General features: G+C 68.0%; 56 protein-coding genes, 1 tRNA gene and 1 riboswitch (1 of these 58 cut by a window edge). Of the genes, 31 read left to right on the forward strand and 26 right to left on the reverse strand.

Features of this window, described 5'->3' with window-relative positions; all coding sequences use genetic code 11:
- The 6 genes in view from hmgA to D5S08_RS06345 are tightly spaced (at most 28 nt apart) and all read left to right on the forward strand, a layout consistent with a single transcriptional unit that may run on beyond the window.
- Positions 1-526, forward strand: the end of a protein-coding gene (hmgA, locus tag D5S08_RS06320; RefSeq protein ID WP_121116665.1) for a homogentisate 1,2-dioxygenase. Its footprint begins 797 nt before the window's first position; 526 of the gene's 1,323 nt are visible here — the last part of the coding sequence; the start codon falls outside the window, past its left edge; the stop codon is at positions 524-526.
- A complete protein-coding gene (gene fahA, locus D5S08_RS06325; protein WP_121116667.1) occupies positions 523-1,824 on the forward strand; it encodes a fumarylacetoacetase in 1,302 nt (433 codons plus the stop codon). Before hmgA ends, fahA begins: the two co-directional genes overlap by 4 nt.
- On the forward strand, positions 1,821-2,465 hold the full coding sequence (gene maiA, locus D5S08_RS06330) for a maleylacetoacetate isomerase (RefSeq protein WP_175578886.1): 645 nt from the start codon (positions 1,821-1,823) through the stop codon (positions 2,463-2,465). The genes fahA and maiA overlap by 4 nt, the downstream gene beginning before the upstream one ends.
- Positions 2,462-2,818 carry a Rieske (2Fe-2S) protein gene (locus D5S08_RS06335; protein ID WP_121116669.1) on the forward strand — a complete coding sequence of 119 codons (357 nt, stop codon included), beginning with the start codon at positions 2,462-2,464 and terminating at the stop codon, positions 2,816-2,818. Before maiA ends, D5S08_RS06335 begins: the two co-directional genes overlap by 4 nt.
- Before the next feature lie 28 nt (positions 2,819-2,846).
- Positions 2,847-3,506, forward strand: coding sequence for an SDR family oxidoreductase (locus D5S08_RS06340; RefSeq protein ID WP_338322944.1), 660 nt, complete (start codon positions 2,847-2,849; stop codon positions 3,504-3,506).
- A complete protein-coding gene (locus D5S08_RS06345; RefSeq protein WP_121116673.1) occupies positions 3,499-3,825 on the forward strand; it encodes a 4a-hydroxytetrahydrobiopterin dehydratase in 327 nt (108 codons plus the stop codon). The genes D5S08_RS06340 and D5S08_RS06345 overlap by 8 nt, the downstream gene beginning before the upstream one ends.
- A 27-nt stretch (positions 3,826-3,852) precedes the next feature.
- On the opposite strand, the gene D5S08_RS06350 is transcribed toward D5S08_RS06345, so the two are convergent.
- The 9 genes from D5S08_RS06350 to D5S08_RS06390 all read right to left on the reverse strand — a co-directional run bounded on the left by D5S08_RS06350 (position 3,853) and on the right by D5S08_RS06390 (position 17,906).
- On the reverse strand, positions 3,853-4,209 hold the full coding sequence (locus D5S08_RS06350) for a hypothetical protein (RefSeq protein WP_121116675.1): 357 nt from the start codon (positions 4,207-4,209) through the stop codon (positions 3,853-3,855).
- 81 nt (positions 4,210-4,290) lie between these two features.
- The gene (locus D5S08_RS06355; RefSeq protein ID WP_121116677.1) at positions 4,291-4,752 is read right to left on the reverse strand and encodes an acetyltransferase; all 462 of its coding nucleotides are present in this window, start codon (positions 4,750-4,752) and stop codon (positions 4,291-4,293) included.
- Positions 4,753-4,857: 105 nt separating this feature from the next.
- Positions 4,858-7,194 (reverse strand): 5-methyltetrahydropteroyltriglutamate--homocysteine S-methyltransferase, encoded by a 2,337-nt coding sequence (gene metE, locus D5S08_RS06360; protein WP_121116679.1) that lies wholly within the window; start codon positions 7,192-7,194, stop codon positions 4,858-4,860.
- 146 nt (positions 7,195-7,340) lie between these two features.
- Positions 7,341-7,563: riboswitch (cobalamin riboswitch) on the reverse strand.
- Between the two features lie 55 nt (positions 7,564-7,618).
- Positions 7,619-8,953: a dicarboxylate/amino acid:cation symporter gene (locus tag D5S08_RS06365; RefSeq protein ID WP_121116681.1), complete on the reverse strand. Its 1,335-nt coding sequence runs from the start codon at positions 8,951-8,953 to the stop codon at positions 7,619-7,621.
- A gap of 11 nt (positions 8,954-8,964) precedes the next feature.
- Positions 8,965-11,811, reverse strand: a complete 2,847-nt coding sequence (locus tag D5S08_RS06370) for a M16 family metallopeptidase (protein ID WP_241557255.1) — start codon at positions 11,809-11,811, stop codon at positions 8,965-8,967.
- Between the two features lie 53 nt (positions 11,812-11,864).
- On the reverse strand, positions 11,865-14,666 hold the full coding sequence (locus tag D5S08_RS06375; RefSeq protein ID WP_121116683.1) for a bifunctional diguanylate cyclase/phosphodiesterase: 2,802 nt from the start codon (positions 14,664-14,666) through the stop codon (positions 11,865-11,867).
- A gap of 152 nt (positions 14,667-14,818) precedes the next feature.
- The gene (gene purC / locus D5S08_RS06380) at positions 14,819-15,619 is read right to left on the reverse strand and encodes a phosphoribosylaminoimidazolesuccinocarboxamide synthase (protein ID WP_121116685.1); all 801 of its coding nucleotides are present in this window, start codon (positions 15,617-15,619) and stop codon (positions 14,819-14,821) included.
- An 81-nt stretch (positions 15,620-15,700) separates the two neighbouring features.
- Positions 15,701-17,272, reverse strand: a complete 1,572-nt coding sequence (locus D5S08_RS06385; RefSeq protein ID WP_121116687.1) for a cryptochrome/photolyase family protein — start codon at positions 17,270-17,272, stop codon at positions 15,701-15,703.
- Positions 17,273-17,312: 40 nt separating this feature from the next.
- Entirely contained in the window at positions 17,313-17,906 is a 594-nt protein-coding gene (locus tag D5S08_RS06390) for an FMN-dependent NADH-azoreductase (RefSeq protein WP_121116689.1), read from the reverse strand.
- 41 nt (positions 17,907-17,947) lie between these two features.
- Between D5S08_RS06390 and D5S08_RS06395 the strand changes: the two genes are divergently transcribed.
- Complete coding sequence (locus tag D5S08_RS06395) at positions 17,948-18,382, forward strand: winged helix-turn-helix transcriptional regulator (protein WP_121116691.1); 435 nt, start codon at positions 17,948-17,950, stop codon at positions 18,380-18,382.
- Between the two features lie 360 nt (positions 18,383-18,742).
- Here the strand turns inward: D5S08_RS06395 and D5S08_RS06400 are convergent, their stop codons facing one another.
- Positions 18,743-19,177, reverse strand: a complete 435-nt coding sequence (locus tag D5S08_RS06400; RefSeq protein ID WP_121116693.1) for an organic hydroperoxide resistance protein — start codon at positions 19,175-19,177, stop codon at positions 18,743-18,745.
- A 242-nt stretch (positions 19,178-19,419) separates the two neighbouring features.
- On the opposite strand from D5S08_RS06400, the gene D5S08_RS16365 reads away from it, so the two are divergent.
- Both D5S08_RS16365 and D5S08_RS06410 read left to right on the forward strand, forming a co-directional pair.
- Entirely contained in the window at positions 19,420-20,166 is a 747-nt protein-coding gene (locus tag D5S08_RS16365; protein ID WP_126665500.1) for a hypothetical protein, read from the forward strand.
- Positions 20,163-20,726: a hypothetical protein gene (locus D5S08_RS06410; protein WP_121116697.1), complete on the forward strand. Its 564-nt coding sequence runs from the start codon at positions 20,163-20,165 to the stop codon at positions 20,724-20,726. Before D5S08_RS16365 ends, D5S08_RS06410 begins: the two co-directional genes overlap by 4 nt.
- A 10-nt stretch (positions 20,727-20,736) precedes the next feature.
- Here the strand turns inward: D5S08_RS06410 and D5S08_RS06415 are convergent, their stop codons facing one another.
- A complete protein-coding gene (locus D5S08_RS06415; protein ID WP_121116699.1) occupies positions 20,737-22,902 on the reverse strand; it encodes a primosomal protein N' in 2,166 nt (721 codons plus the stop codon).
- Between the two features lie 201 nt (positions 22,903-23,103).
- On the opposite strand from D5S08_RS06415, the gene D5S08_RS06420 reads away from it, so the two are divergent.
- Together D5S08_RS06420 and D5S08_RS06425 are read left to right on the forward strand one after the other, a co-directional pair.
- Positions 23,104-23,931 (forward strand): outer membrane protein, encoded by an 828-nt coding sequence (locus D5S08_RS06420; protein ID WP_121116701.1) that lies wholly within the window; start codon positions 23,104-23,106, stop codon positions 23,929-23,931.
- Positions 23,932-23,972: 41 nt separating this feature from the next.
- Positions 23,973-24,629 carry a DUF4197 domain-containing protein gene (locus D5S08_RS06425; protein WP_241557256.1) on the forward strand — a complete coding sequence of 219 codons (657 nt, stop codon included), beginning with the start codon at positions 23,973-23,975 and terminating at the stop codon, positions 24,627-24,629.
- A gap of 3 nt (positions 24,630-24,632) precedes the next feature.
- Here D5S08_RS06425 and D5S08_RS06430 read toward each other — a convergent pair whose 3' ends face one another.
- A complete protein-coding gene (locus D5S08_RS06430; protein WP_121116705.1) occupies positions 24,633-25,283 on the reverse strand; it encodes a DUF2490 domain-containing protein in 651 nt (216 codons plus the stop codon).
- Positions 25,284-25,352: 69 nt separating this feature from the next.
- Here D5S08_RS06430 and fsa point away from each other — a divergent pair, with 69 nt between their 5' ends.
- From fsa to cysS, 3 genes are read left to right on the forward strand one after another with little or no spacing between them, the layout of a single operon-like run.
- Positions 25,353-26,045 carry a fructose-6-phosphate aldolase gene (gene fsa / locus D5S08_RS06435; RefSeq protein ID WP_121116707.1) on the forward strand — a complete coding sequence of 231 codons (693 nt, stop codon included), beginning with the start codon at positions 25,353-25,355 and terminating at the stop codon, positions 26,043-26,045.
- Positions 26,046-26,047: 2 nt separating this feature from the next.
- Complete coding sequence (cobT, locus tag D5S08_RS06440) at positions 26,048-27,868, forward strand: cobaltochelatase subunit CobT (RefSeq protein ID WP_121116709.1); 1,821 nt, start codon at positions 26,048-26,050, stop codon at positions 27,866-27,868.
- A 41-nt stretch (positions 27,869-27,909) separates the two neighbouring features.
- Positions 27,910-29,385: a cysteine--tRNA ligase gene (gene cysS / locus D5S08_RS06445; protein WP_121116711.1), complete on the forward strand. Its 1,476-nt coding sequence runs from the start codon at positions 27,910-27,912 to the stop codon at positions 29,383-29,385.
- Positions 29,386-29,435: 50 nt separating this feature from the next.
- Here the strand turns inward: cysS and D5S08_RS06450 are convergent, their stop codons facing one another.
- Both D5S08_RS06450 and D5S08_RS06455 read right to left on the reverse strand, forming a co-directional pair.
- Entirely contained in the window at positions 29,436-29,828 is a 393-nt protein-coding gene (locus D5S08_RS06450; RefSeq protein WP_241557257.1) for a hypothetical protein, read from the reverse strand.
- Between the two features lie 35 nt (positions 29,829-29,863).
- A complete protein-coding gene (locus tag D5S08_RS06455; RefSeq protein ID WP_121116713.1) occupies positions 29,864-30,049 on the reverse strand; it encodes a hypothetical protein in 186 nt (61 codons plus the stop codon).
- Between the two features lie 129 nt (positions 30,050-30,178).
- Here D5S08_RS06455 and D5S08_RS06460 point away from each other — a divergent pair, with 129 nt between their 5' ends.
- Entirely contained in the window at positions 30,179-30,853 is a 675-nt protein-coding gene (locus D5S08_RS06460) for a S24 family peptidase (RefSeq protein ID WP_121116715.1), read from the forward strand.
- Between the two features lie 35 nt (positions 30,854-30,888).
- Positions 30,889-31,554 carry an MBL fold metallo-hydrolase gene (locus D5S08_RS06465; protein ID WP_277750402.1) on the forward strand — a complete coding sequence of 222 codons (666 nt, stop codon included), beginning with the start codon at positions 30,889-30,891 and terminating at the stop codon, positions 31,552-31,554.
- 21 nt (positions 31,555-31,575) lie between these two features.
- On the opposite strand, the gene D5S08_RS06470 is transcribed toward D5S08_RS06465, so the two are convergent.
- Positions 31,576-32,211, reverse strand: a complete 636-nt coding sequence (locus tag D5S08_RS06470; protein WP_121116717.1) for a prolyl hydroxylase family protein — start codon at positions 32,209-32,211, stop codon at positions 31,576-31,578.
- Between the two features lie 199 nt (positions 32,212-32,410).
- Between D5S08_RS06470 and D5S08_RS06475 the strand changes: the two genes are divergently transcribed.
- The 12 genes from D5S08_RS06475 to D5S08_RS06525 all read left to right on the forward strand — a co-directional run bounded on the left by D5S08_RS06475 (position 32,411) and on the right by D5S08_RS06525 (position 44,386).
- A tRNA-His gene (locus D5S08_RS06475) sits at positions 32,411-32,487 on the forward strand.
- Positions 32,488-32,532: 45 nt separating this feature from the next.
- A complete protein-coding gene (locus tag D5S08_RS06480; protein WP_121116719.1) occupies positions 32,533-33,597 on the forward strand; it encodes a Leu/Phe/Val dehydrogenase in 1,065 nt (354 codons plus the stop codon).
- 73 nt (positions 33,598-33,670) lie between these two features.
- The gene (gene ccmC / locus D5S08_RS06485; RefSeq protein WP_121116721.1) at positions 33,671-34,405 is read left to right on the forward strand and encodes a heme ABC transporter permease CcmC; all 735 of its coding nucleotides are present in this window, start codon (positions 33,671-33,673) and stop codon (positions 34,403-34,405) included.
- Positions 34,405-34,545 (forward strand): hypothetical protein, encoded by a 141-nt coding sequence (locus tag D5S08_RS16895; protein ID WP_175578888.1) that lies wholly within the window; start codon positions 34,405-34,407, stop codon positions 34,543-34,545. Before ccmC ends, D5S08_RS16895 begins: the two co-directional genes overlap by 1 nt.
- Entirely contained in the window at positions 34,545-35,003 is a 459-nt protein-coding gene (gene ccmE, locus D5S08_RS06490; RefSeq protein WP_121116723.1) for a cytochrome c maturation protein CcmE, read from the forward strand. Before D5S08_RS16895 ends, ccmE begins: the two co-directional genes overlap by 1 nt.
- Complete coding sequence (locus tag D5S08_RS06495; protein ID WP_121116725.1) at positions 35,000-36,937, forward strand: heme lyase CcmF/NrfE family subunit; 1,938 nt, start codon at positions 35,000-35,002, stop codon at positions 36,935-36,937. The genes ccmE and D5S08_RS06495 overlap by 4 nt, the downstream gene beginning before the upstream one ends.
- On the forward strand, positions 36,934-37,470 hold the full coding sequence (locus D5S08_RS06500; RefSeq protein ID WP_241557258.1) for a redoxin family protein: 537 nt from the start codon (positions 36,934-36,936) through the stop codon (positions 37,468-37,470). The genes D5S08_RS06495 and D5S08_RS06500 overlap by 4 nt, the downstream gene beginning before the upstream one ends.
- Positions 37,467-37,874: a cytochrome c-type biogenesis protein gene (locus tag D5S08_RS06505; RefSeq protein ID WP_121116727.1), complete on the forward strand. Its 408-nt coding sequence runs from the start codon at positions 37,467-37,469 to the stop codon at positions 37,872-37,874. Before D5S08_RS06500 ends, D5S08_RS06505 begins: the two co-directional genes overlap by 4 nt.
- Positions 37,871-38,566, forward strand: a complete 696-nt coding sequence (locus tag D5S08_RS06510; protein WP_155522964.1) for a tetratricopeptide repeat protein — start codon at positions 37,871-37,873, stop codon at positions 38,564-38,566. The genes D5S08_RS06505 and D5S08_RS06510 overlap by 4 nt, the downstream gene beginning before the upstream one ends.
- A 91-nt stretch (positions 38,567-38,657) precedes the next feature.
- The gene (locus D5S08_RS06515; protein ID WP_121116731.1) at positions 38,658-40,649 is read left to right on the forward strand and encodes a potassium transporter Kup; all 1,992 of its coding nucleotides are present in this window, start codon (positions 38,658-38,660) and stop codon (positions 40,647-40,649) included.
- Between the two features lie 117 nt (positions 40,650-40,766).
- Positions 40,767-42,860 (forward strand): prolyl oligopeptidase family serine peptidase, encoded by a 2,094-nt coding sequence (locus D5S08_RS06520; RefSeq protein ID WP_121116733.1) that lies wholly within the window; start codon positions 40,767-40,769, stop codon positions 42,858-42,860.
- 56 nt (positions 42,861-42,916) lie between these two features.
- A complete protein-coding gene (locus D5S08_RS06525) occupies positions 42,917-44,386 on the forward strand; it encodes a DUF4403 family protein (protein ID WP_241557260.1) in 1,470 nt (489 codons plus the stop codon).
- On the opposite strand, the gene thpR is transcribed toward D5S08_RS06525, so the two are convergent.
- From thpR to D5S08_RS06565, 8 genes are all read right to left on the reverse strand, one after another.
- Positions 44,329-44,904, reverse strand: coding sequence for an RNA 2',3'-cyclic phosphodiesterase (gene thpR, locus D5S08_RS06530; protein ID WP_121116737.1), 576 nt, complete (start codon positions 44,902-44,904; stop codon positions 44,329-44,331). The genes D5S08_RS06525 and thpR overlap by 58 nt on opposite strands.
- A 3-nt stretch (positions 44,905-44,907) precedes the next feature.
- Complete coding sequence (locus D5S08_RS06535) at positions 44,908-45,525, reverse strand: HdeD family acid-resistance protein (RefSeq protein ID WP_121116739.1); 618 nt, start codon at positions 45,523-45,525, stop codon at positions 44,908-44,910.
- Between the two features lie 57 nt (positions 45,526-45,582).
- Positions 45,583-46,464 carry an oxygenase MpaB family protein gene (locus D5S08_RS06540; RefSeq protein WP_121116741.1) on the reverse strand — a complete coding sequence of 294 codons (882 nt, stop codon included), beginning with the start codon at positions 46,462-46,464 and terminating at the stop codon, positions 45,583-45,585.
- 62 nt (positions 46,465-46,526) lie between these two features.
- Positions 46,527-47,165 (reverse strand): glutathione S-transferase family protein, encoded by a 639-nt coding sequence (locus D5S08_RS06545; protein ID WP_121116743.1) that lies wholly within the window; start codon positions 47,163-47,165, stop codon positions 46,527-46,529.
- Positions 47,166-47,168: 3 nt separating this feature from the next.
- Positions 47,169-47,621 carry an SRPBCC domain-containing protein gene (locus D5S08_RS06550; RefSeq protein ID WP_121116745.1) on the reverse strand — a complete coding sequence of 151 codons (453 nt, stop codon included), beginning with the start codon at positions 47,619-47,621 and terminating at the stop codon, positions 47,169-47,171.
- The gene (locus tag D5S08_RS06555) at positions 47,621-48,106 is read right to left on the reverse strand and encodes a VOC family protein (RefSeq protein WP_121116747.1); all 486 of its coding nucleotides are present in this window, start codon (positions 48,104-48,106) and stop codon (positions 47,621-47,623) included. The genes D5S08_RS06550 and D5S08_RS06555 overlap by 1 nt, the downstream gene beginning before the upstream one ends.
- Positions 48,103-48,933, reverse strand: a complete 831-nt coding sequence (locus D5S08_RS06560; protein WP_121116749.1) for a VOC family protein — start codon at positions 48,931-48,933, stop codon at positions 48,103-48,105. Before D5S08_RS06560 ends, D5S08_RS06555 begins: the two co-directional genes overlap by 4 nt.
- 24 nt (positions 48,934-48,957) lie before the next feature.
- Positions 48,958-49,311 (reverse strand): DUF1428 domain-containing protein, encoded by a 354-nt coding sequence (locus tag D5S08_RS06565; RefSeq protein ID WP_206610294.1) that lies wholly within the window; start codon positions 49,309-49,311, stop codon positions 48,958-48,960.
- 189 nt (positions 49,312-49,500) lie between these two features.
- On the opposite strand from D5S08_RS06565, the gene D5S08_RS06570 reads away from it, so the two are divergent.
- Together D5S08_RS06570 and cobS are read left to right on the forward strand one after the other, a co-directional pair.
- Positions 49,501-50,124 (forward strand): winged helix-turn-helix transcriptional regulator, encoded by a 624-nt coding sequence (locus D5S08_RS06570; protein ID WP_241557262.1) that lies wholly within the window; start codon positions 49,501-49,503, stop codon positions 50,122-50,124.
- Positions 50,125-50,176: 52 nt separating this feature from the next.
- The gene (gene cobS, locus D5S08_RS06575; RefSeq protein ID WP_121116755.1) at positions 50,177-51,160 is read left to right on the forward strand and encodes a cobaltochelatase subunit CobS; all 984 of its coding nucleotides are present in this window, start codon (positions 50,177-50,179) and stop codon (positions 51,158-51,160) included.
- 27 nt (positions 51,161-51,187) lie between these two features.
- On the opposite strand, the gene D5S08_RS16900 is transcribed toward cobS, so the two are convergent.
- Positions 51,188-51,364, reverse strand: a complete 177-nt coding sequence (locus tag D5S08_RS16900; protein ID WP_175578889.1) for a hypothetical protein — start codon at positions 51,362-51,364, stop codon at positions 51,188-51,190.
- 98 nt (positions 51,365-51,462) lie between these two features.
- Between D5S08_RS16900 and D5S08_RS06580 the strand changes: the two genes are divergently transcribed.
- Positions 51,463-53,631 carry a transglycosylase domain-containing protein gene (locus tag D5S08_RS06580; protein WP_121116757.1) on the forward strand — a complete coding sequence of 723 codons (2,169 nt, stop codon included), beginning with the start codon at positions 51,463-51,465 and terminating at the stop codon, positions 53,629-53,631.
- Positions 53,632-53,634: 3 nt separating this feature from the next.
- Here D5S08_RS06580 and truA read toward each other — a convergent pair whose 3' ends face one another.
- Both truA and fmt read right to left on the reverse strand, forming a co-directional pair.
- The gene (gene truA, locus D5S08_RS06585) at positions 53,635-54,384 is read right to left on the reverse strand and encodes a tRNA pseudouridine(38-40) synthase TruA (protein ID WP_121116759.1); all 750 of its coding nucleotides are present in this window, start codon (positions 54,382-54,384) and stop codon (positions 53,635-53,637) included.
- Positions 54,381-55,286 (reverse strand): methionyl-tRNA formyltransferase, encoded by a 906-nt coding sequence (fmt, locus tag D5S08_RS06590; RefSeq protein ID WP_121116761.1) that lies wholly within the window; start codon positions 55,284-55,286, stop codon positions 54,381-54,383. The genes truA and fmt overlap by 4 nt, the downstream gene beginning before the upstream one ends.
- Between the last annotated feature and the right edge of the window lie 61 nt (positions 55,287-55,347).

The following is a 55,347-nucleotide window of genomic DNA, read 5'->3' on the forward strand; positions in this document are numbered from 1 at the left end:
CTGGCACGGCAATCTGGCGCCGTACCGTTATGATCTCAGGCGGTTCAACACGATCGGGACGGTCAGCTTCGACCATCCCGACCCGTCGATCTTCACCGCGCTGACCGCGCCCAGCGACACGCCGGGCACCGCCAATATCGACTTCGTGATCTTCCCGCCGCGCTGGATGGTGGCGGAGGATACGTTCCGGCCGCCGTGGTTCCATCGCAATGTCATGAGCGAATTCATGGGGCTGATCGAAGGCGAGTACGATGCCAAGGCCGGCGGCTTCGCTCCGGGTGGCGCCTCCCTGCACAACAGCATGTCCGGCCATGGCCCCGACCGGGAAAGTCATGAGCGCGCCGTCGCCGCGCAACTGGCGCCGCAGCGGGTCGAGCGGACGATGGCCTTCATGTTCGAAAGCCGGCACGTCCTGGCGCCCACGCGCTGGGCGATGGAAACGGACCTGCTGCAGGATGATTACGATACGTGCTGGCAGGGCTTCCGCAAGGCGCAGCTGCCCGCGACAGGCGAGGAGATGGCATGAACTGGTGGCAGACGGACGAGACGCATGATCCGGCGCTGACCAGCTGGGTGGCGGGGGCGGACGGGCATGCCGACTTCCCAATCCAGAACCTGCCTTTCGGCGTCTTTTCGCCGGCTGCCGGCGCACCGCGCATCGGCGTGGCGATCGGCCCGATGATCCTGGATCTGGCCGACTGCGCAGAAGCCGGCCTGCTGCCGCCCGCCACGGCCGACCTGTGCACCGCCGCCACGCTGAACCGGCTGATGGCTGCTCCGGCGGATGCGCGTGTCGAGCTGCGCCGGCGATTGTCGCACCTGCTGTCGCATCCGGCCGAGCGTTCCTCGGTCGAGGATAGGCTGTACCCGGCGGAGGAGTGCCGGTTGCATCTGCCCGCCACGATCGGGGACTACACCGATTTCTATGTCGGCATCCATCACGCCAACAATGTCGGGCGGCAGTTCCGGCCCGACAATCCGCTGCTGCCCAATTACCGCTATGTGCCGATCGGCTATCATGGGCGGGCCTCGTCGGTCCGTCCTTCGGGCGAGCCGCTCGTCCGCCCCAGCGGGCAGCGCAAGCCGCCGGAGGCGACGGAGCCGGTGTTCGGCGCGACGGCGCGGCTGGATTACGAGCTGGAGCTGGGCGTGTGGATCGGGGAGGGCAATCCGCTCGGCTCCCCCATCCCGATCGACCGTGCGGGCGGGCATGTCGCGGGGCTGTGCCTGCTGAACGACTGGTCGGCGCGCGACCTGCAGGCCTGGGAATACCAGCCGCTGGGGCCGTTCCTGGCCAAGAACTTCCATTCCACGGTCTCGCCCTGGGTGATCACGCGGGAGGCGCTGGCGCCGTTCCGCATCGCCCAGCCGCCGCGCCCGGCCGACGATCCCGCGCCGCTGCCTTATCTGCTCGACCCCGACGACCAGGCCCATGGCGCGCTGGCCATCACGCTGGAAGTGCTGCTGACCAGCGCGGCCATGCGCGACGCCGGCATGGAGCCGCTGCGGCTGAGCCGCGGGCCGGCCAGCAACATGTACTGGACCGTGAACCAGATCGTCACCCATCATGCCTCCAACGGCTGCAACCTCAATCCCGGCGACCTGCTGGGCACGGGCACCATCTCCGCCGCCACGCGCGACGGGTTCGGCAGCCTGATGGAACTGAGCGCAGGCGGCACCGAGCCGATCGCCCTGCCGACCGGAGAGACGCGCACCTTCCTGGAGGATGGCGACGAGGTCACGCTGCGGGCCACCGCCGCGGCGGACGGTTGCGTGCCGATCGGCTTCGGCGAATGCCGCGCCCGGGTGCTGCCGGCCCGATGACCGAGCTGGTCCTCCATGGCTACTGGCGGTCGGGCGCGGCCTACCGCGTGCGGATCGCGCTGAACCTGAAGGGCATCGCCCATCGCCACGTCACGCATGATCTGCGGCTGGGCGAGCAGCGCGCGCCGGCTTACCGGGCGATCGCGCCGCATGGCCTGATCCCAGTGATCGAACATGAGGGCCGCACCATCATCGAAAGCGTGGCGATCCTGGAATGGCTGGAGGCGCGCTGGCCCGCGCTCCCGCTGCTGCCAGCCGACCCCGGTGATGCGGCGACCGTCCGCGGCATGGCGGCGCTGATCGCCTGCGACATCCACCCGCTGCACAATCTGCGCGTGCTCGACGCGCTGCGGACCGATCTTGCCGCCACGCCGGACCAGGTGAACGGCTGGGCCGGCCGGTGGATCTCCGGCGGGTTCGCCGCGCTGGAGGCGCTGGTGGCGCAGCATGGCGGCACCTACGCCTTCGGCGATCGGCCGGGGCTGGCGGACTGCTACCTTGTTCCGCAACTCTACAGCGCGCAGCGGTTCGGCGTCGACCTGACCCCGTTCCCGCGCCTGGTCGCAGCCGGGCAGGCCGCTGCGGCGGTGCCGGAGATTGCGGCGGCGCATCCGTCGCGGCAAGCGGATGCGGATGGGTGAGTGTCGGTCCGGAAGCGGTCCCTGCCGGGGTTCGGCTGTGCGCGTCCGGCGATGTGGCGGAGGGCAGCGCGCGCAACTTCGTGTTGCAGTTGCGCGCGGGCCGGTTCCACGGATTTGTCGTGCGGCGGGACGGGGCAGTTCATGGCTACCACGATCGCTGCCCGCATATGGGCCTGCCGCTGGCGCAGCAGCTCGACCACTACCTGGTGCCGGATGGCGGGCTGATCCTGTGCAGCTGGCACGGCGCGCTGTTCCGCATCGAGGATGGCACCTGCGTCGGCGGGCCGTGCGCCGGGCAGCGGCTGACGCCGTGGCCGGTGGCGATGGCAGGCGGATGGATTGTCACCGCCTGAAAGGAAGGGAGCGCAAGATTTGCGGATCGTGATCACAGGAGCCAGCGGGGCGCTGGGCAGGGCGGTGGTGCAGGCCTTTGCCGACCAGGGCGACCAGGTGGCGGCCATTGTCCGTCGACCCGTGGCGGACCTGCCCGATGGCGCCCACCAGATTGCCGCCGGTGATCTTGCCAACCCGGCCAGTGCGCGATCTGCGCTGGGCGATGCCGCTGCCGCCCTGGGTGGCGGGATCGATGCGCTGGTCCATCTGGTCGGCGGCTTTGAATGGAGCACCGTCGAGCAGAGCAGCCCCGAGACATGGCGCAGGCTGTTCAGCGACAATGTCGAGACGACGCTCGGCGCCGTTCAGGCCGGGCTGCCGTGGATCGGCGATGGCGGCACCATCCTGTGCGTCGGCGCGGCCTCGGCCGAGCCCGCAGGCGCCGGCATGGCGCCCTATGCAGCCGCAAAGTCCGGGGTCGCGCGCATCGTGGAGGCGCTTGCGAGCGAGCTGAAACCGAGGGGAATCCGCGTGAATGCCATCCTGCCCAGCATCATCGATACGCCGCGCAACCGGGCCGACATGCCCGATGCGGACCCGGCAGGCTGGACCACGCCCGCGGCGATCGCGGACGTGGCCCTGTTCCTGGCCAGCGCGCAGGCGCGGGCGATCAGCGGCGTCCTGATCCCGGTGACGCATAATGGCTGACGCCCCGACCATTGCCGCCCTGACGCCGGAGCAACGGGCGGGCGCGCTCGCCACCTTGCCGGGCTGGACCTACGATCCGGCCCGGCGCGCCTTCCACCGCGCGCTCAAGCTGGCGGATTTCGCCGAGGCGATGGGCCTGATGATGCGGATCGCGGTCGTGGCCGAAAAGGCGGATCACCATCCCGAATGGTTCAACGTCTACAACCGGCTGGAGATCTGGCTGACGACGCATGATGCCGGAGATGTGAGCCAGCGCGATATCGCCCTGGCCCAGGCGATCAACCGCTTCATCCCGGGCCGAGCCACCGCTGCCGACTAGCGTTCAGCCGACCCGGCGAAAGTTGCATCAACTGCCTGACAGGGCGCGCTTGGCGTCGAATACGGCGTCGGCCGCCTGGCCCTGCACTCGCGTCACATCCTCGTCGAACTGGGCGACGATCGCCGGCGCTGTCAGGCCATCCATCCCCTCCCGCACCAGCCGTTGATATTCCTGCCGGTCGTCAGCCTTGGCGAACATGCGCGCGCGGTGTTCGGAAATGGCGGCTTCCAGCTTGATGCGGTCGCTCGGGCCGACATCGCCGCGCGCCTCCTTCAGGCTTTCCTCGAATGCAGCCTGGCTGCTGCCGTCGATCACGGTGGGACCGCCGGCATCTCCGCACCCGGCAACAAACAGGCAGGCAACAATCGCCAGGGGAAGGCGCATAGATAATCCTCTGCAAACGGGTCCGGCGCATCGGCCAGCCATACTGCTTCAGATCGCTTGGCTGCCCGTCAGGTTCCGGATTTACGCCTGCACAGGTGCGATCGCTTGCCCGCCGAACGCCAGATGGATCAGCGGATAGGGCCGGCCTTGCCCATCCAGGGGTGACCGGCCGACACGACGAAAGCCCATCCGTTCGTAGAAGCCCACCGCCTGGGCGTTCTGCTCGTTCACATCGGTCGTCATCTGCCCGTGCAGGGACAGGCCGTGCTGCACCAGAGCGGTGCCGATGCCGAGGCCATGATGGGCCGGATCGACGAACAGCGCCTCCATGTGTCCGCCGTCCAGCAGCATGAACGCTATCGGGGAATCATCCCGATCGGTCGCGACCCACAAGGGCGCGGTCGGCAGGAAGCCGCGCACCAGTTCGTCAAGGGCGGCGCGATCGTCCGGGGACAGGAAGGCGTGAGTCGCATCGACCGCATTCCTCCAGATGGAGACGATCCGTTCGCCCTCCTCGGGCCTGTTCCGCCTGATCGCGATCATGCTCTACCAGATGCCACAACCGGCCGATCTCCGCCATCAGGCTGCCGTGTGCGAAGCTGGGAACAAACGTCCGGGAACAGCGGAGCCATCCCCGGACGTGCGCCATCAGGCGAGTGCCGACCGCGCCGCCTTGGCTGCTTCCACCATGTTGACCAGTGCGGGCTTCACGTCCTCCCACTTGCGGGTCTTCAGGCCGCAATCAGGATTCACCCACAGCTGGTCCGGCGACAGAAGCTCGCCGGCCTTGACCAGCAGGTCCGCCATTTCCGGCACGGAGGGAACGCGCGGGCTGTGAATGTCGTACACGCCCGGGCCGATCTCGTTCGGGTACTTGTAGTCGACAAAGGCATCCAGCAGCTCCATCCGGGAGCGCGAGGTCTCGATCGAGATGACGTCGGCATCCATCGCGCCGATCGAACCGATGATCTCGTTGAATTCTGAATAGCACATATGCGTGTGGATCTGCGTCTCGTCAGCGACGCCGGAGGCGGAGATGCGGAAGCTTTCGACCGCCCAGTCGAGATAATGCTGCCAGTCCGCCTGCCGCAGCGGCAGACCTTCGCGCAGCGCCGCCTCGTCGATCTGGATGATCCTGGCGCCGGCCTGTTCGAGATCGATCACCTCGTCACGAATGGCGAGCGCGATCTGGCGGCAGGTCTCTTCCCGCGGCTGATCGTCACGGACGAAGGACCAGTTCAGGATCGTGACCGGGCCGGTCAGCATCCCCTTCATCGGCCGGTCCGTCAGGCCCTGCGCATAGTGCCACCACTGCACGGTCATCGGCCGGGGGCGGGACACGTCGCCATAGATGATCGGCGGGCGGACACAGCGGGAGCCGTAGCTCTGCACCCAGCCGGCGCGGCTGAAGGCAAAGCCGTCGAGCTGCTCGCCGAAATATTGCACCATGTCGTTACGCTCGAACTCGCCATGGACGAGCACGTCCAGCCCGATCTCCTCCTGCCAGCGAATGGCGCGGGCGGTCTCGATCTCCAGGAACTGCTGGTAGGCAGCACCGTCCAGTTCGCCCCTGTCGTGGGCGGCGCGGGCGTGGCGGACCTCCGGAGTCTGCGGGAAGGAGCCGATCGTGGTGGTCGGCAGCGGCGGAAGGTCGAGGATGGCCCTTTGCTGACGGATGCGCTCGCCAAAGGGTTGCCTGCGGCGCGACCAGTGGGCCGTGACCTGGGTCAGACGGGCCCGCACCGCCTTGTTGTTGGTCAGGGCCGACTGGCGACGCTGCGCGAGCGATCCCGCATTGGCGGCCAGTTCGGCGGTGACAGCGCCGCGTCCTTCGGCCAGGCCGAGGCGCAGGGTGTGCAGCTCGGCAAGTTTCTGGACGCCGAATGCGAGCCAGTCCTTCACCTGAGGATCGAGCTTCGTTTCCAGATCGAGGTCGATCGGTGCGTGCAGGAGCGAGCAGGACGGGGCGATCTGGACATGCCAACCCTGGCTGGCCACATTTTCGTAGCGGTCGAGGATCGCCGAAAGATCCGATTTCCAGACGTTGCGGCCATCGACCACGCCCAGCGACAGCACCAGATCGTCACGTGCCCCGGCAAGCACGGCGTCGATCTGTTCGGGTGCGCGAACGAGGTCGATATGGAGGCCGGCGACCGGCAGCGACAATGCCGTGTCCAGATTGTCGCCAAGCGCACCGAAATAGGTCGCCAGCATCAGCTTGATGCCGTCGACCTTCGCCAGTTCGGCATAGGCGGCGCGGTATGCGTCACGCGCGGCATCGGTGAGGTCCAGCACCAGCGCGGGCTCGTCGATCTGCACCCAGTCGGCGCCTGCCGCGGCAAGCCTCGTCAGCAGTTCGGCATAGACGGGCAGCAGGGCGGGCAGCAGCGACAGGGGATCGAGCGCCTGATCCTTGGACTTGGCGAGCAGCAGCCAGGTCACCGGACCCAGGATCACCGGGCGGGTGTGGTGGCCCAGGGCCCTGGCCTCGTTGAAGTGGTCGACGGGCTTCGACGTCGTGAGCGCGAAAGCCTGATCTGCGGTCACTTCAGGGACCATGTAGTGGTAGTTGGTGTCGAACCACTTGGTCATTTCCTGCGCCGGCACATCCGTCCCGGCGCCATGATCGTGGATGCAGCCGGACCGCTCGGCTTCGTCATGCACCGCCCCCGTCTGCCGCCCGCGCGCCATCGCGAAATACAGGTCGAGCGAGTCCGGCGCGCCGATCGCGCGATAGATTGCGGGGATGGCGCCGACCATGACGCTGGTGTCGAGCACCTGATCGTAGAACGAGAAGTCGTTGGACGGGATCACGTCCAGCCCGGCGGCCTTCTGGCGATCCCAGTTGCCGGCGCGCAGCGCCCGGGCCGCGTCGAGGAGCGCGGCCTCGTCGATCCTGCCGGCCCAGAAGGCTTCGGTGGCGGTCTTCAGCTCCCGACGGGGGCCGATGCGGGGAAAGCCGAGATTTGCGGTCGTGACGGTCATCGAAATGGACTCCTGGTCTGCCGGGCAGGGGGCCGGAGCGGAGCGCGCAAGCGGGCACGAACGGGGGGCGGCCCGCCGGACACCGGCGAACGCGCGACGCCGTCGGGCATCTGGCGCGATCCACCGGAGGAACCCCCGTCCGAGGAACGTTATCGCGTCGAAAGGCAGGTCTCCTGGCTTGCGGGTCAACGCGTCGGTCCCGGCCTTCCCGGCACCCTTTGCGAGGCGCCAGTGACACGAAATGGGACCGCCGCTCGCCACTTACAGTTGCGGGGGCAGCGCCGGACTCGCTCCTTGCGGGAACTCACCGGCTTCCCGTCTTAGCCCCGCTGCCATGCCTGGAACGGGGAACCTCGACGCGGCCCAGATCGACGTAGTGGCGGCGTGAGTCAATAAGTATATAAGCAAAACCTTATATTAGTGCCTAGCCCTCCCGCGCTTCCTGCACATCCATCGTCGGCAGCTTCCCTCTGGTGGCCGCTTCGAAGCGCGCCTTGTCGAAGCCGCCTTCCCAGCGGCTGACCACCACCGTCGCCACCGCATTGCCGATGAAGTTCGTGAGACTGCGGCATTCGGACATGAAGCGGTCCACGCCCAGGATCAGCGCCATGCCGGCGATCGGCACGGAGGGCACGATGGAAAGCGTGGCGGCCAATGTGATGAAGCCCGCGCCGGTTACGCCCGCCGCGCCCTTGGACGACAGCATGGCCACCCCCAGCAGCAGCGCCTGCTCGCCCCAGGTGAGTTCGACCCCGGTGGCCTGCGCGATGAACAGGGCGGCGAGCGTCATGTAGATGTTGGTGCCGTCCAGGTTGAAGGAATAGCCGGTGGGCACGACCAGCCCGACCACCTGCTTGGGGCAGCCGGCACGCTCCATCTTCTCGATCAGGGAAGGCAGCGCGCTTTCCGATGACGAGGTGCCGAGCACCAGCAGCAGCTCGGCGCGCAGATACCTCACCAGCCGCCACAGCGAGAAGCCGGCGAGATGGGCCACCGTGCCCAGCACCACCCCCACGAACAGCAGCGAAGTCAGGTAGAAGGTGGCGACCAGCCCGGCCAGGCCGGCCAGCGCGCCGATGCCATAGGCGCCGATGGTGAAGGCCATCGCGCCGAACGCGCCGATCGGCGCGGCGCGCATCACCAGGGCGACCAGCTTGAACACCACGACGGAGAGATCCTCCAGCGCCGACAGCAGCCGGTCCCCGCGCGGGCCGATCAATGCCAGCGCAATGCCGAACAGCACGGCCAGCAGCAGCACCTGCAGGATGTTGCCGGAGGTGAACGCGCCCAGCGCGGTGTCCGGGATCACGCCCAGCAGGAATTCGGGCAGGGTGCTACCGTGATGCGCGGCTTCGGCATATTGCGCGACGCTGCCACCATCCAGCGTGGCCGGGTCCACCTGCAGCGCGTCGCCGGGTCGCACGATGTTGGCGACCAGCAGGCCGACGATCAGCGCCAGGGTGGAGAAGGTGAGGAAATAGGCGAACGCCTTGGCGGCGACACGGCCCACGGCGGCGAGGTCGCGCATGCCGGCGATGCCGGTGACGATGGTGAGGAAGATCACCGGGGCGATGACCATCTTCACCAGCTTGATGAACCCGTCGCCCAGCGGTTTCAGCGTCTGCGCGGTCTCCGGCACGAAATGGCCCAGCGCGGCGCCGGCGGCGATGGCGATCAGCACCTGGACATAGAGGTGCCGCCACCATGGCAGGCTGCGCGGGGGCGTGGCGTCGGGCTGCGGGTGCGTGATGTGGGCCATTGGCCCGAAAGCTACTCTGCCGGTTCGGGGTTGGAAAGCGGCGCCTGCGACCGGGGCAGGACGGTGACCTCCAGCGCCTGACCTGCGTCGAGCCAGCGGGCGGCGGTTGCCTGCAGCTCGGCCGGAGTGATGGCGGCGATCAGTTCGGGCGTGGCCTGGAAGCGGCCGATATCCTCCGGCCGGGACTGCGCCCGGGTGGCGAGGCCCAGCCAGCCGCCATTGCCCTTCAGCGCGTTGGCATAGGCCTGCAGCAGGGGCTGGCGCGCGCGCAGCAGCTCGTCCTCGTCGATCGGGGTGGTGGCAAGCCGCGTGACCGTGGCCAGCATCGCGGTGCGGGCGGCAGCGACCTGATCGGGCGCGATCCCGGCCGAGAGGGCGAACTCGCCATAATCGGGCCAGGTGCGCGACAGCGTGGCGCTGGCGCTGGGGGAATAGGTCTGGCCCAGCCGTTCCCGCAGGCTGTCGGTCAGCTCCAGTTGCGCCACGCGCTCCAGCAATTGCAGCCGCACATAGGTGGCCAGATCGTTGCCGTCGGTGGTGGGCCAAGACAGGCGGAGCAGCGCCTGGGTGGGCGGGCCGTCGTGATACAGTGTGCGGGGTGTCCGGTCGGCGGTGTAGCTGCGGGACCGGTTGTCGGCATGGGCGCGGAAATCCGCCTCGCGCGGGGGCAGGGCGCCCAGCGTGGCAGCGATGGCGGCAATGGCTGCGCTTTCGTCGAAGTCGCCGACCAGCGCCAGCTCCAGCGCGCCGCTCGCCAGCCGATCCCCCATGGCGGCGCTCAGGTCGGCGAAGGATGCCGCCTCCTGCTCGGCCCGGGGCTGGAGCGAGAAGCGCGGGTCGTTGTCCGACAGGATCGCGCCAAGCTGCGTGGCGAGCGCGCCCTGCGGAGTAGCGGCGGCGCGGGCGAAGAAATCCGCCACGGCGCGCCGGTGCTGCTGCTCCCCCTCCGGCCGGTAGCCCGGATCGGTCAGCGCGGCGGCGAGCAGCTGCAGCTGCAGCGCGAGATCGGCGGGCGTGGTGTTGGCGGAGAAGGTGAAGCGGTCCTCCCCGGTACTGAAGCCCAGCTGCACGTTGCGGCCGGCGAAGATCGATTGCAGCGCATCGGCCGAGTGCCGCCCGAGCCCGCCGGCGGGCAGCGAGTCCGCCAGCGCGGTGCCCAGCGGGCGGTCGGCGGTGTCGAGCAGCCGGCCGCCATCCAGGCCGAGACGCAGGCTGATGCGATTGGCGGCAAGGTCCGTGTGCTTCAGATTGACCCGCAGGCCATTGGCAAAGGTCAGGGTGCGGATGCCCATCGGGCCGGTGCTGTCGGCCACCACCGTGCCGGGCGTGCCCCAGTCGGCATAGGCCCATTCGTCCGCGGTGCCGTGCTGCGCGGTGGCGACCGGGGCGGCCATGCCGGTATCCCAAGCCTGCCGCAGGGCATCGGTACCGCCTTCAGGCGGTGTGCGGCCTTCCCAGCGGATCAGCGGATCGGTCAGCGGCACGGCATCTTCCGCCAGCGCGGCGTGGACGGCAGCGGCGGTGATGGTGGGGGCGAAAGCCTCGAACCGGGCAAGCGAGCTGGCGGGCGTGGTCGGCACGGTGCCATCGTCCAGCAGGGCGATGGCGGCGGCGACATGGCTGGCGTGGCTGCGGGTGGCGGCGCCGGCGGCGGCCTGTTCCTGCGCGGTGCGCAGCTGCGCCAGCTGTTCGGCCAGCTCCGCTTCGGTGAAGCCTTGCGCCAGTGCCCTCCGGTATTCCGCCTGCGCGGTGGCGATGCCCACTTGCCAGCCGCCCTCCACCACATCCACGATCAGCCGGGTGGACCGGGCCGCGCCGAACACCTCCCCCGTGCCGAAGCCGGCGGCCTTGAAGGGCGGGTCCGGCATGCGGGCGAGCCGCTGGAGCCGCCGGTTGACGATGGCATAGCCGATCGACTGCAGCAGCCGTGTCTGGCGGCGCTGCACGCTGTCGAGCCCTTCCACCCACGGACCGTGGCGGATGACGCTGACCCGTTCCGGCAGAGCCGGATCCCGGTAGATCTCCGTCAGGCCGGAAAGGGTCAGCGGCACGGGCCCGGCGGATGGGCCATCTGCGGGGGCGGCACCGGTCCAGTCGGCGAAGCGGGCGCGGATCGCCGCCTCGACCATAGCGGGATCGAAATCTCCCACCACGATCAGGGCGGCATTGTCCGGCCGGTAGAGCCGCCGCCACAGGCCGCGCAGCTGGTCCGCTCCGGCGGTGCGCAGCACATCGGCGCTGCCGATCGGCATGCGATGGGGAAAGCGGGCGCCGGGATAGAGGAAGGCGAACTCGTTCTCCGTCTCCCGATAGGCGTAGGTGTCGCGCGTACGCAGTTCGGCCAGCACCACGCCGCGTTCCCGGGCGACGGCCGCCGGGTCGAAGGTCAGCTCGCCCGCGGTTTCGCGCATCAGCATCAGGGCGGTTTCGAGCAAAGCCGGGTCTGCGCGGGGCAGGTCCAGCCGGTAGAGCGTCTGTTCAAACCCGGTGGAGGCGTTGGTGTCCGCCCCGAAGGCAAGCCCTTCGCGTTCCAGCAGGCGCACCATCTCCCCTTCGGGCACATGAGTGGAGCCGTTGAAGGCCATGTGTTCGATGAAGTGGGCCAGCCCGCGCTCGGCATCATGTTCCTCCAGCGAACCGCTGCCGATCCACAGCTGCACCGTGCCCTGTCCGGCGGGGGTCGCGTTCGCGCGGATCAGGTAGGTGAGGCCCGTGGGCAGCGTGCCGATGCGCCAGCCGGGATCGGTCGGCAGGTCGCTGGCGGCGATGGCGGAGACCTGCGCGGCGGCAGGCGCGGGCAGGAGGGGGAGGGTGGCGGCGAGGAGCGCGAGGGGCAGCGCGGGGGACAGGCGGATCACGCCCGTGCCATGCCCGCGCGCAGATGAACCGCCAATGGGCGGCGGCCTGCGCGTCAATGCACCACGCTGAGCCCTTCCTGCCGGGTGATCTCCGCATGGTCGAGCGGGACGGGGCGGCCGAAGAAATAGCCCTGCGCCTGGTCGCAGCCTTCCGCCCGCAGCAGGATCAGCTGGTCGGCGCTTTCCAGCCCTTCCGCCAGCACCGGCACATCCAGGCTGCGGCCCAGCGCCAGCACCGCGCGGATGATCGCCCGCGCCCGTTCGCTGCCGGAAGAATCCATCAGGAAGGAGCGGTCGATCTTGATCTTGTCGAAGGGGAAGGAGTTCAGCGTGTCGAGCGAGGAATAGCTGGTGCCGAAATCGTCGATGGCGATGGTGACGCCCAGCGCCTTGATCCCGCGCAGCACGTGCAGCGCCCGTAGCTTGTCGCCGATGACGGCGCTTTCCGTCACCTCCAGCTCCAGCCGATGCGCGGCCAGCCCGCTTTCCAGCAGCGCCTGCGCCACCAATGCGGGCAGGTCGACATGCATCAGCTGCACCGGCGACAGGTTGATCGCCACCCGCCAGGGCCGCGGCCATTCGGCGGCCTGGCGGCAGGCGGTGCGCAGCACCCATTCGCCGATCGGCAGGATGGCGCCGCATTCCTCCGCGACCGGGATGAAGTCGGCGGGCGAGACCCAGCCGAGCACCGGGTGGTGCCAGCGCAGCAGCGCCTCGTAACCGGTGATCGTGTGATCGGTCAGCGAACGCTGCACCTGATAGACCAGCCGCAATTCCTCCCGCTCCGCCGCTTCGCGCAGCTCGCTGGCCATGAAGCGGCGCGCGCGGGCGGACTGGTCCATGCCGGTCTGGTAGAAGCAGGTCGTCTGGCCCAGCGTGCCCTTGGCCCGGTACATCGCCAGATCCGCATTGTTGACCAGCTCTTCGCGGCTGGTGCCGTCCGCCGGATAGACCGCGACGCCGATGCTGCCGCCGGGGATGATCCGCTGTTCGCCAAGGATGATCGGCGTTTCCAGCGCCTGCTCCAGCCGGCGGACGAATTCCGCCAGATCATCGGTTTCGGTGAACGGCTTGCAGGCGGAGAATTCATCCCCGCCGATGCGGCCGATCGTTTCGCCATCCTGCAGCAGGCCGCGAAATGCCTGGCCCAGCTGCCGCAGCACCAGATCGCCGGCCGCGTGGCCGTGATGGTCGTTGATCTCCTTGAACCGGTCCAGATCGATCCCGATCACCGCCAGCTGCCCGCCCTGCACCCCGGATCGCGCCAGCGCATCGTCCAGCGACTGTGCGAAGCCGGGGCGGTTGGGCAATCCGGTCAGTGCGTCATGCAGGGCCATGTGCTCGATCCGGGCGGCTGCGCGGCGGCTTTCGGTGATGTCCTCCAGGGTGGTGACAAAGCCGCCGGCGGGCAGCGGGCGATGCCGCATGCACAGCGTGCGATCGTCCGGCGAATTGAACACCAGCATGCCGCCATCCGGATCGCGATAGCACTGGCGGTGCCGGTGAAGCGCCATCTCGATCGTCTCGGCCGTGACGGCGACACCGTCCCGCCGTTCGGCATGCAGCCGGATCACGTCCGCCAGCGTCATGCCCGGCTGCATTTCCTCCGCCGCGAAACCGCTGAGCGTGGCGGCCTGCGTGTTCGCCAGCAGCAGCCGCTCCTCCGCGTCGAACAGGCACAGGCCCTGATGCATGTTGGTGAGCGCGGTATCCAGATTGGCGGTCAGCACCGCCATGCGTTCCTGGCTGACGCGATATTGCGTCATGTCGCGCGTGACCTTGGCATAGCCGGTCAGCATGCCGGCATCGTCGCGCATGGCCATGACCACGACATGCGCCCAGAAGCGGCTGCCATCCTTGCGGCAGCGCCAGCCTTCGGTCTTGAAGGTGCCGTTCTCGGCAGCGGCGGCCAGTGTGGCGGCGATCGCGTCGGGTGAATCCTCGGGCGGGTAGAAGGCGGCCAGCGGCAGGCCGATCGCCTCATCCTCCGTGTAGCCCTTCAGGCTGCGGGCGCCCCGGTTCCAGGAACAGACCGTGCCGTCAGGCGCCAGCATGTAGATCGCCAGCCCCTGCACCGATTGCACCAGCAGCGCGAACTCCCGCTCGCGCGAGGCGATGGTGAAGCGCGCGCGCGAGGCGAACAGCGACGCCATGCCCAGCAGCGCCAGCAGACCACTGGCGACCACCCCGATCAGCGTGCCCAGGTTCATGGGCGAAAGCACGGTGGAACTGCCCGCAAGATCACGCGCGGCATCCGGGACCACGGTAATGGACGCCATGCCGGTGAAGTGCAGCAGCAGGATGGCCAGCGCGACCAGCATCGCCGCGCCGAGGGCGCTGCGGGCCCCGCGCCAATCGAGTGCCAGGAGCAGTGCAGGAATCAACGGTGCGATCGCCAGCAGGACGGAGGCGGTGACGCCCGCCCGATCGAACAGGAAGCGTCCGGGAAACGTCACCGCAGCCATGCCGGCATAGTGCATCGCCGAAATGCCGCAGCCCAGCACGATGCCGCCAGCCACGGCACCGCGCCACCCGCCCAGACGCAGTGCCAGCCAGAAGGCCAGGCCGGCAGCAGCGGTGACGATGGCGAGGGAAATGGCGGTCAGCAGGACTTCGTACCCGGCCGCGACGCCCGGATCGTAGCCAAGCATGGCAATGAAGTGGGTTGCCCAGACGCCCACGCCGGTCGCGGTGGCCGCGAGTGCGGTCCAGCGCAGACGGTTCCGGTTACGGGCGCGCTGCGCCGATCGGACCAGGGTGATCGTTGCCCAGCAGGTGGCGCTGCACAGGACCAGGGCCAGCGCCAGCAGACGCCAGTCATGCTGGTCCCGGATGCAGTAGAACAGTGTGAGCATGCAATCCCCCAGGCCCGTACTCGGGCGGAGGCTGACCTACACCGGATTTGTGTGCAAGTGCTTAAGCAGAGATCAGGACAGAACCGATACGAATGGGGCGCCGACGAGGTCTTGCGCCGCCTTCCGATTTCATGCTGCCTGCCTTGATCAGTCTACTTCTTGGGCTTGGGCGTGCTGCGCAGCTTGGAGCGATGGGCCGACATGTCGAACACCTCGCCCGGGCCATCCTCACCCTGCAGCAGGCCGAGGCGGCGGGCGACCTCCTGATAGGCCTCCTCCTCCCCGCCCAGGTCGCGGCGGAAGCGATCCTTGTCCAGCTTTTCCCCGCTGGTCATGTCCCACAGGCGGCAATTGTCCGGGCTAATCTCGTCCGCCAGGATCACGCGCGAATAATCCTGATCCCAGATGCGGCCGAATTCCAGCTTGAAGTCGACCAGGCGGATGTCGATCGCGGCGAACATGCCGCACAGGAAATCGTTCACGCGGATCGCCATGGAGGAGATGTCCTGCATCTCCTCATGCGTGGCCCAGCCGAAGCAGGCGATGTGCTCTTCGGCAACCATCGGATCCTGCAGCTCGTCGGACTTCAGGTAATATTCAATCAGGGTGTGAGGCAGCGGCTCGCCTTCTTCGATCCCCAGCCGCTTGGACAGGGAGCCGGCGGCAACGTTGCGCACGACCACTTCCAGCGGAATGATCTCCACCTGGCGGACCAGCTGTTCGCGCATGTTCAGCCGGCGGATGAAATGCGTCGGGATGCCGATATGCGACAGGCGCAGGAAGACATGTTCGGAAATGCGGTTGTTGATCACGCCCTTGCCGTTGATCGTGCCCTTCTTCTGGGCGTTGAAGGCGGTGGCGTCATCCTTGAAGTACTGGATGATGGTGCCGGGTTCCGGACCTTCATACAGGATCTTGGCCTTGCCTTCGTAGATCTGGCGGCGGCGGGACATGGGCGTATTTCCTGCTGGCGCCCGGCGGGGCGACTTTGCGCCAGCCCTTAGGGCCAAAGGCGATTGTTGGCAATGTAAGCGCTAATCCGCACGCGCCCACCCCGGTGCGGCGGGAACGAGCGCGTCCAGCACGGCCTGCGCGCTGGCGAGGGTGTCCGCCCGGCGGCTCTCGCTCATCCGGTCCCACGTGCCGTAGACCCGGCCGATGCGGCGGTTGGGTTCCAGCTTTTCCCGATTGCGGACCATGAAGTCCCAATAGAGCGGATTGAACGGGCAGGCATCCGGCCCGGTCTTCTGGTCGACGTCATACCGGCAGGCACCGCAATAATCGGACATCTTGTTGATGTAATTGCCGCTGGCGGCATAGGGCTTGCTGGCCAGCGTGCCGCCATCGGCGAACAGCGACATCGCTGCCACATTGGGCAGCTCCACCCATTCGTAAGCGTCGGCATAGACGACCAGGAACCAGTCCTCCAGCTCCTGCGGAGAGATACCGGCGATCAGCGCGAAATTGCCGAGCACCATCAGGCGCTGGATATGATGGGCGTGGGCATTGTCGCGGGTGGAGCGGACGCAATCGGCCATGCAGCGCATGTCCGTCTCCCCCGTCCAGTAGAAATCGGGCAGCGGGCGGGTCACGCCGAACCAGTTGGCATCGCGCAAGCCGGGCATGTGCAGCCAGTACATGCCGCGCACGAATTCGCGCCAGCCCAGGATCTGGCGGATGAAGCCCTCCACCGCATTCAGCGGGGCGCGGCCGGCGCGGTATTCCGCCTCCGCCCGGCGGCACAGGTCCAGCGGATCGAGCAGGCCGAGATTGAGCGAGGTTGAGAGCAGGGAGTGGAACAGCGCGTCCTCCCCGTGCAGCATGACGTCCTGCCAGGTGCCGAAATGCGGCAGGCGCTGGGTCATGAAGGCTTGGGCCGCCTGCTCCGCCTCCAGGCTGGTGACGGGCCAGTGGAAGTGGGCGAGAGAGCCGAAATGGCCGGGGAACAGGCGTTCGACCATCGCGATGACCTCCGCCGTGATCGCGTCGGGGGCGAATTGCGGCACCGGCGGTGCGTCCAGCTGGCGGGGCGGGGGTGCGCGGTTGTCGCGGTCGTAGTTCCATTGCCCGCCGGCGGGCTCGGCGCCGTCCATCAGCAGGCCGGTCTCGATCCGCAACTGGCGGTAGAAGAACTCCATCCGCAGCTCCCGCCGGCCGGCGGACCAGCTGTAGAATTCGGGCAGGGAGCAGATGAAGCGGTCGTCCGGCAGGATGCGCATCGGCACCGGACTGTCCGCCTGAAGGGCGCGCAGGGCCTGCATCACGCGCAGCTCGCTGGCCTCCACCATCTGCACCGCGGCGGCAGAGTGGCGGGTGATGGCGCGCGCGATCTCCCCCGTGAAGCTGCCAGTGTTGGCGGGATCTTCCAGTTCCACATAGTCCACCTGCCAGCCGGCGGCCCGCATCTCGGCCGCGAAGTGGCGCATGGCGGACAGGATCAGGGCGATCTTGGCCTTGTGGTGGCGGACATTGGTGGTCTCCTCCGCCACCTCCATCAGCAGCAGCACGGTGTCCGCCGGAGTGCGGCCCGCCAGGCTGGAGAGGGTGGGGGTGAGCTGATCGCCCAGTATCGGGACCAGGACAGGCTGGAGGGTGGGGCCGGGCATCGCCAATCAATGCACCGGCCAGCCCCCTGTGCCCGCAGGCTTACAGCTTGGCGATCTCTTCCCGGGCGGCGGCGAGGCCGGCCTCGACCGCTTCGGGACCGTAGCCGGCCTTGTTCACGCGGACGAATTCGGGGTCGATCCCCAGGAAGTTGAACAGGGTCTTCAGGTAGGTTTCCTGATGCTCGCCCGGTCCCCCCTGCTCGTAGTCGCCACCCCGGCTGCTGGCGACGATCACGCGGCGCCCGCCGGCCAGGCCCTTGGGGCCGTTCTCGTCATAGGCGAAGGTGACGCGGGGTACGCCCAGCCGGTCGATCCAGGCCTTCAGCTGCGAAGGGATGGTGAAGTTGTACATCGGCGCGCCCACCAGCACGATGTCGCTGGCCAGGAACTCGTCCAGCACGGCGCGCTCCTTGGCGAAGGCGGCCTGCATCTCGGGCGTGCGGGCTTCTTCCGGCCGGCGGATGGCGCCGGTGGTGACGGGGTCGAGATGCGGCAGCGGATCGGTGCCGTAGTCATGCTCGATCACCGTGGCATCGGGATGCTGCGCGGTGAAGTGGTCGAGCAGCATCTGGGTCAGGCGGCCGCTGACGGAATCATCGCCGGTGGTGGCGCTGTCGATCCGGAGAATTTGCATGGGGGCGTCCCTGTGGTTACTGTTGGTGACTGGAGGCTGATATGGCGACCCAGACTATCATTGCGCAAGAAGGCACATTCTTGTCCGAAGGGCACACCGATGTACCTGCCCCGCTGCAGGTGCCCGACCATGGCGCCTGCACCGCGGTGAACGATGTGCTGGCGCGGGTGGGGGACAAGTGGACCATCCGCGTGATCATGGCGCTGGGCACCGGGCCGCTGCGCTTCAACGCGCTGAAGCGGGAGATCGACGCGATCAGCCAGCGGATGCTGACCCGCACGCTGCGGGTGCTGGAACGCGACGGACTGGTGCGCCGGCTGGTGGAGCCGAGCGTACCGCCGCGGGTGGAATATTCGCTGACCCCGCTGGGCCGTTCGCTGCAGGAGCCGGTGACGGTGATCGGCCAGTGGGCGATGGACAAGCGCGGCGAAGTGGCGCGGGCGCGGGCCGATTACGACGCCCGGGACGAGGGCTGAAGCTTACACCGAACGGGCGAAATGTGCGCGAGCGGAGCGCCGGGTTTTCGGCGGTTGGCTGCGGGTTTGCGGCGAATGGGTGTGTGAACTTCCGCCGGCGGGCTGTGCGGGGGTGGTGCAAGCCCTTGTTGCGGCGAAGTTTTTAGTGGGCTGAGTCATGCGTTGGTGATGGCATGGCGCGGGCGATGTAGGAAAGTGCAACGGCCATCCTCCCCGGTACGGGGAGGGGGACCGCCGCGCGCCAGCGCGGGGGTGGAGGGGCACTGGAGGTCTCTCCGGACCGCAAAGCCCAGAGAGGCGGCGGGTGCCCCTCCACCCCTCGCTACGCGAGCGGTCCCCCTCCCCCGGCGGGGGAGGATATCAAGCGACGGTCAGCGTCACTTCGATATTGCCGCGGGTGGCGTGGCTGTAGGGGCAGATCTCGTCTCCCGCCTGCATCAGCCGCTCGGCCTCCGCACGATCGACGCCGGGCAGGCTGGCGGAGAGGGCGACCTTGAGGCCGAAGCCCTTGTCCGGGCGCGGGCCGATGCCGACGGTGGCGGTGACCTTGGCGTCGGCCGGCACCTTGGGCAGGGTCTTGTCCAGCGTGGTGGCGAACTTCATCGCGCCCAGGAAACAGGCCGAATAGCCGGAGGCGAAGAGCTGTTCCGGATTGGTGCCTTCGCCGGTGCCGCCCATCTCCTTGGGCGGGCTCAGCTTCAGGTCGATCTTGTTGTCAGAGGTGGTGGCGCGCCCGTCGCGGCCGCCGGTGGCGGAGGCTTGGGCTTCGTAGACGGGGGTGATGGGGGTGGTCATTATGGCTCTCTCCAAGCTGTGCGACGTGAACTGAAGATACCCGGTTAACATCGTTCCGCAATCGTATCGAGATCCTGAGGCTCTCGTGCTCAATGGCGTTGAGAGTGCCAATTGAAGCAGGCATGCGCTATCCTCTCGAGGAACGATCGCCGGGCATTTTGCGCTTCTCGCTCGCCAATTGACGGTTATAGAACGACTGACCCGCAACGGTGCGGTGTTGGCGCGGGCGAAAGGAGACAGCCGTGAACCCGGTTGAGTATGTCTTTCGCATAGATGTGTTCAGGCCCGAGACGCTTCCGATGGCGCGCTTGGCTGAATACCTCGCCGCTCTTGCAAAGATGATCGGCCATCCCGAACACACCCATTTCGTGGGTGTAGAGCATGGCAGTGCCAAGCTCCGAACGGCTGTGGACGCCGTTGATGCACCGAAGGTGGCGACGCGCCTGAATGGAGTGCGTGTTGGAGACGCGCCGAAAGAGGCTCTTGCCGCCAAGCAGCAGCTCGAAGAACTCCTCGCAAACGACAATGCCGTTGGAACGTTGACCGAAGGTGACGGCATTCGTGTTGTGGTAAGCTTTATGGGTCGTAATCGGCCGAAGCCCCTTACCTTCCCACCGTTCCGCGAAGACGCAGCTATCGACGGGCAGCTCGTGTCGATCGGCGGGCGCGACAACACTGCTCATGCGACACTCCAAGACGGAAGCCTCTTCCATGTGGGATTGACGGTAAGAAGGGAGATGGCTCGCGACTTGGCGCGGTTGCTCTACGGACCAATGCTTCGTCTTCATGGTAATGGGCGATTTGAGCGACAGAGCGATGGCGTCTGGAAGATGAGCGACTTCCGAGTTGAGCGGTATGAAGTTCTTGATGAGCGTCCCATCCAGAGTGTTCTTGAGACGGTCAGAGCGGTTCAGGGCAATCGGCTGATGGACCCAGATGTCTATCGTGATGTAACTGCCTTCAGCCAGAGAGAGGGCGATCAACGGTGATCTTGGCGGTTGATAGCTCAGCGCTGGTATTGCTCATCAATCCGGCTTCAAACCCTCCAACCGACCCGGCAACGGATAAGCCGCTCGAGCACTCTCAGGAGCGCGTGGAAGGACTGCTTGCGAGCCTTACACCGACCGACACTTTGATCATATCCACGCCCGTCTTGGCGGAAGCTCTGGTGTGGGCAGATGAGGGTGCGCCAGCGTTGCTTGAAAGTCTTGCCGGAATGGCCCGTGTACGCGTTCGCCCATTCGGCGAGCGGGCTGCGATCGAGACAGCACTGATGACTCGTCAGGCCATAGATGCGGGCGATAAGCGTGGGGGTTCCAGTGCTCCTTGGCAGAAGGTCAAGGTCGATCGCCAAGTGATCGCTATAGCGCGGGTAGAAGGGGCGACCCACATCTACGCCGATGATCATAACCTGACAGCCTTCGCTCGGCAGTTGGGCATGGAGGCGCTTAGTACATGGGACTTGCCCGTGCCTGAGCGGGTTGAGGATCTGTTCTCGATTTCCGGCGTGCCGGAGCAGCCCGTAGAAGGCAATGACCCGCTCGACTGAGCGCCGGCCTTCAAACAAAACTATACGGATCAATATCCACGCTCACCCGCACGCCCTGCGGGTGGCGATGCTCCGCCAGCCATTCGCGGATCACCGCCTGCACCTGCGCCGTGCGCCTTGCATTGAGCAGCAGGCGGTAGCGGAAGCGGCCACGCAGCAAGGATAGCGGCGCCGGGGCGGGGCCGAGCACTTCCACGTCGGGCAGGTCGGGCCGCGTGGCGCCGAGGCGGTTGGCGGCTTCGCGGGCTTCGGCCTCGTCCTCGCTGCTGACGATGATCGCGGCCCAGCGGCCAAACGGAGGCGCGCCGGCGTCGCGGCGGGCTTCGGTCTCGGCGGCGTAGAAGGCGTCGCGGTCGCCGGCGGCCAGCGCGGCGATCACCGGCGCGTCGGGGTGGCGGGTCTGGATCAGCACCTCGCCCGGCTTGGTGCCGCGGCCCGCGCGGCCCGCCACCTGGGCGACCTGCTGGTAGGTCCGCTCCGCCGCGCGCAGGTCGCCGCCTTCCAGGCCGAGATCGGCATCGACCACGCCGACCAGCGTGAGGTCGGGGAAGTGGAACCCCTTGGTAATCAATTGCGTGCCGACGATCACGTCCACCGCGCCGGCCTCTGCCTGGGCGATGAAGGTGGCGGCCTTGTCCGGCGTGTTCAGCGTGTCGGAGGTGACGAGCGCGGTGCGGGCATCGGGGAACAGTTCGGCCACCTCGTCCGCGATGCGTTCCACGCCGGGGCCGCAGGCGACCATGCAGTCGGGCTCGCCACATTCGGGGCAGGTGGGCGGCGGCGGCGTCTCGTGCCCGCAATGGTGGCAGGCGAGGCGGCGGCTGAGGCGGTGCTCCACCAGCCAGGCGCTGCAATTGGGGCATTTGAAGCGATAGCCGCAATTGCGGCACAGCGTGAGCGGGGCATAGCCGCGGCGGTTGAGGAACAGCAGCGACTGCTCGCCGCGTTGCAAGCGTTCGGTGATGCCCTGCACGATCGGCTGGGCGAGCCAGCGGCCGGCGCCGGGCTTCTCCTCCGTCAGGTTGACGATGCGGATCGTGGGCATGGTCGCCCCGCCAAAGCGGCTGGGCAGGACGAGGCGCTGGTAGGTGCCGCTCTCCGCCATCTGCAGGCTTTCCAGCGCGGGCGTGGCGCTGGCGAGAATGACGGGGATGCTTTCGAACCGGGCGCGCATCACGGCGACGTCGCGCGCGTTGTAGCGGACGCCGTCATCCTGCTTGAAGGACACCTCGTGCGCCTCGTCCACCACGATCAGGCCCAGCTGCGCATAGGGCAGGAACAAAGCGGAGCGGGCGCCGACCACCACTTGTGCGCGCCCTTCGGAGATGGCGCGCCAGGCGCGGCGGCGCTCAGTGCTTTTCAGCGAGGAGTGCCACAGGACCGGCTGCGTGCCGAAGCGCTGGGCGAAGCGGGTGAGGAACGCCTCCGTCAGGGCGATCTCCGGCAGGAGGACGAGCACCTGGCGTTGTTCGCGCAAGGCGGCGGCGACGGCTTCAAAATAGGTCTCGGTCTTGCCGGAGCCGGTCACGCCATCGAGCAGGAAGGGGGCGAAGGCGCGTGCCTGGACGGCGGCGACCATGGTGTCGGCGGCCTCCCGTTGCAGGGCGCTGAGGTCGGGCTGGTGATGGTCGGGGTCGGCGGCGGGGTAGGGGCGGTCGATATCCACCTGCACCGGTTCCAGCGCGCCGGCATTGGCGAGGCCGCGCAGCACCGCCTCGCTGACGCCGCTGAGCGCGGCGAGTTCGCGCATGGTGGCCTGTTCGCCCTGCAGCGCGTCCAGCGCCAGCTTGCGCTGCGGGGTGAGGCGGGGCGGTTCCTGGCCGGAGAGGCGGTATTCGGTGGTGGTGGCCGGCCCGCGCAGGGCGCCGCCACTGGCCAACACCATGCGGGCGACCGCCGCCAGAGGGGCGCAGTAATAGTCCGCCGTCCATTCGATCAGGCGGCGCAGCTGCGGTTGCAGGGGCGGCACGGGCAGCTTGGCCAGCAGCGGGCGCAGCTTCGATTCCGGCACATCGGCGGCGGGCAGCCGCTCGGGTTCCCAGACGATTCCGATTATCTGGCGGGGGCCGAGCGGCGCGACCACCGCATCGCCCGGCTGCACCTGCATGCCTTCGGGCACACGATAGTCGAGCGGGCCGAGCGCGGCATTGAACTGGAGAAGGCGGATGCGGGTCATTCGCGGGGGTTCATGGAGGTGACAGGCAGGGCACGGCAAGGCCCGATGTGGCATCGAAGCGGGTCTGCACCAGTGTTGCCGCAATGCAACACGAGCTGGCCGGATTGGCATTTGTTGTACGAAAGCGGGGAGCTTTGGGCAGGGATGATGGTTCGGGGCAGGCAAGCTAACGAGCTGCCCAATCGCAAGAGGTTATTGAATATGAGAGCATTTCTGTCCGCCCTGACCGTCGGCACCGCGATGATCGCCGTTCCCGCAATGGCGCAGACCGCCACCACCGACTGGACCGGCCCCTATGTCGGCGTGCACGGCGGCTACACCTTCAACGAATCCGATCGCGGCGAGACGCTGGTGTTCGACACCAATGGCGACGGCGACCGTGACGCGGTCCGCACCACCACCGGTGCCAACGCGTTCAGCCCCGGCTTCTGCGACGGCCGCCCGAACAGCGGCGTTGCTGCCGACGGTTGCGAAGGTGACGAGGATTCCATCACCGGCGGCGTGAAGGTTGGTTACGACCGGCAGATGGGCCCCGTCGTGGTCGGCCTGGTGGCCGATTACACGCATGGCAAGCTGCGCAACTACGTGACCGGCTTCAGCACGACGCCGGCGTCCTACACCTTCACCCGCACCGTGCGGAACCAGGCCTCGCTGCGCGCCCGCGCCGGCGTGACCTCGGGCGATGGCCTGCTGTATGCCACGGGTGGTCTGGCCTGGGCCCGCGTGCAGAACCGCTTCACCACCAGCAATGGGGCCAACAGCTTCACCCCGAACAATGATGAAGAGGGTGCATGGGGCTACGTCCTGGGCGGCGGTTACGAGCACAAGCTGACGGACGCGATCTCGGTCGGTCTGGAGTACCAGTGGCGCAACCTGAAGGCGGATGACTTCCAGGTGGCCGTGGGTCGTGGCTCCGCTCCGGCGACCAATCCGTTCCTGATCGGCGGCGCCGGCGGCACGGACATGGAGCGCCTGAACGGCCGCTTCAAGACGCATGGCGTGAACGCCAACGTCAACTTCCGCTTCTGATGCGGATGGCAGCCAGCCCCCTTCCGACGCGCCGTGCCTTGATGGCCGGTGCCTTGGCGGCCGGGCTGGCCGCCGCCCTCCCGGGCTGCGCGGGTGTGTCCCAGCCGCTCAGCCTGACGGAGGCGGTTCGCCGGCTGTTGCTGTTGTCGAGCGAGCGGGCCTTTGCCCGGCTGACCGCGCCCGGCGGTTACTGGGACGAGGCGCTGACCCGCGCCGACCTGCCCGCCCGGCTGGGCACGCGCGGCGATGCGCTGACGCGGGTGCTGGCATCCCCCTTGTTCCGTCAGCGGCTGGATGGCGTGCTGGCCGATGCCGCGGTCGATGCGTCCTATCGCGCGGCGCCGGTGGTGACCGATGCGGTGCGGACCGTGGGCGTCGCCAACGCGCTGGCGATCGTGCGCGGCGGTCCTTCTGCGGCAACGCAATTCCTGCGCGGTGAACTGGGCGGCCGGCTGCTGGCTGTGCTGCTGCCCGAGGCTGACGAGGCGCTTGCCACCCTGTCCGACCCGCTGGTCAGCGGCCTGCTGGGCGCGGCGACCGGCGTCGACACCGCCGCCATTGCCCGCGGTCTTGCCGCTGCGGTGGAGGATACGATCTGGACCGAGATCGGCCGGGAGGAAGGCGCGATCCGCGCCAATCCCCGTGCGTCGGGCGACCCGGCGCTGGCCGGCATCTTCGGCGTGGCCGGCGCGCTGTAGCTTCTACAGCCGCCAGGTCAGCGAGACCTGCGGCACATGGCTCCACTGGTCTTCCTGTTCCCCACGCGGGCTGAGGATCAGCAGATAGGCCGCTCCCATTTCCAGCCGGTCCGACACCTCGTGCTGCACGCCGATACGCCCGCGCCAGCTATCCACCCCCTTCGGCGCACCGACTGTCTGGGTGCGGGCATTGTAGAGCACTTCCGCCGATCCGTTGATGCTGGTGTCGTCACTGAGCGCTGCGGTGAGCTGCAGCCGTTGCCGCAGGCGCAGCGCCATGCGATCCGCCCCGTTGAAGAAGCGCTGCTCCACCCGGGTGCGGGCCTGGAAGGGGCCGGCGCTGAGCGTCAGCTGCTGGTGCGGGCGGAACTCGTTCGGGCCGGCGGCAGCGATGAAGGCCGCGCCGCCGCCGATCGTGACCGTGTCGTTCAGCCGATGATCGTAAGTCGCGCGATTGTTCACCTGTTCGTTCCCCACGGCGCCTTCGCGCGTGCGGGGTGACACCTCCAGCGTGAGGCGCCCGTCGCTGCCGACCGGCGCGGTCAGGATCGAATAATGCCACAGCTGGGTGTCGTCATTCGCCAGGGCCGGCGTGGTCGCGGCGCAAGCAGCAGCTACGGCAAGGAGGCGGAGAAAGCCGGTTGTGCGGGGCATGACCGCGCCTATAGAGTTCGCGTCTGCCGCGGCAATCACCGCATCCGCAAAAAGAGTCACAAACCGGTCATGAAATTCTTCGTCGACACCGCCGACACTTCCGAGATCGCCGAACTGGCCGCCACCGGCCTGCTGGACGGCGTGACCACCAATCCTACGCTGATCAGCAAGTCGGGCAAGGACTTCATCGCCGTCACGCGGGAGATCTGCGCGCTGGTGGATGGCCCCGTCAGTGCCGAGGTCGTGGCGCTGGATCACCGGCAGATGATGCGCGAGGCCGATGTGCTGCGCGCCATTGCCCCCAATGTGTGCATCAAGGTGCCGCTGACGGTGGACGGCCTGAAGACCTGCAAGGCGCTGTCGGACGATGGCACCATGGTCAATGTCACGCTGTGCTTTTCCGCCAACCAGGCGCTGCTGGCGGCGAAGGCCGGGGCCAGCTTCATCAGCCCGTTCATCGGTCGGCATGACGATAACGGCTTCGACGGGATGGACCTGATCCGCGACATCCGCCTGATCTACGACAATTATGCTTTCGAGACGGAGATCCTGGCCGCCAGCATCCGCCATCCGGTGCATGTGCTGGAAGCCGCCCGGATCGGCGCCGATGTCGGCACGATGCCGGCCAAGGTGATCTGGAGCCTGTTCAACCATGTCCTGACCGACAAGGGCATCGAAGGCTTCCTGAAGGACTGGGCCACCACCGGTCAGACCATCGTGGAAGCGATCGAAGAGGCGGCAGGCGAAAAGCCCGCTGGCTAGGCTTGGCTGACGAGACCCCTCTTGACCGATTCCGGCTGGCGCTGACCGGCGCCGCGCGGGCGATCGCGCGCGATGCCGAGGCCGAGGTTGGCTGGACGCCCGACAGCCCGTTGCTGGCGGGGCGGACCCTGCGCGTGCCGATGCCGCATCGCTCGCTGCCGGCCGACCAGGCGCGCGAGGCGCGCGGCTTCGCCGACAGCTTCGCGCTGCGGCTGCGCCATCATGACGAAGGGCTGCACCGGCGTGCGGCGCCGGAAGACCCGGTGGCCCGCGCCTGTTTCGATGCGGTCGAGCGGGTGCGTTACGAAGCGCTGGGCGAGACCGCCTTTGCCGGCATGCGGGACAATCTGGCGGCGTCCACCGCGCAACGGATGCGTGGCGACGCTATCGCCCGCGCGCAGGAGGCGGAGCAGGTGCCGCTCGCCAGCGCAGTGGCGCTGATGCTGCGCGAACAGCTGACCGGCCAGCCGATCCCGGACGTGGCGCGGCCCGGCGTGGAGCTGGTGCGCGAATGGGTGGAAAGCCGCACCGGCGACGATTTCGAGCGGCTGGGCGACAGTCTGGAGGATCAGCGCGCCTTTCAGTCGATGACGCTGGACCTGCTGCGCCACCTTGATCTGGTGCAGACCGAAGCACCCGCCGAGCCCGATCCCGACGAGGGCGAAGATGACGCACTGGGCGATGATGAAGGCGAGGATGAGGGCGCCGAGCAGACCCCGACGGAAGAGCGCCGCGAGCAGTCGCTGAGTGGCGAGACGGGCGAGGGCGATGCCGAGGATGACGGCTCCTCCGAGATCGAGAGCGAAGAGGAGATGCCGGAAGGGGCGGCCGGGGAGGATGGCGAGGAGGGCAGCGTGCCCAATCGCCCGAACCGCCCCTGGACCGAGCTGCCCGACCAGTTCGATTACCGGGCCTATGCTGAGCAGTTCGACGAGGTCGTCGAGGCGCAGGAGCTGTGCGACCATGAGGAACTGGATCGCCTGCGCGCCTATCTCGACAGCCAGCTGACCGGTCTTGCGGGCGTGGTCACGCGGCTGGCCAACCGGTTGCAGCGGCGGTTGATGGCACAGCAGAACCGCGCCTGGGACTTCGACCAGGAGGAAGGCCTGCTGGATGCGGCGCGGCTGGCGCGCGTGATCGTCAGCCCCGGCCAGTCGCTCAGCTACAAGGTGGAGCAGGACCAGGCGTTCAAGGACACGGTGGTCACCCTGCTGATCGACAATTCCGGCTCCATGCGCGGACGCCCGATCTCCATCGCTGCGATCAGCGCCGACATCATGGCGCGCACGCTGGAACGCTGCGGCGTGAAGGTGGAGGTGCTGGGCTTCACCACCCGCGCGTGGAAGGGTGGGCAAAGCCGCGAGAAGTGGCTGGCCAGCGGCAAGCCCGCGCAGCCCGGCCGGCTGAACGATCTGCGGCACATCATCTACAAGCGCGCGGACGAGCCGATGCGGCGCGCGCGGCGCAACCTTGGCCTGATGATGCGCGAAGGATTGCTGAAGGAGAATATCGACGGCGAGGCGCTGCTGTGGGCGCACAGCCGCCTGCTGGCCCGGGCGGAGGATCGCCGCATCCTGATCGTGATTTCCGACGGTGCGCCGGTGGATGACAGCACGCTGAGCGTGAACAGCGCCGGCTACCTCGAAACGCATCTGCGCAAGGTGATCGACTGGATCGAGCGGCAATCGCCGGTGCAGCTGGCGGCGATCGGGATCGGGCATGATGTCACCCGCTATTACAAGCGGGCGGTGACGATCATGGATGTCGAGCAGCTGGGCGGGGCGATGGTCGAACAGCTGGCGGAGCTGTTCGACGTCGATTGAGGCTGCTTGACCGGGGCGCAGGCCATGCCCATTCGGCGCGCATGACCGAACTCACCCTGTTCAACTCGCTGACCCGGCAGCTCGAACCTTTCCGGCCGGTCCACGCCGGCGAGGCGAGGGTCTATTCCTGCGGGCCGACCGTCTACAATTACCCGCATATCGGCAATATGCGCGCCTATGTCTTCGCCGATCTGCTGGGCCGCACGCTAAGCTGGCGCGGCTACAAGCTGACGCATGTGATCAACATCACCGATGTGGGGCACCTGACCGACGATGCCGATCAGGGCGAGGACAAGATGGAGCGGATAGCGGCTCGCCGCGCGCAGTCCATCTGGGACATCGCGCGCCATTATACCGAAGCGTACTGGACGGACATCCAGGCGCTGAACATCCGGCAGCCGACGCACTGGTCGATCGCCACCGACTACATCGATGCCATGATCGACTTTGCCCGCTCCATCGAGGAGCGGCATTGCTACCGGCTGGAGAGCGGCTTGTACTTCGACGTGTCGACCGTGGCCGATTACGGGCGGTTGGCGCGCGCGCAGACGGACGAAGGTGAAGGGCGGATCGAGGCGGTGGCGGGCAAGCGCAACGCGGCCGACTTCGCCATCTGGCGCACCACGCCTGCGGGCGAGCGGCGGCAGATGGAGTGGGACAGCCCATGGGGCCGCGGGGCGCCCGGCTGGCATCTGGAATGCAGCGTGATGAGCGGCAAGCTGCTGGGCTTTCCGTTCGATATCCACACCGGCGGCATCGACCACCGGGAGATCCATCACCCGAACGAGATCGCGCAGAACCAGGCCTTCTGCGGCTGCGGGTCACTGTCCGAGGCGGCCAATTCCGGCGCGCGCATGTGGCTGCACAACAACTTCCTGGTGGAACGCGGCGGCAAGATGAGCAAGTCGTCCGGCGAGTTCCTGCGCGTGCCGCTGCTGGTGGAGCGCGGCTACCACCCGCTCGCCTATCGGCTGCTGTGCCTGCAGGCGCATTATCGCAGCGAGCTGGAGTTCAGCTGGGACGCGCTGGGCGCGGCGCTGACGCGGCTGAAGCGGCTGGTGATGAGCGTGGCTGCCTTGCGGGAGCGGGCACCGGATGCCGGCTGGCGCGGGTGGATGCGCGCGGAGGCGCTGGCGCAGGATTGGGGCAAGTTGCAGCCGCTGGTTGAGCGGTTCGATGCTGCTCTGGCGGATGACCTCGGTACGCCGATCGCGCTGACCGCGCTGGAGGATGTGCTGGCCGCGAAGAAGGTCGACCCGGCGCTGAAGCTGGCGGCGGCGGCGGCGATGGATAGCGTGCTCGGGCTGAACCTCGGGAGCCTGACGCGCGGCGATCTGCGACTGCGCCCGGCTTCCGCCACGATTGCGGAGGCGGAGATCGACGCCCTGCTGGACCGGCGCCGGCAGGCGCGGACGGCGAAGGACTTTGCCACCTCGGACACGCTGCGCGACGAACTGGCTGCGTCAGGCGTGGAGGTGATGGATGGCGATCCGCTCGGCTGGGAGTGGCGCCTGTAGTCAAATGCGAACCGGGGCGGTGATCCAGGCCGCCCCGGCACGCCGGCACCTCAGTTGTCGTCGAGCATCAGCACTTCGACCTGCACCACCATGCGCTCTTCCGGCAGCATCTGGTGGTCCACCGCGCTGACCGCCGCATCGGCGACCAGCTGGCCGGGAATGGCGAAATCATGTTCCGGCAGGAAGGCGATGAACTTCTCGCTCGCCTCGATCGCCGCGGCCCCGGTGAACACCAGCGTGACCTGATGGCGGGTGCCGGCAAAGGTGATGCTGGCCCAGCTGCGCTCCCCATGATCGGTCACGGTGCCATGCCCTTCGGCGAGCGCGACCAGAGCCGTGCGCAGGCGGTCGGCCGGTGTGAGACGGCGGCGCGTCTTGGTGTCCGCACCCTTGAACGCCATGATCGGCAGGACGGCGGCAGTGTTGATGGTTTCCGAAAACATATTGATGACCCCCATTATCAATCGACGAAACTAAATCAGAAAACGTCCGGACGGCTGTATACGTTCATGAAATGTTCTATACGCCTTGCCGTATGATTGCGCGGTGTGCGTCCCATGCGCAGATCAAGCACAAAGCGTGGATCATGCGCGGCGAGACGCCCGAACTTCGTTGCCGCCATGCCTGTTTGGTCCAGAAATACTTCGATCTGACCCAGCAACACTGATGCCTCCTTTGGAAGGACTGATCCGGTAGGCGAATCGCCTGAGCCATCCTATCGCTGGAAAAATCCTACTTGTCTAGGAAAAATACTTCCTCTATGTGGGACATCATAGGAACACAGGAAAAAACCATGGATCCGCGGGAAACTTTGGCCGATCTGGCCCGCGAAAAGGGCACGAGCCTGGCCGCTCTGTCACGCATGCTCGGGCGTAACGCCACGTATCTGCAGCAATATATCAGCAAGGGCAGCCCCCGTAAGCTGGAGGAAGAGGACCGCCGTAGACTGGCGCAGTTCTTCAATGTCGATGAGTCGCGGCTCGGAGCCCCGGAGTATAAATCCTACGACCCGCCAGAAGTGAGCGGCATCGGGAGTCTGGGGGCCACGCTCCCGATGGACAGTGCCCAATGGGTGGAGCTTGACCGGATGGCCATCGAGGCATCTGCCGGTCCGGGCAGCGTCGGCGCGCAGGAAACTTCCTTCGACACCATGATGTTCTCCCGCCGGTGGCTGCGCGAGCAGGGGCTGGACCCCACGAAGCTGTCGGCCATTCGCGTATCAGGCGACAGCATGGACCCGCTGCTGAAGGATGGTGACGAGATCCTGGTGGATCGCACGCCACGCCCGTTCCGGGAGGGCATCCATGTGTTGCGGCTGGGAGAGGTGCTGAACGTCAAGCGACTGCAGGTGGGCAAGCCCGGCCGCGTGCTGCTGATCAGCGCCAATCCCGCCTACGAGCCGATCGAGGTGGCGCAGGACGAGGTCGACATCATCGGCCGCGTGGTGTGGAAGAGCGGCCAGGTCTGATTGCAATCGGCGGCGGACCTGCGCACCTAGGCGGGATGAACGAGACCCTCCCGCCGCTGCGCGCCGCCATCATCCCGGTCACCCCGCTGCAGCAGAACTGCAGCCTGGCCTGGTGCACGAAGACGATGCGGGGTGCGCTGATCGATCCCGGCGGCGATCTGGACAGGATCAAGGATGCGGTGCGCCGGGCCGGTGTGACGGTCGAGAAGATCCTGCTGACTCACGGCCATATCGACCATTGCGGCCTGGCTGGCGAGCTGGCGAAGGAGATCGCCGTGCCGATCGAGGGGCCGGAGGAGCAGGACCGATTCTGGATCGCCAAGCTGGAGGAAGACGGGCAAACGTTCGGCACGCCCGGCCGCGTGTTCGAGCCGGACCGCTGGCTGGAAGAAGGCGACACGGTCAGCTTCGGCGAGATCACCATGGATGTGCTGCATTGCCCCGGCCACACGCCGGGCCATGTGGTCTTCATCCACCGCCCCACGCGCTTCGCCTTCGTGGGGGACGTGCTGTTTGCCGGATCGGTCGGCCGCACGGATTTCCCGCTGAGCGATCACCAGGCGCTGATCGATGCGATCGTCACCAAGCTGTGGCCGCTGGGCGACATGACCTTCGTGCCGGGGCATGGCCCGGTCAGCACCTTCGCGCAGGAACGCGCGAGCAATCCCTTCGTGGGCGACGCCGCGCTGGCCAGAGGCTGAAAGCAGGGGAAGCGCTGGAGCTTACCAGCCCCAGGGCCGCTCGCGATACCACTTGGTGATCACGTATTTCACGCCCTTCCGCACCTTCATGCCATGGTGCAGGGTGGCCGGGTTCAGCGTGCCGTCGGGCCGGCGATTGTTCCAGCACACCAGCTTGCCGGTGGCCGGCTGAAACATCTTGTCGACGACCTTGAACCGAGTGGCGCCGCCCGCTTCCACCTCGTTGAGGTAGATCATGAAGGTCCAGGTGCGATTGCCTGCGACCGAGCAGAACCGGTCGAAATCCTCGCCCTGTGGCTCGAAATAGTCGGTGTGCGCCTTGAACTCCTGGCCCACGGCGTAGCGCTGGCCCTGGATGGGTTCGCCGAACGCAGGCTCTATGCCGTTCAAGGCCAGCAGGCGGGCCTCCAGATCCTGCACCACCGGCAGGTCGGTGGCGAGATCGCAGGTCTCGCTGGTGCGGAAGGAGTTGTCGCCATTCGGGTCGGCGATGGTGGACGGGCGCCGGTCCTGCTCCACCAGGCGGATCAGCGCCGTGCACATCTCTGGCGGCAGGAAGCCCGGCATGTCGAACAGTTCGGCCCGCGGGGTTGGTACCCGCCGCACCCCCTTGTGTGCCAGCAGCCGTGCCGCACTTGTCTCGCCCGGATTCGCCATCCCCGTTGTGTAAACCGCCGGTCTGCCGGGGCAAGGTCCGGAGCCCTGCGCAACAATGTTGCGTCATTTGCCATCCGTATCTTTTTGGATTTGCATCCGGCGGGCGATGTGTGCAACAGGCGCCAGTCCGTGCTGATCGCCGCTTGACGGCGCATCGCGGAGGCTTATCAGCGCCGTTTCCCACGGCGACAGGCTGATGGCGATTGTAGCTCAGTTGGTTAGAGCGCCGGTTTGTGGTACCGGAGGTCGCGGGTTCAAACCCCGTCAATCGCCCCACCTTTTCACGGCATCCGCCCTTCGCCCAATATTCGCGGAGCAGGTATGCCGGCATTCTGGACCGAAGCGGATTTCGACGCGCATGAGCAGGTGAACCTGGTGCATGATCGCGCCAGCGGCCTCACTGCCATCATCGCGCTGCACTCCACCCATCTGGGGCCGGGCGCGGGCGGTACCCGCTTCTGGCATTATGCGGATCCCGCGGGCGCGATGCGCGATGCGCTGCGGCTGAGCCGGGGCATGAGCTACAAGAACGCGATGGCCGGCCTGCCCATGGGCGGCGGCAAGGCCGTCGTGCTGCTGGATGCCGACGGCACCAAGACCCCTGCGATGCTCGCCGCTTTCGGCGATGCGGTGGAGGACATGGGCGGCCGCTACGTGACGGCAGAGGATGTCGGCGCATCGGTGGCGGATATGGTCGCGATCTCGCAGCGCACCAGCCATGTCTGCGGCCTGCCTGCGGGCGAGGGCGCGATCGGCGGCGATCCCGGCCCGTTCACCGCGCGCGGCATCTATCTGGGCATCAAGGCTGCGGCGGCGCACGCGCTGGGTGCCAGCGACATGCGTGGCGTGCGCGTGGCGGTGCAGGGCTGCGGCAGTGTCGGCGGCGGGGTTGCCCGCCTGCTGGCGGCGGATGGCGCGGATCTGGTGCTGGCCGACATCGATGGCGCACGGGCGCAGGCGCTGGCCACGGAGCTGGGCGCGCGCAGTGTCCCCGCCGATGCGATCCTGGCGACCGAATGCGACGTGTTCAGCCCCAATGCGCTGGGCGCGATCCTGAACGAGGCCTCCATCCCGCAGCTCGCCTGCCGGATCGTGGCCGGCGGGGCCAACAACCAGCTGGCGCGTGCCGGGGACGGCGCGCGGGTGGCGGAACGGGGCATCCTCTACGCGCCCGACTACGTGATCAATGCTGGCGGCATCATCAATGTCGGCCTGGAATATCTTGCCAGCCAGCATGGCGCCTCGGTCGACATGGCCGATGTGCAGGGCCGGATCGACCAGATCCCGGGCCGCCTGCAGGCGATCTGGCAGCAGAGCGAGGCCACCGGCCGCCCCGCCGATGCGATGGCGGACCGCATGGCGCAGGAGCTGATCGGCCGGGCCTGACCGCCTGACCGGTGGATGGGACTTGCGGCGGGCGGGGCAGGCAGTAGAACAGCCCGCAGGTCACCATCTGTTCATGCATTTCTACGCCAATCCTGCCCGCTTTCTCGGCATAGCCCGCTGGCTGACGCTGCCCCTGCTGATCGCCGGGCTGGCGCTGGTTAGCGCTGCCCTGGCCTGGGGCCTGCTGGTGGTGCCGCCGGACCGGCTGATGGGCGAGACGGTGCGCATCCTGTTCGTCCATGTTCCCGCCGCCTGGCTGGGGATGGGCGGCTGGATGACCATCGCCATCGCCAGCCTGGTCGAACTGGTCTGGCGCCACCCGCTGGCCGCCATCGCGGCGCGGGCCGCGGCCGTGCCGGGTGCCACCTTTGCCGCCATCTGCCTCGCCACCGGCTCCATTTGGGGCCGCCCGACCTGGGGCACCTGGTGGGTGTGGGACGGGCGGCTGACCTCCATGCTGGTGCTGCTGTTCCTGTATCTGGGCTACATCGCCCTGGCCGGGGCAATCGCGCGCGATGGCGCGTCCAGCCGCATCCTGGCGATCTATGGGCTGGTGGGCGCGATCAACGTGCCCATCATCAATCGCTCGGTCGTGTGGTGGAATTCGCTGCATCAGCCGCCATCCATCACGCTGGGCCGGTCCGCTATAGACGGCGTGTTCCTGGCCCCGCTGCTGGTGGCCACGCTTGGTTTCTCCCTGCTGTTCGGCGGAGTGGTGCTGGCGCGGATGCGCGCGTTGCTGGCCGATGCGCAGGCCGAGGCACGCATGCGTCGCCGTGCCGCCGCGCCGGCGAGGGAGTGGGGCTGATGCGCGAAGGGCTGGACCAATGGAGCTTCGTGCTGGTCGCCTATGCCGTCGCGGCGCTTGCCACACTGGTGCTGGCGGGCTGGAGCTGGCTGTCCATGCGGCGTGCCGAGCGCCGGCGTGACCGGGCGAAGGGCGGCTGATGACCGCGCTCAAGGCAAAGCATCAGCGGCTGGTGCTGGTGATCGTCGCGCTGGCGGCGCTGATCGGGGCCGGGCTGCTGGCCGCCTGGGCGCTGCGCAATCAGGCGAGCTACTTCTATGTGCCCAGCGCCATGGTGGACGATCCCCCAGCCACCGGGCAGGCAGTGCGGCTGGGCGGCATGGTGCAGGAGGGATCGTTGCAGACCGCTGCCGACGGCGTGACCGTCCGCTTCGTGGTGGGCGACGGGCAGGCGCGCGTGCCGGTGCAGTTCAGCGGCATCGTGCCCGACCTGTTCGTCGAAGGGTCCGGCGTGGTGGCGGAAGGCGCGCTGCGCGCCGACGGCACGTTCCTGGCCACCAACCTGCTGGCCAAGCATGACGAGAACTACATGCCCCGCGAATTGCAGGACATGAGCCCGGCCGAGGCGCGAGAGACCGTCGCGGAAACGCAGGAGTGATCGCCGAGCTGGGCCTTGCCGCGCTGTGGCTGGCAGCGGCGCTGGCTGCTTTGCAACTGCTGGGGGGCGCTGTCGCGCTGATGCGTGGCGAGGCGGAGCCGCTCGCCGCGCTGGTCCGCCCGGCGGCGCAGGTGCAGGCGCTGCTATGCGCCATCGCCTTTGCCGCGCTGCTTTACCTGTTCGCCGTGACCGACCTTTCGGTGGCGCTGGTTGCCGACAATTCGCATTCGGCGAAGCCCGCGATCTTCAAGCTGGCGGGCACCTGGGGCAATCACGAAGGCTCCATGCTGCTGTGGATCACCGTGATGGCACTGGCCGGCGGGCTGATCGCCTGGGTGGAGCATCGCCTGCCGGAACGCACGCTGCTGGCGACGCTGGCGGCGCAGGCATTCGTGGGGCTGGGATTCTATGCCTTCCTGCTCGTCTCCTCCAATCCGTTCGCCAGGGCCGTGCCTGCGCCGCCGGAGGGCGCGGGGCTGAACCCGCTGCTGCAGGATATCGGCCTCGCCCTGCATCCGCCGGTGCTTTACTGCGGCTATGTCGGCCTGTCGGTGGCGTTCTCCTTCGCGGTCGGCGCGTTGCTGACGCGCGAGGTGACGCCCGCCTTTGCCCGCGTGATGCGCCCCTGGGTGCTGGGCGCGTGGGTGGCGCTGACGCTGGGCATCACCGCCGGTTCGTACTGGGCTTATTACGAGTTGGGCTGGGGCGGCTGGTGGTTCTGGGATCCGGTGGAGAACGCATCGCTGATGCCGTGGCTGGCGGCGACCGCGCTGCTCCATTCGGCGGGCGTGCTGGCGGCGCGTGATGCGCTGCGCACCTGGACGCTGATGCTGGGCGTGGTGGCTTTCTCCATGAGCATGATCGGCACCTTCCTGGTGCGGTCGGGCATCCTGACCAGCGTCCATGCCTTTGCGGTCGATCCGGAACGCGGCACCTTCATCCTGGCGCTGCTGACGCTGTATATCGGCGGTGCGCTGGCGCTGTTCGCCCTGCGCGCCGGCACGGTGGCGGAAGGTGAGCGGTTCGCGGCGGTCAGCCGGGAAGGGGGGCTGGTGATCAACAATGTCGCGCTGTCCGCCATCCTGGGCATCGTGCTGCTGGGCACGCTCTATCCCTTGCTGACGGAGGCGTTGGGCTTCCGTGTCTCCGTCGGGCCACCGTACTTCAACCCCATGGGCGCGATCTTCTTCCTGCCCATGATGGCGGTGCTCGCCATAGGCCCGCTGCTGCGCTGGCGGCAGGACCGGCTGGCGCGCGTCCGCTGGCAGATGGTCGCGGTCGCCGCTGCCTTCGCGGCCGCGCTGCTGGCGGCGTGGCTGCTGGCGGGCATCGCGCTGCTGCCGCTGCTGGGCATGGCGCTGGCCGCCGCGGTGGCGGTGGGCAGCGTGCTGCCGCTCGCCCGCCGGCGGCTGACCCGTGCGCCGTTGACCCTGTGGGGCATGGTGCTGGCGCATCTGGGCGTGGCGGTGGCGGTGTTCGGCATGGCGGCCGACAGCGCCTTCACCACCGAACGGCTGGTTGCGCTGCGCACGGGCGAGCAGACAAGCGTGGGGCCGTGGCAGGTGACGCTGGCGGGCGTGGAGCCGGTCGCCGGCCCGAACTGGACCGCGTTGAGCGCGACGTTGCAGGTCGCCTATGCCGGTGGCGCATCCGTGCCGATCGAACCGCAGGCGCGCAGCTTCTGGGCGCCGGCGCAGCAGACCAGCGAAAGCGCGCTGCTGACGCGCTGGAACGGGCAGCTTTACGCGGTGGTCGGCGGGCAAGCTCCCGGCGACGGGGCCGAGCGGTGGCAGCTGCGGCTGTGGTGGAAGCCGTTCGTCACCTGCATCTGGTATGGCGGCGGGCTGATCGCGCTGGGTGGCCTGCTGGCGCTGATCGGCCATGTGGTGGGCGACCTGCGCCGCCGGCGCCGCTGGCGGGAGGCGCGGGCGTGATCCGCTGGCGCCTGTGGCTGTGGCTGCCCCTGCTGGCGATCGCGCTGCTGTTCGGCCTGTTCGCGCTGCAGCTGAGCCGGCCGAAGGACGAATTCGTCCGCTCCGCCCTGATTGGCCAGCCGCTGCCGACGTTCAGCCTGAAGCCGGCGTTGCCCGGTCAGCCGCCGCTCGCCAATACCGACTTCGCTGATGGCAAGCCGCGCCTGCTGAACGTGTTCGCCAGCTGGTGCGTGCCCTGCGCGGCGGAGGCGCCGCAATTGGCCGCGTTGCAGGCCGGCGGGGCGGAGATCGTCGCCGTGGCGATCCGTGATACGCCGGACGATGTCGCGGCCTTCCTGGATGCTTATGGCAATCCTTTCAGTCGCATCGGCGCCGACCCTTACAGCCAACTGCAGATCGCGCTCGGCTCCTCCGGCGTGCCGGAAACCTTCGTGATCGACGGCACCGGCGTGATCCGCCACCAGCACATCGGCGACATCCGCGCAGAGGACGTGCCGCGGCTGCTGGACGAATTGCGGGAGGCCGGCGAGTGAGATTGCTGCTGGCCCTCCTGCTGGCGCTGCTGCCGGTCGCTGCCCAGGCGCAGGACGGCCTGCCGCCGGCGCCTTACGCCTATCGCCAGCTGGACGACCCCGGGCTGGAGCAGCAGGCGCGGGATCTGATGGACACCTTGCGCTGCCTCACCTGCCAGAGCCAGTCGATCGCCGACAGCGACGCGCCGATGGCCGGTGACATGCGCCATCAGGTGCGCACGCGCCTCGCGGCCGGCGAGACGCCGGAGGAGGTGCGCGGCTGGCTGATTGCCCGCTATGGCGATTACATCAGCTACCGCCCCGCGCCCGGCGCCACGACCTGGCCGCTCTTCGCCATACCGGTGCTGCTGCTGGTGGTGGCGGTGCTGGTGATCGCGCGCCGCCTGCGGGGGCGGGGCCGGTGAGCTGGGTGCTGGTCATCGCGCTCGCGGCGGCGGCACTGGCGCTGGCTGTGCTGGTGCTGCGGATCGGGCGCGGCGCCATCGCCGCCTTCGCCGCCGCCCTGGCGCTGGGGCTGGCCGGCTATGCCCTGCAGGCGCGTCCCGACGTTCCGGCCGCGCCGGCCGCCGGCATTGCCCTGCGACCTGCACCGGGACAGGAATGGCGCGCCTTGCGTCAGGAGATGATCGGGTGGGAAGCCCGCTCCGACGCGCGGACGCTGATCACCGCCGATGCCTTCGCCGCGCGTGGCGATTACGTGACCGCCGCCGGTCTGCTGCGGATCGCCGTGCAGGAAGACCCGCGTGATGGAGAAGCATGGCTGGCGCTGGCCAACAGCCTGGTGGAACATGCGGACGGCCTGCTGACCGCACCCGCCCGGCTGGCCTATGCCCGCGCCGCCGCGCAGCCCGGCACCGCGCTGGCCGCCGGATACTTCCTGGGCCTCAACCAGTTGCGAGGCGGAGACATCATCGTGGGGCGGGAGACCTGGGTGGCGACGCTGGCCGGGGTGCCGCCGGTGACGGCGGAGCAGGCCGCCGGTCGGGCAGCCGAGGGTGCCGATGCGCGGGTCTTGCTGGTGGAGCGGCTGGACCGGCTGGACCAGTTGCTCGCCGCCGCCCTGCAGGCGCAGCAGGTAGCTCCAGAGCGGCAGTGATGCAGCCGGGCGGCAACGGAACAACTTGCCGCAGCGCACATTGCAGCGCTGTGAACGGGCTGCTAAGCGCGCCGCTTGTTCGTGCCGGGGCATGGTGTCCGGCCGTATCCTGCGTCTATTCGAGGGACCGCACGCCTTGAGCGCCATCGACGGGGAAGAGCGCACCTCCGCCAAGCTGAAGCTTGCGGTCGGCGCTGTCGGCATCGTCTTCGGCGATATCGGCACCAGCCCGCTTTACGCCTTTCGCGAAACCTTCGTCGGCCCGCACAAGCTGACGATCGATGACGCGCATATCCTGGGCGTGGTCAGCCTGATCTTCTGGTCGATGACGCTGATCGTCTCCATCCAGTATGTCTCGCTGCTGATGCGGGCCGACAACAAGGGGCAGGGCGGCACGCTGGCGCTGGTCACGCTGATCAGCCGGCATATCGGCGAATCCCGCTGGCACTGGATCACGCTGATGCTGGCGGTGTTCGCGACGGCGCTGTTCTTCGGCGATTGCATGATCACCCCCGCCGTGTCGGTGCTGTCTGCGGTGGAGGGGCTGACGGTGGTGCAGCGCGGGCTCAGCCCGTTCGTCATCCCCATCGCGCTGGTGATGCTGGTGGCGCTGTTCTTCATCCAGAAGCGCGGCACGGCGCGTATCGGCCTGCTGTTCGCGCCGATCATGCTGGTGTATTTCCTCACTCTGGCGGTGCTGGGGGTCGGTCACATCTTCCGGGCCCCGGAAGTGCTGGTGGCGCTGAACCCGTGGTATGCGGTGCAGTTCTTCATGCTGGATGGCTGGCTCGCCTTCCTGGCGCTCGGCTCCGTGGTGCTGGCGGTGACCGGTTCGGAAGCGCTGTACACCGACATGGGCCATTTCGGCCGCGGGCCGATGCGCCTGTCATGGTTCGGCTTCGTGATGCCGGCGCTGCTGCTCAACTATTTCGGGCAGGGCGCGATGATCATGGGCATGGGCGATGCCGCCGCGGCGGATGCCATCCGCAATCCGTTCTTCGTGATGGCCCCAGAAGTGCTGCGCCTGCCGCTGGTGCTGCTGGCCGCCGCCGCCGCCTTTATCGCCAGCCAGGCCGTAATTTCGGGGGCATTCTCGGTCACGCACCAGGCGGTGCAGCTGGGGTACATTCCGCGGCTGACAATCCAGCATACCAGCCAGCAGCACCAGGGGCAGATCTACATCCCGCTGGTGAACTGGACGCTGTGCATCGCGGTGATCCTGCTGGTGCTGTTCTTCCGCAACTCGTCCAACCTCGCCTCCGCCTATGGCATCGCGGTGACCGGGGCGATGCTGATCGACACCTGCCTGCTGGCGGTGCTGCTGTTCGCGGTGTGGAAGTGGAAGTGGTATTTCTGGGTGCCGGTCGCCGTTCTGTTCCTGGTGGTGGACGGCGCCTACTTCCTTGCCAATGCGACCAAGATCCCCAGCGGCGGCTGGTTTCCGTTGCTGGTGGGCGCGGTCGCCTTCATCCTGCTGACCACCTGGTCGAAGGGGCGGCGCCTGATGCGTGCGCGCATGGCGGAGGTCAGCCTGCCGCTCGCCATCTTCGCCAAGAGCGCGCGCAATTCCACCGCGCGGGTGCCGGGGACGGCCATCTTCATGCATTCGGGTGCCAGCGGCACGCCATCGGCGCTGCTGCACAACATCAAGCACAACAAGGTGCTGCACGAACGCGTGGTGGTGCTGACCGTGCAGATCGCGGATATCCCGTTCGTGGACGATGCCGAACGCTTCGACATCACCGAACATGGTGACGGCTTCTATTCCGTGCAGCTGCGTTATGGCTTCATGCAGGAAACCGACGTGCCGGCCGCGCTGAAGGCGATCAGCCGCGCCAAGAAGGGTGACGACTACGTCGAGCCCGCGCCGCACAAGATCGAGATCGGCGGCGGCCCGTTCGAGATGATCCAGACCAGCTTCTTCCTTTCGCGCCAGACGCTGCTGTCGGCGGAGACACCCGGCATGGCGATCTGGCGCGAACGGCTGTTCGCCTGGATGATGCGCAACGCGGCAACGCCCATGCAATTCTTCAACCTGCCGACCAATCGCGTGGTGGAACTGGGCAGCCAGGTGGAGATCTAGCCGCCCGGCGGGGTCACCAGCCCCCTTTGCACGTCCACCGCACCCGGCTACGGTCCTGTTATTGCAACAGAACACGGGACCGCACCTTTGAGCCTTTCCCTCCTTGCCGCCGCCACCATGATGACCCCGTTGCCGGCGCCGGCCTACCCCCAGACCGCCACGGTCGAGACGAGCGAGGAGATCTTCGGCGAGACCATTGCCGATCCGTATCGCTGGCTGGAGAACGACGTCCGCAACGATCCGGCGGTGGCGCAGTGGGTCGAGCAGCAGAATGCCGTGACGCAGGCCTACCTGAACCAGCTGCCCGGCCGGGGGGAGCTGGCGCAGCGGATCGCGCAGCTGACCGACTTCCAGCGTATCTCCACGCCGATGGAGCGCGGTGGACGCTACTTCCACACCAGCAATAGCGGGCTGCAGAACCAGTCGCCGCTATATGTGCGCGACGGCCTGAATGCGGAGCCGCGCCTGCTGCTGGATCCGAACAGCTGGGCGAACGATGGCGCCACCGCGCTGGCCGACTGGGCGCCGTCGCCTGATGGCAGCCGGCTGCTCTATGCGGTGCAGGATGGCGGCACGGACTGGCGCATCATCCGCGCGCTGGACGTGACGACGGGCGAGACGCTGGCGGACGAGGTCCGCTGGGCCAAGTTCACGGGCCTGGCTTGGGTCGGCAATGACGGTTTCCTGTATTCCCGCTTCCCGGAGCCGGAGGCGGGGCAGAACTTCCAGGCGCTGAACTACAACCAGGCGGTCTATTACCACCGCCTCGGCACGCCGCAGAGCGAGGACCAGCAGGTCTTCGCGACGCCCGACCATCCAGAGCGCGGGCACGGCGTCAGCGTCACCGCCGACGGCAAGTGGGCGATCGTCACGTCCTCGCTCGGCACCGATGCCAAGTACGAGGTGCACGCGATCGACCTATCGGCGCGCGACAGCAAGGGCTGGCAGGCGGTGCCTCTGGTCACCGGGTTCGAGAATGCCTGGTCGCTGATCGACGGCGTCGGCGACCGGCTGTGGTTCAGCACCAACCAGGACGCGCCGATGTACCGGGTGGTGGCGGTGGACATGAACAATGTCACCGCTGCCGCCCCGCCGCAGTGGCAGCCGGTCATTGCCGAGCGCGACAGCGTGATCGAATTTGCCACCCTGGTCGGCGAGCGGCTGATCGTGTCCTATCTGGAAGACGCCAAGTCCGCCGCGCTGGTGTTCGACCGGCAGGGGAACGAGCAGTCCCGGATCGAGCTGCCCGGCATCGGATCGCTGGGCGGCATCAGCGGGGAGCCGGGCAAGGACGAGGCGTTCTACGTCTACTCGTCCTTCAACCAGCCGGCCGCGATCAACCGCCTGACCGTCAGCACGCTGGCCAGCGAGCCGTTCTTCCAGCCGCGCCTGACCTTCCAGCCGGACGACTTCGTGGTGGAGCAGCGCTTCTACCAGTCGAAGGATGGCACACGCGTGCCGATGTTCCTGATGCGGCGCAAGGACGTGGCCGCCAGCGGCCAGCCGGTGCCGACGCTGCTGTACGGCTACGGCGGGTTCGACATCTCCCTGACGCCGGGCTTCGCCGCCAGCCGGCTGGCCTGGGTCGAGGCGGGCGGTGCCTATGCGCTGGCCAACATCCGCGGTGGCGGTGAGTATGGCAAGGCGTGGCACGATGGCGGGCGGCTGGCCAACAAGCAGAACGTGTTCGACGACTTCATCGCCGCGGGCGAGTTCCTGAAGGCGGAAGGCGTCACCACAAAGGACGGTCTGGCCATTCAGGGCGGATCCAATGGCGGCCTGCTGGTGGGCGCGGTGGTCAACCAGCGGCCCGACCTGTTCGCCGCAGGCAATGCCGCGGTGGGCGTGATGGACATGCTGCGTTTCGATCGCTGGACGGCGGGCCGGTATTGGGTGGACGATTACGGCCACCCTGACCAGGAGGCGGATTTCCGCACCCTGCGCGCCTACAGCCCGCTGCATAACATCCGCAACAACACCTCCTACCCGGCGCTTCTGGTGACCACGGCCGACACGGATGACCGCGTGGTGCCGGGGCACAGCTTCAAGTACACTGCCGCGCTGCAGGCGGCAGGTCTGGGGCCGCGGCCGCAGCTGATCCGGATCGAGACGCGTGCGGGCCATGGCGCCGGCAAACCGACCGACAAGGCCATCGCGGAAGGCGCCGACATCCTGGCCTTCCTGGCACACTGGACCGGCCTGGAGCTGTAAGCGCAACCAACTCGGCCGCTTGCGCATTTCCACTGCAGAGCAGGGGGAGGGCGTGAGTGGCCGGGTTGGGCAAATCGGGTGCGTTGCTGGCGATGGCGGCGCTGACTGCGTGCAGCGGTCGGGGCAATGACGGTGCGCCGCCGCGCGCCAATGATCCCATTCCGGTCGAGCAGATCGAGTCCTTCATCGCCGTGCCGGTGGAAGCCGATCTCGGCAATCTGGCGACCGCGCTGGAACGGCGCCTGCCGCACCGCCTGTGGCAGATCGACCAGCCGGGTCAGGCCTGCGTCCCCTCCCGCCGGATCGACATCGGCATCGCCACGATCAAGACGCCGACCGTCCGTTGCCGGATCGTGGGGGAAGTGACCCGTGGCCAGCTGCGCCTGACCGGCGCAGGGGAGCAGATCACGCTGGCCATGCCGCTAAACGCCGTGGTGCGGGCGGAGGATATCGGCGGTGTGCTGCAACGCGAAACCGCGACCGCGACAGCCATGGCCCATGCTGTGATCCGCATCGACCTGGCGCAGGACTGGACCCCGCGCGGCACGATCGACATCCGGTATGACTGGCAGGATGCGCCGCATATAGATTTCCTGGGGCAGCGGATCGAGTTCGCGCAGGCGGCAGACCGGGAACTGCGCCCGATCATCGCCCGGCTGGAACGGGAGCTGCCCGGAGAGATCGGCAAGCTGCAGGTGCGCCAGCAGATCGGCCGGGCGTGGCAGACGGCCTTCACCAGCGTGTCGCTCAACCCGGAGAACCCGCCTGTCTGGATGCGCATCACTCCGCATCAGCTGCGTTATGGCGGATACCGGATCGAACGGGGCAGGTTGCAGCTCAATCTGGGTCTGACCGCCACCACCGAGACATTTATCGGCCAGCGGCCGGCCGATCCCGCGCCCACGCCTCTGCCGCCATTGGCGCCACTGCAGCGGGAAAGCGGGCGGCTGTCCTTCTTCATCCCGGTGATCGCCGATTACCGGCAGCTGCAACCGGTGCTGCTGAACGCGCTGGAGCGGCGGTCGCGGCGGCCGTTCGACGTGCCGGGGCTGGGACCGGTGCGGGCGAAGTTCGAGAAGGTGACGCTGTACGGCACCACCGGCGGGCGGATCGCGGTGGGCGTGACCTTTGCGGCGCAGGACAGCGAAGGCGAGCGGGCGGACGGCACGGTCTGGTTCACTGGCACGCCGGTCAACGATGCCGGTTCACGCCGGGTCGGTATCGCCGGACTGGAGATCACCGGCACCACGGACATGACGGGTGGTGACCTGCTGCTGCAACTGGCGAACGCACCGGGCGTCGACAGCTTCATCGCGGCGGCGCTGGCACAGGATTTCGAACGTGACTTCGAAGAATTGCTGGCGAAGGTGCGGCGGGCCATTGCGGAGAAGCGTGAAGGCCCGCTGGTGATCCGCGCCGATATCGATCAGGTGAGCACCGGCAAGCTGCGTGCCGCCGGGCAGGGGCTCTATCTGCCGGTGCGGCTGACCGGCACGGCGGCGGTGTCACTCTCGCCCAGCGGATAATCGACCACCGGCTGGTAGAGGGCGCCGGCCTTGCCAAGATGGCTTTCGTACAGGGTGAAGCCTTCGACGCGCCATTCCGGCACCTGCAGCGTGCCGGTGTCGGCCAGCCACGGGGCGATGAGTCCGGCACCGCCAGACAGCCGCGCCAGGGTGACATGTGGCACGAATTTGCGGGTCTCCCGCGGCAAGCCGATGGCCTGGCAGGCGCGCTCAACCCGGCCGTGCAGCAGATCGAGCCCGGCGGAAGGCAGCACGCGCGCCCAGACGGAGTGTGGCCGCCCCTTGCGTTCGAAGTGCCCGGTGCCAGCGACCTGCAGGTTGAACGATGGCGCCTGCACCTCGGCCAGGGCCTCTGCCAGCTCGTTGGCGAGCGGCCGTTCGACCTCGCCGATAAAACGGAGGGTCAGGTGCAGCTGGTCCTCGCCCTGCCAGCGGGCACCGTCGATCCCGTCGGTCGTGTCGATCAGGGCGTCCAGCACCGGGTCTGGCGGCGGGATGGCGGCGAACAGCCGGTGCATGGTTCAGCGCAGCCGCCGCAGCCTGAGCGCCAGCAGTACCAGCGCGACGCCGGCGACAAGGGCATAGAGCGCAATGATCCACCCCACCGACACGACGCTGACCGCCGGATTGGCCATGGCGATCCACAGCAGAGCGACGCCCAGCAGCACGGACACCGCGCCGGACAGGCCCAGCAGCCACTCGCCGGTGATCTCCCGCCGCAGCCGGATCGCGGCGCTGATCTCCGCCACGCCGGTGGCGATGGCCCAGAAGGCGATCAGCAGCACGGCCAGGGTGGCATAGGCGATGGAAGACAATATGGGGAAGCCTACGAACAGCACGCCCACCAGCACGCCGACCAGGCCGGACAGGATCAGCGTCCACCAGCGCTGCCGGTGATGTGTCGCCCCGCGTACCCCGGCGATGATGTTCAGCACGCCATCCGCGAAGGAGAAGGCGGCGAACATCAGCGCGAACACGAACAAGGCCGCCGCCGGCATGAAGGCAGCAAGCAGGCCTAGCACGATCAGCAGCAACCCGCGAGCCAGATACCAGCCCCAATTGGCCGGTGCGATGGAGGTGCCGGGCATCAGCGATCCGGCCAGGCGCTGCGACGTGACGGGATCGTGTTGTGTGGCCATGGTCGGTTCCTCCTGCCCGCGCTACGATGCAGGAGGGCTGCCGGTTCCCGCTGTGCCTCAGGCCGGGCGCAGGGCCCAGCGGATGGTGCCGCCCAGCACGCGGGTCGCCAGCCGGGTGCCGATTGCCGGCAGGCCGCTGCTTTGCAGGCCGAGCAGCGGGCGGGCGAAGGGCGGCAACAGGTCGACCGCGGATCGTGCCAGCACCGGCTGTGCCAGCGCGCCGATGGAGTCGCCCCGATGCGCCAGCACGGTGTTCGCGACCTCCCGCGTGATGGCGGTGGCACCCAGGGCCGGGCGCATGGCGACCATCAGCTCCGCCGCCTCGCCCCGGCTTTCGGGGACCGGATCGGCACCGAGACGGCGAGCGATCGTGGCGAACTGGCGGTAATACTCGTCCTGTTCCGCACCCGGCATGTCGGGCCGGACAAGCGCGACATAGGCGTGCAGGAAGGACCATGCCTCCGCCAGATGCACCCAGGCCAGCGTGGCGGGATCGGTGGCGCTGTAAGGGGTGCCATCGGGCAGGGTGCCGTTGACGTGCCGGTGGATGGCATTGACCTGCCCGATCACCCGCTCGGCCTCCACCGCCGGGCCATAGGTGGTCACGGCGATGAAGCGGGCGGTGCGGCGCAGGCGCCCGTCCAGATCCTGCCGGAAATCCGAATGGTCCAGCACGCCTTGCAGCGCATGGGGGTGCAGCATCTGCAGCAGCAGCGCGGCGATGCCGCCCACCATCATCGATGTGACATCGGCATGCACCATGCGGATCGGAGTGTCGGGCGCGAACAGCGCATCGCCCGCCGGCATGATCGGGGCCTCGCCTTTGCCAGGGTCGTTGAACATGCGCCGCACACTGCTGCCCAGCTGGCGCCGCACCTGTTCGGCGGGGTGCCAGGGCTGCTGCCGCAAGCGGCGCGCCGGCGTTGATCCTGTCCGCATCGGGCAATCTCCTGATTGCGCTGCAGATGGGGAGCGCCGGTGCGCTTTGCGAGGTGAGGCCGTCAGCCGGCCGGCTGCTTCATCTGTGCGATCAGCTCCGTGTCGATTGCCTTGGCTTCGGCATAGGCAGGGCGGGCGCGCAGACGCTCGACATAGGCCCGGAACGCGGGCCGATCCGGCATGGTGCCGAAGGCCACGCCCCAATCCACCTGCGACCCCAGATACACATCGACCATGGTGAACCGGCTGCCGCAGACATAGTCGCGCCCTTGCAGCCAGTCTTCCAGCGCATCCATCGTTCGCTCGTACGAGCCGAAGCCCAGCATCATCTCCTGCTGCGCGTCCCTGGCCTGCCAGCCCATTGTGTGGGAGATGATCGCCTGTTCCAGCGGGCCGGCACCGAACAGCAGCCAGCGGAAGTAGTCGGCCTGCTCTCCCGGCTCCGGCAGCAAAGGCGACCGGGTCGCTTCCGCCAAATAGTGGCAGATGGCCGCACATTCAGTGACCACCCTGTCTCCGCCTGGCCCATGGTGGATGATCGTGGGTACCTTGGACATCGCATTCGCCGCCAGGAAGGCGGCGGGCTTCTCGGCATCATAGGGCACGAGGACGGGTTCATAGTCCGCGCCGACTTCGTGCAGCGCCCAGCGGGCGATCTGCGCCCGGCTCATCGGATTGAAGAAGAAGGTGAAGTCCGCCATCGTCTATGTTCCTTCGCACAGGGCCTTGAACTGGTCCGCCACCGCACTCCAGCCCGCTTCGAAGCCCATGGCAAGGTGCCGGTCGCGCGCTTCTGCCGTCCAGTGCCGGGCGCGGGCGGTGTAGCGGGTGCCGTCGCCCTCAGGTGCGACCTCCCAGATGCCGACCATGAACGGGCCGGACGGCTGGAAGTCCCCGGTCAGCGCGTCGGTCGAAACGATCCGGCGCCCTTCATCCCACGCCAGGTAGATGCCGTCCTGCGGTATCTCCTCGCCTTGTGGACCGTGCATCACCATCCGGCACCGACCGCCTGCGCACCTTTCCTGCTGCAGCAGTTCGACCCGCCATGGGGTCGGGCACCACCATTCGGCCTGCCGGTTCGCGAGCACGTCCCACACCTTTGCCGGCGGGGCGGCGAGATAGCGGGTGACGGACAGTTCGTTCTCGCTGCTCATCATCACTCCCCCGTTCGCGCCGCTTCGATCGCGGCGACGTCGATCTTGCCCATGGTCATCATCGCTTCCATCACCCGCCTGGCGACGGCCGGGTCGGGATCGGCCATGCCCTCGCTCAGCACCCGGGGGGTGATCTGCCACGAGATACCCCAGCGATCCGTGCACCATCCGCACTGACCCGGCTCACCGCCATCGGCGATCAGCGCGGTCCAGTAGCGATCGGTCTCCTCCTGGTCCTCCGTGGTCATGGAGAACGAGAAGCTGGCATTGGGCGCGATGCCCATGTTCCCGCCATTCAGGCCGAAGCAGGGCAGTCCCAGCACCGTGAAATGCACCACCAGCGCGTCCCGCTGCTTGCCCGCCGGGTAATCGGTGGGGGCATGTTGCGTGGATCCCACATGACTGTCCGGGAAGGTCGCGGCATAGAAGCGCGCCGCGTCGGCCGCGTCATTGTTGCGAAACCACAGGCAGATCTCGGCCTTGCTCATGCGTCCTGCTCCTTGCGGGGGCCGACCAGCCCGATCGGCGCGCCGGCGGGGTCGATGGCGTTCAGAACGTAGCTGCCGCCGGGCACCTCCTGGATCTCGCCCATCAGGCTGCCGCCATGTGCCAGCACCGCCGCCGCGGCGCGGTCGATGTCATCGGTCGCGATGTAGAAGTTCCAGCAGGAGCGTTCCACCTGCGGCACCAGCGGCATGACCGCACCGATCGGGGTGCTGCCGTGCTGGATGAACTGGTACTCACCCAGATCGCTCATCGGCATGGAGCCTTCCTGTGTCCAGCCGAACAGGTCGCCATACAGATCGAGCGCGGCCACCGGATCGGTGGTCATCAGCTCGTTCCAGGTGAAGCGGCCGGGCTCCATGTAGCCGAACACGTCGCTCTGCGCATCAGGATCGCCCTCCGGCGGGGTTGGTGCCAGCAGGTAGATTGCAGCGCCCTGCGGATCGGCCAGCATCGCCATGCGGCCCACGCCCGCCATGTCGAGCGGCCCCATGAAGCACTGCCCCCCGGCATCCACGATCGCCCGGGCGGCGGCATCCACGTTGGGATGGTGGATGTAGCCGATCCACATCGGCCGCATGCCGGCACTGGACATCTGCGCGGTCAGCGTCAGGACGCCGCCCGCAAAGCCACCATCGGCGCGGCGGATCATGCGGTATTCCGCCCCGTCATGATCCTCCCCCGCCGGGTCGATGGTCCAGCCGGCGACCTGGTGGTAGAAGTCGCGCACCAACGCCGGATCAGGTACTGCCAGTTCGTACCAGATGAAGGCACCGCGATCGGAACCGGTGCCGGGATTGCCTTCAGCCATGCTCTATCTCCCGTTTCGCGCGGATCAGCGGCCCAGCATGTAGATCGGGGCGAAGCCGCCGAAGATCATGCGCTTGCCGTCGAACGGCATCTCCTCCGGCATCTGCATGTCGGGATCGGTCATCATGGCCGTCTCCGCCAGATCGGCCGCCTCCTTGCTGGGCCGGATGATCCACGAGAACACGATCTTTTCGCCGGCTTCCGCCTTCACCGCCATGCGGAAGTCGGTGTGCTGGCCGTCGCGCACATCCTCCTCCCACGCCTCCATGATCTCGATCGCGCCATGCTTCTGAAAGAACGGCCCGGCGGCCGCGGCCATCTCACAGTAAGCCTCTTTCTTGTCTTCGGGGACGGCAAGCAGGAATCCGCTGACATACATGATCGCTCTCCTTCGGTTGTTATTGCCGCGGTGGTTCGTCGGAAAAGCTATCCATAGTTCGCAAGCGAATCACCTACTTGAAAAGCATGCCTCTGCCAGTTACCTTATGCAACCATGAAGTCAGAAGAAGTTACTGCGATTGAGACTGCCAGGCCGGTGCATGGCAGATGGTACGCAGATGCCTGCGGCATGGCCTTCGCGATGGAACTGGTGGGCGAGCGGTGGACGCTGCTGATCGTGCGCGAGCTGATGCTGGGGCCGCTGCGCTTTTCCGACCTGCGCGCCCGCCTGCCCGGCCTGTCCGCCAAGGTGCTGACCGAGCGGCTGGCTGGCATGGAAGCGACGGGCATCCTGGTCAGGCGCAAGCTGCCGCCGCCCACGCCGGCGCAACTGTTCCAGCTGACCGAGTGGGGGCTGGCTCTGGAACCTTCAATCCAGGAATTGGGCCGCTGGGCGGCGATGTCGCCCGCGCACAATCCGCAACTGCCGATGTCGCCGGTCGCCTTCATGCTGTCCCTGCGCACGATGCTGAATCCGGATGCGGCGCGGGCGCTGGATGTGCAGGTCGGCTTCACGGTGGCAGGGGAAAGCTTCGTGGCGGACCTTGCCGCGGGATCGATGCCGGTCCGCCGGGGGGAGCCGGGGGAGGGCGCCATCGGCTTCGCCGCCGACACGCCACTGCCGCTGCTGCGCGTCTTCTATGGCAAGCAGCCGCTGGAGCAGGCCGAGCAGGCGGGCGTGACGATCCGGGGCGATCGCAACCGGGCGCGCCGGTTCGTGGAACTGTTCGCCCTGCCGCCGAAGACCGGCTGATGGGCCATTCGCGGTTGCAGCGCAAAAGCCGCTTGTCTAGGCACGTCGGCACATGACCCAGATGATCAGTCCCGCGCAGGAATCCGGCACCGCGCTGCCGGCACCGGACACCACCGTCAGCGTGCGGGAGGCGTTCGGCATCGACACCGACATGGCCGTGCCGGCCTTTTCCCGTGCGGATGAGCGCGTGCCCGACACCGACGCCACCTATGTGTTCGATCCGGACACCACGCTGGCGATCCTGGCGGGCTTCGCCTTCAATCGCCGCGTGATGGTGCAGGGCTATCACGGCACGGGCAAGTCGACCCATATCGAACAGGTCGCCGCCCGACTGAACTGGCCCTGCATCCGCATCAACCTGGACGCGCATATCAGCCGCATCGACCTGATCGGCCGCGACGCCATCGTGCTGCGCGACGGGCTGCAGGTCACCGAGTTCCGCGAAGGGCTGCTGCCCTGGGCGCTGCAGCACCCGGTGGCGCTGGTGTTCGACGAATATGATGCCGGGCGGCCGGACGTGATGTTCGTGATCCAGCGCGTGCTGGAGACGGAAGGCAAGCTGACCCTGCTGGACCAGAACCGCGTGATCCGGCCCCATGCCGGCTTTCGCCTGTTCGCCACCGCCAACACGGTCGGGCTGGGCGACACCAGCGGCCTGTATCACGGCACCCAGGCGATCAATCAGGGGCAGATGGACCGCTGGAACATCGTGGTCGGCCTGAACTACCTTTCCGCCGAAACGGAGCGGGCGATCGTCGGCGCCAAGACGAAGCTGGGCGAGAAGCTGGTGGCGGACATGATCCGCGTGGCGGACATGAGCCGGCAGGGCTTCATGAACGGCGACATCTCCACCGTGATGAGCCCGCGCACCGTGATCACCTGGGCGCAGAATACGGAGATCTTCAACGATCCCGGCTTCGCCTTCCGCCTCAGCTTCCTGAACAAGTGTGACGAGGCGGAGAAGATGCTGGTGGCCGAGTACTACCAGCGCGTCTTCGGCAAGGACCTGCCCGAAAGCGTAATAGGCAAGGCCTGAGCGGGGCTACTGGCAGGCCGCCGCAGGTCATTTGCGGCGGCTCGCCTGCATCAGCGCGTAGCCGGCAAGGGCGCAGCTTGCCGCCGCGAGGACAAATCCCGCAATGGCGGACCACAGCGCCGCCTCCATGCCGCCGAGATACGCGCCGCCCATGAAGCCGAGCAGCGGCAGGATCAGCAGCAGCAGGCATCCGAGCGCAACCATGGCCGTCCTATCGGCATTGGCTGCGCCGGTGGCAAGTGGACTGCATCGCGCTGCAAAAACACTCGCCCTGACTGTATTGATGCGGTAATACAGCAGTCATGGCATTGTGGCATCGGCTGACGGGCAGGGCAGAGCGGCGGGAGGAACCGCCTGCCTGGCGCGACCGTGAGGATTCCCCGTGGTCGCCGCTTTACGGCCTGGATGACGACGAGGAGCAGGACGACTGGCGTGTTCCGCCGCGGCCGTTCGCGCCGGTGGCCGACCCCGCCCTGCCATCCTCTCAACCGCTGCCGCAGACCGGCCGCACGCGTGGCTGGTGGGTGCGGCACGGGCTGGCCGCGCTGCTGGCGGTGCTGATCCTGCTGATCGGCTGGCTGGCCGTTACCGCGCCATTGTCCAAGAGCCTGCGACCGATCGTGCCGCCGCAGATCACCCTGCTGGCGACGGACGGGACGCCGATCGCGCGCAATGGCGGCAATGTGGATGCGCCGGTCGCCGTGGCCGACCTGCCGCCGCATGTGGTGGAGGCGTTTCTCGCCATCGAGGATCGCCGGTTCTACCAGCATTGGGGCGTCGATCCGCTGGGCGTTGCGCGTGCGGCCTGGGGCAACCTGACCAGCGGGCGCACGCAAGGCGGCAGCACGATCACGCAGCAATTGGCCAAGTTCACCTTCCTGACCCCGGAACAGAGCCTGACCCGCAAGGGTCGGGAGGCGCTGATCGCCTTCTGGCTGGAAGCGTGGTTGAGCAAGGACGAGATCCTCGAACGCTATCTTTCGAACGCCTATTTCGGCGACAATGCTTACGGCCTGCGTGCGGCCTCTATGCATTATTTCTACCGTCAGCCCGAACGGCTGACGCCGGCACAGGCGGCGATGCTGGCCGGGCTGCTGCAGGCGCCGTCGCGTTATGCGCCGACAAAGAATTACGGCCTGGCGCGGGAGCGGATGGAGACGGTGATCGGCGCGATGGTCGATGCCGGATACCTGACAGCGGCGGAGGCGGACCGCATGCGCGCGCCGAAGCTGGATGTGCGCAACGCCAGCACGCTGCCCACCGGCACCTATTTCGCCGACTGGGCCCTGCCGCAGGCGCGGCGGGTGGTGTCGACCGGTTATGCCCGGCAGACCCTGGTGACGACTCTGGACAGCCGGTTGCAGAACGCTGCCCGCCGGGCGGTGGAGCGCGCCTCCCTGGGTGGCGCTCAGGTGGGGCTGGTGGCGATGCGCACCTCGGGCGAGGTGGTGGCCATGATCGGCGGGCGCGACTACGCCGACAGCCCGTTCAACCGGGCGACACAGGCCCGGCGCCAGCCCGGCTCCACCTTCAAGCTGTTCGTCTATCTGGCCGCGCTGGAGGATGGGTGGGAGCCGGAGGATCCGATCAGCAACCAGCCGATCACGCAAGGCAGCTATCGCCCGGAAAATTCAGGTGGCAGCTATTCCGACTTCATCACCCTGGAGGATGCGTTTGCCCGGTCCAGCAACGTCGCGGCAGTGCGGCTGCTGGGGGAGGTCGGATCCGATCGGGTGATCGAGGTGGCGCGTGACCTGGGCATCACTTCGCCCATGCCGGAAGGCGATCCTTCGCTGGCGTTGGGCACGTCCACCGTGACCTTGCTGCAGCTGACATCAGCCTATGCCGGCGTGGCGGCCAACCGCTTTCCGGTGCAGCCGCGCGCTCTGCCGCTGGCGGAGAGGGGCTGGCTGGCGCGGCTGTGGGAATGGCTGTTCGATGGCACGGACAGCTTCGGCACCGATGAACATGCCGCGATGGAACAGATGTTGCGGGCGGCGGTCAATCGCGGCACCGGCCGGGCCGCGGTGCTGCAATCCGCCAATTTCGGGAAGACCGGCACCACGCAGGACAATCGCGACGCGCTGTTCGTCGGCTATTCGGGCGATCTGGTGGTCGGCGTCTGGGTCGGCAATGACGACAACAGCCCGCTGGCCGGCGGCATCAGCGGCGGCGGCGTGCCGGCGCGCATCTGGCGCGACTTCATGCAGCAGGCCCTGGGCGAACGCAGCGGTCCGGTGCGGCGGCGCGATGCTCCTGCGCCCAATCCCAGCGGCCCGGTGCAGCCGCTCGACCTGCCGGATATCGGCGATGTGCAGCTGGGCGGGGAGGGTGGCCCTGTGCTGCGGCTGGAAGATGGCGGCGCGGTGATCTCCAGCGACGCGGCCGGAATGCCGCTGGACCTGCGGCTGGACGGAAACGGCGTCAGCGTCAGTCCCGGCGAGCCGGCGGAACCGGCGCCGGCGCAGTAGCGGTCAGGCTTCGTCCGGGTAGGTCGCGGCCACGAAGAACAGTCCCTGCGCTGGCGCATTCAGCCCCAGCCGGGTGCGGTCGCGCGCGGCCAGCGATTCCGCGACCTGGGATTCTGACCATTGGCCCCAGCCGACCAGCGCCAGCGTGCCGACCATGGAACGGACCTGGTGATGCAGGAAGCTGCGCGCCGCGGCCTCCACCAGCACCCAGTCGCCTTCCCGCCGCACGTCCAGCCGGTCGAGCGACTTCAGCGGGCTGGCCGCCTGGCAATGGGCGGAGCGGAAGGTGGTGAAATCATGGTGGCCGACCAGCGCCTGCGCCGCCCGGTGCATCGCCTCCGCATCCAGCCGACGCGGGATGTGCCAGGCGCGGCCGCGGTCCAGCGTGGGCGGTGCGCGGCGGTTGCTGATGCGGTAGAGATAGGACCGCCCGATGCAGGAAAAGCGCGCATGCCAGTCGTCGGGCTTCGCCTCGCAGGCGATCACCGCCACCGGTTGCGGGCGCAGCACGGCGTTCAGCGCCTCCATCAGGCGCCCGGGCGCGATCTCCTTGGCGATCTCGACATGGCTGCGCATGGCCAGGGCATGCACACCGCTGTCCGTGCGGCCGGCGCTGTGCAGCACGGCCGCTTCGCCCGTGACCTGCTGCACCGCCTCCTCCACCGCCTGCTGCACGCTGGGGCCATGCGCCTGCCGCTGCAGGCCCATGAACGGGCCGCCATCGAATTCCAGCGTCAGGGCGAAGCGCGTCACCTGAGCACCGTCCCCTGCGGCACGGCACGCCCGCGCAGGAAATCCGCCAGCGGCATGGCCGGCCGGCCGGCGCGCTGCACGACGGCAGGACGCAGGGAGGCTTCACCGCAGGCGATAGTCAGCTGATCGTCCACCACCGTGCCGGGCGCGGCATTGCTGCCGACGACATGCGCGCCCAGCACCTTGATCCGCTCTTCATCCAGCTCGAACCATGCGCCGGGCGCGGGCGCAAAGGCGCGCACCTCCCGCTCCAGCAGTTCGGCGGGCTTGCTCCAGTCGAGCCGCGTCTCCGCCTTGTCGATCTTGGCGGCGTAGTTCGCCCCCAGTTCGTCCTGATCCTCGGGCCGCCAGTGCTGGTGATCGGCCAGCACCTCCACCAGCAGGTGCGCGCCGACCTCCGCCAGTTCGGCGAACAGCTGGCCGCTGGTCTTGTCCTCCACCGGCACGCGGGCGGTTGCCAGCATCGGTCCGGTGTCGAGCCCTTCGGCCATGCGCATGATGGTGATGCCGGTCACCGGGTCGCCTGCCAGGATGGCGCGCTGGATCGGTGCCGCCCCGCGCCAGCGTGGCAGCAGGCTGCCATGCACGTTGATGCAGCCCAGCGCCGGCGCATCCAGGATCGGCCGCGGCAGGATCAGGCCATAGGCGACCACCACCGCGACCTCCGGCTGCAGCGCCGCGAACTCCGCCTGCGCCTCCGGGTTGCGCAGGCTCTTCGGCGAATACACCGGAATGCCCAGCGCCTCCGCGCGCAGCTGCACCGGGGAAGGGCGCGGCGCCTTGCCGCGGCCCGCGGGGCGGGGCGGCTGGGTATAGGCGGCGACCACCTCGTGCCCGGCCTCCACCAGCGCGTCCAGCGTCGGCAGTGCGAAATCGGGCGTGCCCATGAAGATCGTGCGCATCGTCAGCCTTGCGGTTGCCGGCCCTTTGCGTTTGCCGGTGCGGCGCCCTATCTGCCGGGTG

It is taken from the genome of Croceibacterium ferulae (assembly GCF_003660445.1).
Lineage (GTDB): Bacteria > Pseudomonadota > Alphaproteobacteria > Sphingomonadales > Sphingomonadaceae > Croceibacterium > Croceibacterium ferulae.

What these genes read in the sequence shown, in the direction of transcription:
- D5S08_RS06560 (WP_121116749.1), bottom strand. Translation starts at nt 48,933, where the DNA reads ATGGCTGAAGGCAATCCCGGCACCGGTTCCGATCGCGGTGCCTTCATC.
- D5S08_RS06465 (WP_277750402.1), top strand. Translation starts at nt 30,889, where the DNA reads ATGAACGAGACCCTCCCGCCGCTGCGCGCCGCCATCATCCCGGTCACC.
- D5S08_RS06345 (WP_121116673.1), top strand. Translation starts at nt 3,499, where the DNA reads ATGGCTGACGCCCCGACCATTGCCGCCCTGACGCCGGAGCAACGGGCG.
- cysS (WP_121116711.1), top strand. Translation starts at nt 27,910, where the DNA reads ATGACCGAACTCACCCTGTTCAACTCGCTGACCCGGCAGCTCGAACCT.
- D5S08_RS06565 (WP_206610294.1), bottom strand. Translation starts at nt 49,311, where the DNA reads ATGTATGTCAGCGGATTCCTGCTTGCCGTCCCCGAAGACAAGAAAGAG.
- D5S08_RS06580 (WP_121116757.1), top strand. Translation starts at nt 51,463, where the DNA reads ATGGCATTGTGGCATCGGCTGACGGGCAGGGCAGAGCGGCGGGAGGAA.
- cobS (WP_121116755.1), top strand. Translation starts at nt 50,177, where the DNA reads ATGACCCAGATGATCAGTCCCGCGCAGGAATCCGGCACCGCGCTGCCG.
- D5S08_RS06550 (WP_121116745.1), bottom strand. Translation starts at nt 47,621, where the DNA reads ATGATGAGCAGCGAGAACGAACTGTCCGTCACCCGCTATCTCGCCGCC.
- D5S08_RS16900 (WP_175578889.1), bottom strand. Translation starts at nt 51,364, where the DNA reads ATGGTTGCGCTCGGATGCCTGCTGCTGCTGATCCTGCCGCTGCTCGGC.
- D5S08_RS06570 (WP_241557262.1), top strand. Translation starts at nt 49,501, where the DNA reads ATGGCCTTCGCGATGGAACTGGTGGGCGAGCGGTGGACGCTGCTGATC.
- D5S08_RS06365 (WP_121116681.1), bottom strand. Translation starts at nt 8,953, where the DNA reads ATGGCCCACATCACGCACCCGCAGCCCGACGCCACGCCCCCGCGCAGC.
- D5S08_RS06555 (WP_121116747.1), bottom strand. Translation starts at nt 48,106, where the DNA reads ATGAGCAAGGCCGAGATCTGCCTGTGGTTTCGCAACAATGACGCGGCC.
- D5S08_RS06460 (WP_121116715.1), top strand. Translation starts at nt 30,179, where the DNA reads ATGGATCCGCGGGAAACTTTGGCCGATCTGGCCCGCGAAAAGGGCACG.
- D5S08_RS16895 (WP_175578888.1), top strand. Translation starts at nt 34,405, where the DNA reads ATGCGCGAAGGGCTGGACCAATGGAGCTTCGTGCTGGTCGCCTATGCC.
- fsa (WP_121116707.1), top strand. Translation starts at nt 25,353, where the DNA reads ATGAAATTCTTCGTCGACACCGCCGACACTTCCGAGATCGCCGAACTG.
- thpR (WP_121116737.1), bottom strand. Translation starts at nt 44,904, where the DNA reads ATGCACCGGCTGTTCGCCGCCATCCCGCCGCCAGACCCGGTGCTGGAC.
- D5S08_RS06425 (WP_241557256.1), top strand. Translation starts at nt 23,973, where the DNA reads ATGGCCGGTGCCTTGGCGGCCGGGCTGGCCGCCGCCCTCCCGGGCTGC.
- D5S08_RS06420 (WP_121116701.1), top strand. Translation starts at nt 23,104, where the DNA reads ATGAGAGCATTTCTGTCCGCCCTGACCGTCGGCACCGCGATGATCGCC.
- D5S08_RS06395 (WP_121116691.1), top strand. Translation starts at nt 17,948, where the DNA reads ATGGCGACCCAGACTATCATTGCGCAAGAAGGCACATTCTTGTCCGAA.
- D5S08_RS06540 (WP_121116741.1), bottom strand. Translation starts at nt 46,464, where the DNA reads ATGCGGACAGGATCAACGCCGGCGCGCCGCTTGCGGCAGCAGCCCTGG.
- purC (WP_121116685.1), bottom strand. Translation starts at nt 15,619, where the DNA reads ATGTCCCGCCGCCGCCAGATCTACGAAGGCAAGGCCAAGATCCTGTAT.
- maiA (WP_175578886.1), top strand. Translation starts at nt 1,821, where the DNA reads ATGACCGAGCTGGTCCTCCATGGCTACTGGCGGTCGGGCGCGGCCTAC.
- D5S08_RS06355 (WP_121116677.1), bottom strand. Translation starts at nt 4,752, where the DNA reads ATGATCGCGATCAGGCGGAACAGGCCCGAGGAGGGCGAACGGATCGTC.
- fahA (WP_121116667.1), top strand. Translation starts at nt 523, where the DNA reads ATGAACTGGTGGCAGACGGACGAGACGCATGATCCGGCGCTGACCAGC.
- D5S08_RS06385 (WP_121116687.1), bottom strand. Translation starts at nt 17,272, where the DNA reads ATGCCCGGCCCCACCCTCCAGCCTGTCCTGGTCCCGATACTGGGCGAT.
- metE (WP_121116679.1), bottom strand. Translation starts at nt 7,194, where the DNA reads ATGACCGTCACGACCGCAAATCTCGGCTTTCCCCGCATCGGCCCCCGT.
- D5S08_RS06390 (WP_121116689.1), bottom strand. Translation starts at nt 17,906, where the DNA reads ATGCAAATTCTCCGGATCGACAGCGCCACCACCGGCGATGATTCCGTC.
- D5S08_RS06535 (WP_121116739.1), bottom strand. Translation starts at nt 45,525, where the DNA reads ATGGCCACACAACACGATCCCGTCACGTCGCAGCGCCTGGCCGGATCG.
- D5S08_RS06515 (WP_121116731.1), top strand. Translation starts at nt 38,658, where the DNA reads ATGGTGTCCGGCCGTATCCTGCGTCTATTCGAGGGACCGCACGCCTTG.
- D5S08_RS06520 (WP_121116733.1), top strand. Translation starts at nt 40,767, where the DNA reads ATGATGACCCCGTTGCCGGCGCCGGCCTACCCCCAGACCGCCACGGTC.
- D5S08_RS06545 (WP_121116743.1), bottom strand. Translation starts at nt 47,165, where the DNA reads ATGGCGGACTTCACCTTCTTCTTCAATCCGATGAGCCGGGCGCAGATC.
- D5S08_RS06375 (WP_121116683.1), bottom strand. Translation starts at nt 14,666, where the DNA reads ATGCTCACACTGTTCTACTGCATCCGGGACCAGCATGACTGGCGTCTG.
- D5S08_RS06430 (WP_121116705.1), bottom strand. Translation starts at nt 25,283, where the DNA reads ATGCCCCGCACAACCGGCTTTCTCCGCCTCCTTGCCGTAGCTGCTGCT.
- ccmE (WP_121116723.1), top strand. Translation starts at nt 34,545, where the DNA reads ATGACCGCGCTCAAGGCAAAGCATCAGCGGCTGGTGCTGGTGATCGTC.
- D5S08_RS06400 (WP_121116693.1), bottom strand. Translation starts at nt 19,177, where the DNA reads ATGACCACCCCCATCACCCCCGTCTACGAAGCCCAAGCCTCCGCCACC.
- D5S08_RS06480 (WP_121116719.1), top strand. Translation starts at nt 32,533, where the DNA reads ATGCCGGCATTCTGGACCGAAGCGGATTTCGACGCGCATGAGCAGGTG.
- D5S08_RS06415 (WP_121116699.1), bottom strand. Translation starts at nt 22,902, where the DNA reads ATGACCCGCATCCGCCTTCTCCAGTTCAATGCCGCGCTCGGCCCGCTC.
- D5S08_RS06350 (WP_121116675.1), bottom strand. Translation starts at nt 4,209, where the DNA reads ATGCGCCTTCCCCTGGCGATTGTTGCCTGCCTGTTTGTTGCCGGGTGC.
- D5S08_RS06470 (WP_121116717.1), bottom strand. Translation starts at nt 32,211, where the DNA reads ATGGCGAATCCGGGCGAGACAAGTGCGGCACGGCTGCTGGCACACAAG.
- fmt (WP_121116761.1), bottom strand. Translation starts at nt 55,286, where the DNA reads ATGCGCACGATCTTCATGGGCACGCCCGATTTCGCACTGCCGACGCTG.
- D5S08_RS06450 (WP_241557257.1), bottom strand. Translation starts at nt 29,828, where the DNA reads ATGTTTTCGGAAACCATCAACACTGCCGCCGTCCTGCCGATCATGGCG.
- ccmC (WP_121116721.1), top strand. Translation starts at nt 33,671, where the DNA reads ATGCATTTCTACGCCAATCCTGCCCGCTTTCTCGGCATAGCCCGCTGG.